This window comes from Halorubrum sp. AD140, assembly GCF_034497445.1.
In the GTDB taxonomy this organism is placed as follows: Archaea; Halobacteriota; Halobacteria; order Halobacteriales; family Haloferacaceae; genus Halorubrum.
In genome coordinates this window covers 1-54,964 of record NZ_JAXRUU010000006.1, presented here as the reverse complement: position 1 = coordinate 54,964, position 54,964 = coordinate 1, and the positions used below count along the sequence as shown (strand labels likewise).

The following is a 54,964-nucleotide window of genomic DNA, read 5'->3' as shown; positions in this document are numbered from 1 at the left end:
CTCGCGGCTGGCGGTGAGCGGGACGAACGGAGAGGCGGAGACGACGAGAAGCGAGAGGTGTGCCGGGTCCGGCTGCCCGGTCAAACCCGACGCGTCGAGCCTTCGACGCTATATGCGGGAGTCGTGTGCCTGCTCCCCAATCGGAGCTTATTGCCGACTCCTATAGTTCTGACACCGAAATATTTCGGTGTGAAGGGCCGTCCGCCGCTGGAGAGTCGAACAGATCGCCATCGATCGCGGCGAGCGGGCGGGCGAATCGATCGAACGTGTGATCCGGGGAGCGGACGCAGCGGCCACCGCGGGAGCGGCCGGCATCGAAACCATTAGTGTCGCCGGAGCGGAACCGCGGGGTATGAGCGACAACGAGGAGGCCGAAGAGGTCGATGAGGCCGAACCGGCCATCGAACTCGGCGAGGGACCCGAGGTGGCCGGCGAGCCGATCGCCCGCGTCGCGTCGCGTCTCACGTGGCCCGCGAAGCGCAGCGACGTGGTGGCACAGGAGGGCGACGCCGCGGTTCGGAGCCCGGACGGACCGCGCGACCTCGACGACGTGCTCGCGGACTCCGAGGTGCCGCTGTTCGAGAGCCGCAGCGAGTTCGTCGCGGAGGTCGAGGCGCTGGTCGGACGCGGCCCGGTCGCGACCGAGTAGGCGTCGCCGCTCTCCGACGCCGCGGCCTTTTTGGTCCGGCGAGGCGGAGTCGACGTATGGCGATCCCCTTCGATCCGCACGAGCTGGACCCCGAGGAGTACGGCGAGACGCGGACGACCCTCGAAACCGACCACGAGTCGGCCGTCGAGCGCGTCCGGGAGGTGTGTCTCGACGCCGGCTTCGGCATCCCGGTCGAGTTCTCACCCTCCGACATGCTCAACGAGAAGATCGACGCCGACCGCGACCCGTACTACGTGCTGGGCGCCTGCAACCCGGCGATGGCGGACCGCGCGCTCGACGCCACCGACAAGCGAATCGGGGGGCTGTTCCCCTGCAACATGATCGTCTGGGAGGAGTCGCCGGGCGAGCAGGTCGTCTACCACGTCTCGATAATGAAGATCGCACGGCTCCTCGGGCTCCCGGTCGACGACGAGGAGATGGACGCGATCGTCGCCGACACCGGCGAGATGGTCGACGCCGTGTTCGCGGAGTTGGACGCCGGCGCTGAGTAGCGAGCGCGCGACGAGTGACAAACAGCCGAGGCGGTGGCGCGCGCCGACGAGCGGCCGGTAGGCCGGGAGTAGCGAGGGACCTTCGGTCCCTCTGACAGCCGGCGGCTTCGCCGCCGGTGATCGCACGCGCGAGGGAGGCGGCGGGCCAGTGCGGCTTCGCCCGCGTCGGCCCGTCCGCCGAGGCTGGGGAGGCGTGAGGCGCGGGGCGGTTCGGTCGGGTGGGACTCGAAGGCGCAGTCGCCGGCGGCAGCGTCGCCGGCTGGGGTTTTGGAGATGTTCGCCGGCGCTCCGCAGTCACGCTTACAATCGATCACCGCCCGCGTCACCGGCGCCTCGGTCCAGCCACGAGACCGCGACCGACTCGAACGGCCCGGAGTACTGCATCAGCGTCGTGCCGAGGATCGCCATCACGAGCACGTAGCCGACAGCGAACGCGTTGAGCGTCTGCGCGAGCGCCGGGTCGAACGCCCCCGCCTCGGCCCCGCTCACGGCGATCGTCGCGATGATCAGCGAGAACTCCCCGCGGGTCGTCATGCCGAGCGCGACGCGGGTCGAGCGCCGGGTGTTGAGGTCGAACGCGCGACCGGCGAAGAAGCCGGTGACGAGCTTCGTCGGCGTCGTCACGAGGACCGCGAGCGCGACCAGCGTCGCCACGCCGCCGAACAGCAGCGGGTCGGTGACGAGCCCGATCCAGAAGAAGAACACCGCCGCGAACGTGTCGCGGACGGGCTCGAGCAGCGTCTCGATCTCGTGGGTGTACTCCGTCGAGGCGAACGCCATCCCGACGAAGAAGGCGGCGACCGCCTCGCTCACGCCGAGCGCCAGCGCCGCGCCGGCGACGAGCACCACGGACGCGATCGACCGGAGCGCGACGAACTCCGTGTTGTCGGTCTCGACCAGCCGGTCGAACGCGGGCGTGCCGAACTGGACCGCGGCCAGGAGCACGAGGATGAACCCGATCGCGATGCCGACGTCGGCCGCGGCCGCGCCCACGTCGCCGCCGCCGAGCACGAGCGCCGAGGTCACCGCGAGGTAGACGGCGATGAACAGGTCCTCGTAGACGAGCGTCCCGAGGAGCGGCTCGGCCTCGTCGTTGGCGATCCACCCGAGGTCGATGAGCGACTTCGTGATCACCGCCGACGAGGAGATGTACACGATGCCGGCGAACAGGAACGCGGGCAGGAACGCGCCGAAGACGAGCCAGCCGAGGACCAGCCCGGCCCCGAAGTTCGCGAGGTCGATCGTCCCCGCCGTCCCGATCTGGCTCCGCCGCGCGAGCAGACGGTCGAGGTTGAACTCCAGCCCGAGGAAGAACAGGAGGAAGACGATCCCGAGCTCCGCGCCGATCGAAATGAACTCCGTCTCGGGGACGTAGACGGTCCCGACGGCGGGCACGGAGAGCCGCCCCAGCACGAACTCGCCGAGCAGCATCCCGGCGACGATGTAAAAGGGGATGACCGACTGACCGAGTCGGTCCGCGACCGCGCCGACGAGGGCGATCGCGGCGAACATGACGCCGACCTCGAGCAGCGCCACTACCGATCACCTCTGTGGTGGGTGAACCGAGCGATCGAGCTGCCCGCGACGCGCGGACCGCTCATTCGGTGAGGAGCTCCTCGAACGCCGCGCAGTTCTCTGGCGTGCCGACCCCGATGACGGTGTCGCCCTCTCTGAGAGTGGTGTCCGCGTCCGGGCTGTCGAGCACCTCGCCGTCGCGCTGGATCGCGACGACCGCCAGCCCGGTCCGGTTGCCGATGTCGGCGCTCTCCAGCGTCTCGCCGATCAGCGGCGAGCCCGGCTGGAGCTCGTACCACTCCAGGAGGATCCCGCCGGGGAGCGTCGTCTCCTGGGTTTCCGGCTCGACCGGCTGGAAGTACGCGCCCTCGATGATCGACCCGATCGTCCGGGCGAGGTCGTCCGAGAACTCGAACACTCGCTCGGAGTCGGCGTCGGGGTCGGACCGGCGGAACACCTCGCGTTTCCCCGTGTTGTGGATGACGACGACCATCTCGCCGTCGTCGAGTTCGATCTCGAACTTCTTCCCGACGCCCGGGAGGTCGGATTCCGTGATCGTCATACCGGCAAGAGCGGAGCCACCCTAATAGAGGTACACGTCGGAGTCACCCTCGCAGAGCGAGCCCACACTCGCCGGGGAGCGGTCGGCGCACGACGGCCCGGCTTCGGTCCGCAGATTCCCGTCCGACGCGTGGCTACCGCGCACCAAACGCTAAGTGCGGCGAGAGCGAGGAGACGGACATGTGGCGACCCGGGAGGAGCCGGGACCGGCGGACGGTGATCTGCATCGCGTGCGGCGACTCCGTGCTGCGCGAGGACGCGCGCGAGTACGACAAGGAGGGGAACCGCTGGGACCGACGCGGCAAGGAGTTCGAGTACCTCTGTGCCGACTGCGACGACGAGCGCTGCCACCAGCCCCGCGACGGGCTGGAGTCGCTGATCTGCTCGATCGAGTCCGACGGGCTCGCACGCGAGGAGTTTCTCAGCCGCTACGCCGACGCCGTGGCGAACGACGAGGCCGGCGCGACCGGGCGCTCCGAGCGCGACCGATGACGTGACGTCGAGACCCGAACCGGTGACGTGGCGGTGAGGGCGGACGGTCGCGGCCCCCGACAGGCCTTTCTAACGGACCCGCGTTGGTGGACGTATGTCAGACGACGAGCCGAAGCCCGGGTCCGCCGAGGACCAGGGCCCCGTGACGATCACGCCGGAGCTCGCGGACCGCCTCGCGGCGAAGCGCGAGGAGCTGTTCGAGGAGTTCGAGATCCGCGACGGGTTTCCAAGCGAGGTGATCCGCGAGGCCGAGGCCCGTACCGAGGACGTGTACGACGAGATCGAAGCCGAGATCGACGAGCGGCGGGACCTCCGAGACCTGACGACGTGGACCACCGACCCGGTCGACGCGCAGGACTTCGACGACGCGATCTCGATCGAGCGCGAGGAGGGCGCCTACCGGCTGTGGGTCCACATCGCCGACGTCACGCACTACGTCACCCCCGACACCGCGATGTGGGAGGAGGCGGTGGAGCGGGCGAACACCGTCTACCTGCCCGACTACACGATCCACATGCTCCCGCCGGTGCTCGCCGAGACCGTCTGCTCGCTCGTCCCCCGGGAGGACCGGCTCGCGCACACCGTCGAGATGGAGATCGACGACGAGACGCTCTCCTTCGAGGACATCGACATCTACAAGTCCGTCATCAACTCCGACGAGCGGCTCACCTACAAGCAGTGCGAGGAGCGGCTCGAGGACCCCACCCTCCCGCTCGGCGAGGAGAACGAGCTCGCGTTCGAGCTCGCCGACCGGCTGCACGAGCAGCGCAAGGAGGACGGCTCGCTCGTGTTGAACCCCCGTCGCGACCGCGCGCACACCATCATCGAGGAGTCGATGCTGAAGGCGAACAAGGCGGTGACGCACACCCTGATGTGGGACCGCGGCGTCGAGGCGATGTACCGCGTCCACCCGCAGCCGACCCCCGATCAGTGGAGCAAGGCGCTCCAAGAGATCCAGGAGCTCGACGGCGTCTCGATCCCGGGCAGCGCGTGGGGCGACGACCCGCGGAAGGCGGTCAACGCCGCGTTAGAGACCGCTCCGGACCGCCAGCTCAACAAGATCCAGCGCGCCGTGTTGAAGGTGATGCCCCGCGCGAAGTACATGAACGACCCGTTCGGCGGCCACCACGCGCTCAACTTCGACATCTACGGCCACTTCACCTCTCCCATCCGGCGGCTCTCGGATACGATCAACCACTGGATCGTCCACGAGAACGACGTGCCGGAGAACCTCCTGGAGCTGTGCGACCACGCCAGCGACAAGCAGAAGGACGGCGAGACCGCGGAGCGGCTGTACAAGCAGTTCCTCCAGGAGCAGGGGCTCGACCCCCACGCGGTGAACAACCGGGGGATCGAGGTCGTCGAGGACGCCGAAGAGGCGAAACACACCGTCTGACTCCCTGGAGACGGCGAAGCGTTGATCGACGGCGACGCGCACGGACGACGAACCGGGAGGCAGCCGGGGCCGTCAGTCTCGGCGCGTCGCGTAGCGGACGACGGCGAGCGCCGAGAGCGACCCCATAGCGGCGATACCCGCCAGCACGACGAACAGCTCCGCGGATCCGGCGCGCGTCAACACGGTCCCCGAGAGCGCGGCGCCGAGCGAGCCGACGCCGAAGATGCCGAGGTACGTGTATCCGAACGAGAGCCCGCGGGCGTCGGGCGGGGAGTAGGCCGCGACGGTCGCCTGCGAGAGCGGCTGGACGGTGAACAGCGCGACGCCGAGCAGCAGCGAGACCGCGAGGAACGTCCCGGCGGTCCCGCTCGCGGGGACGAAAAGCAGCGCGAGACCGGCCAGCGCGGCCATAACGACGATCAGCGCACGCTCCGGGCGCATCCGGTCGGCGATCCGGCCGCCGAGGTACTGGCCGAACACGCCGACCATGAGGACGGCGACGTACAGGTACCGAGCGAGGTCGAACTCCTCGGCGTACGGGCTCCCGGGATCCAGGAACCGGACGTCGACGAGCCCGTCGAGCACCTCGCCGAGCAGGTCCGGCAGGAACGTGAGGAACGCTCGGTAGTAGAGACCGCTGAACGTGACGAACGCGAACACGATCAGGAAGCCCCCGGCCAGCAGCGTCCGCGTGTCGCCGACGACGCTCGACGCGGTGACGCGCGGGGCGTCGTCGACCTCGGTCTCGTCGTCCTTCTCGGTGGCGGCCGAACCCGATCCGGCGGTCGTCGCGTCGACGTCGACGGTGACGCCGTACGCCGCGACAACGGCGGCCGGAAGCGTGAGCAGCGCCATCACGGTCGCCCAGTCGAACGCCAGGAGCAGGAGCACGGTCGCCAGGGGGCCGAGCGCGATGCCGAGGTTGCCGCCGATCCCGTGGTAGCCGAGCGCGGCCCCGCGTCGGTCTATCGACCTGGAGATCAGCGCGAGCCCGGCGGGATGGTAGACGCTGGCCGTGACGCCCCACGCCCCGAGCGCGAGCGCGAGGGTGAGGAGGTTCGGCGCGAGGCTCGCCAACAGGAACGACCCGGCCATGCCGGCCAGACTACCGAGGATGAGCGGCTTCGACCCGAAGCGATCGACGAGGATCCCGCCGGGGAGCGCCCCGACGCCGAACAGCCCGTATCCGACCGTGACGACGAGCCCGAGCGTCGCCGCAGTCGTCGAGAACTCGGCGATCCACACCGTCAGCAGGATCGGGATCGAGAGCTCGTACGTGTGCACGAGCCCGTGCGAACCGGCGGCGAACGCCACGATCCGCCGTTCCGCGGAGTCCATTTCGTCCGGCGTTCTCGGTGCCGGGGGCATAGCTGCGGTGGTAGCTGCCGGGGTTGCCGGCACTCAGTCGGTCGGGGCGTCGACGGCGAGGCGCTCTGACGTCCACTCGCCGCCTCGCGACCGCCGCGACCCCCGCGCGACGGCCCGCGCGGCACGTCGCTTCACTCCAGGTCCTCGGGCTGGGTGCCGATCCCCTCGGGCCAGCCCGTCGGCTGCGCCGGGGTCGGCTCGGCGTGCGAGCGCTTCAACACCATGGGCGTGCGCTCCAGCGAGAGGACGAGCTCGTCGTCCTGGTTGTACGCGCGGAGCTCCGTGGTGACGATGCCGACGTGGTCCCGGGAGGCGGACTCGCGCGTCGCGAGCACCTCCGACTCCGCGAACAGCGTGTCGCCGTGAAACACCGGGGCGTGGTGGCGGACGTCGTCGTAGCCGAGGTTCGCCGTGGCGTTGGCGCTCACGTCGATGACGCTCATCCCGACCGCCAGCGCGATGACGAACGTGCCGTCGACGAGTCGCTCGCCGAACTCCGTCTCGGCGGCGTACGCCTCGTTGAAGTGCATCGGATTGAGATTCATCGAGAGGTTCGTGAACCAGACGTTGTCCGTCTCGGTCACCGTCCGCCCGTACGGGTGTTTGTACACGTCGCCGACCGCGAAGTCCTCGTAGTACCGGCCCTCCCACCCGCCCACCAGTCGGCGGTCGGACCCGCCGTCGGTGGCGACGGTCGGTTCGACCGGCTCTCTCCCGGCGGTCGCGTCGGATGTCCTCCGGTCGTGCGCGTCGCTGTCACGAGACATGTCGACCACCGACGACGACGGGGCAAAAGAGGGTTGCGTTCGGGGGTCCAGTGACCGCGACCTACGAGAAGTTGAAGGACGTGTACAGCAGCAGCCCGACGGAGACGATGATGACCAGCAGCAGCCACCCGATCATGATCGCGCCCATCTGGCGATGTGAGAGGTGCTTTCCCTCGAGGATCTCGGAAACGCCCATACGTGGTCAGATCCGCCGGGGGTATTTAATTATAACTGGGTAGTCCCCGTCCGCGAGACGGAGGGGCTCGAAGGGAGGCAGCTGTCGAACGTCGCGGCGAGAGGCCCGGACACTGCAGGCGGTGTGTGCAGCCCACGGGGTTGCTCACGTCGCAGAATGCGTGCACACGCGGACACTGGATGATTTCCAGCCGCTCTTAAGTCCTCCTGGGAATTATCAATTCCCCGATGAGTTCAAGAACGGTGAGACGGTACAGTTCTCCATGGTACAAGCGCAGTCCTCACCGGCCAACGTCGACACGATAATTTATAACATAGTTGAGAAAGTGGCCGAACAGGAAGCCGTCGATCCGATCGAACTCACTCCTCCGCTCTTCGAAGTGATCGACCCCGATGCCTTGGGCCAGATCTTCGCGACGACGCCGACTGCCGGTCGTATGGAAGTCCAAGTCACCTTCAGTTACAACGGGTACCAAGTCGCAGTCCGCGGTGACGGCTCCGTGTCCGTCGAGGGGTGAAGAGCGCAGGAGAGTGGCAGGCGCACCGCGAACGCCCGTGAGTTCCCCGTACCGACCGCGACCGAGTCCGCATGCCCTCGGCTGGGTAGATTGGTTCGGCCGTGCCGGATCGAGGACGCGTATCGGTCGTCGATCGGGTGCGCCGTGACACGTTACACCCGGGAACATCCACCGTTCAGCAGTGAGAACTGCCGGCAGTGAACTGAAGCCGACGTTGGCCGTACTGTCGGTATGCTACCCCCTGTGATCGGTGGTCTCCAACCGGTGACCAATCACGTCCAGTCGCTCGGCGCCACGGGCCTTCGGGTCGTCACGTTCGTCGCGGTGGCCAGTGGAATTTACCTAACGGCGCGATTCGTCTTTGAGCCGCTCCTGACCGTGGTCTTGGACAGGGGCGGCGTCGAGATAACGCTACGGCGGACGATAGAACAGGTCGTCCACGTCGGAGTGCTTCTCCTCGGCCTGTACGCCGCACTCACGCTGTCCGGCTTCGGTGAGAGTATCAACATCACTGGACCCTTCCTCGCCGCCGTTACGCTCGCGGTCGGATTCGCGGCGCGAGACGTCGTCAATAACCTCGTCAGCGGCGTGTTCATCATCGCTGATCCCCGGTTCAAAATAGGCGATTGGATCGAGTGGAACGACACCACCGGCGTGATCGACGACATCACGTTTCGGACCACCCGAGTGCGTACGTTCGATAACGAGATCGTTAGCGTTCCGAACTCGGAGCTCGCCACCTCGGCCGTGACCAACTCCGTCGAGGAGAACCGGCTCCGAATCACCTCCGAGTTCTGGATCAGCTACGACGACGAGGTCACCGCGGCGACGACGATTCTCCGCGAAGAAGCGAAAGCGCTCGAGGAGATACTGGATCGACCGGCGCCGACCGCCGGAGTCATGGAAGTGAACGACTCGCGCGTGCGGATCCAGTCTCGGATCTGGATTGGAGATCCCAGTAGACGAGACTTCGTTCGGATCCGCTCTCTGTATCTGTCCCGCGTGAAAGAGCGGTTCCAGGAGGAAGACGTCCGGATGCCGCCAGCGTGGTGAGCGGTGTCGGTAGCCGTGGGACGCGCAGCGCCTGCGTCGGCCGAGGATCGCGTGGATGACGCAGGGGACGGAGAGGGTCCGCAACGCCCACGAATCCGGTGGGACCGTTCTCTCTCCGGCGGTTCCCAATCGTTCAACGGTTGGTCCTGTGTCCCGGGCCGGGAAGCCGTTCCTCGCTCGTCGACGTGGACAGCAGTCCTTTACTGGCGGCGCGAGACAGGCTTGGTAATGGCTACCGAAGCGCGGTTTACGATCCCGTCAGACGAGTTTCCCTTAGGGACCATGTTCGAGCGGTTCCCGGGAGTGACGATTGAGCTGGAGCGAATCATTCCGGCGCAAGACGTCGTGATTCCCTATTTCTGGGTTCGGGGGGGCCGTCATCGACGACATCGAGGACGCATTCCGTGCCCACCCGGGCGTGGAGGACATTCGGTTCGTCGACTCCGTCGGAGACGAGTACCTGTTGCGCGTCGAGTGGACGCTGGAGTACGACGGCGTGTTGAGCACGCTGATGGAGACCGGAGTTCCCCTTATCGAAGCGGTCGGCACGAACCAGCAGTGGACGTTCGATATCCGGGGCGACGAGCGACGGGACATCGCGGCGTTTCAAGAGCGCTGTCGGGAGTTGAACATCCCGATCACGCTCACCAAACTGCACGCGCTGACACCCCTCGACTCGGAGGCCGAAACCGCACTCACCGACACCCAGCGAGAGGCGCTGGTGCTCGCGTACGAGCGAGGGTACTTCAACACGCCTCGCGACGTGACGATGGCGGACCTCGGCGACGAACTGAACATTTCCCAGCAGGCGGTCGCCTCCCGGCTCCGACGCGGAATCAGATCGATTCTCGGCACTACGCTGTCCGAACTCCGCACCCCAGAGTGAGGCCAGCTTAAAAAACAGTTGTATATCCAAAAACAGACGTAAACCGCGCTGGGAGTGTACGGAGGCGCATGGTTGGGACCCATGAGGTAGAGACGCTACTGGACGCCTGTGGCCACAAACACCGTCGCATCGTCCTCGCGGTACTCACGAGTCGGGAACGGCCGGTCTCGATAGACGACCTCACAAACGCGATCATCAGACACAATCACCACACGACACCGCCAGAGACCGGCGACGAGACAGTGGCACAGATTCGGGCCAGCCTCCATCACCTCCACCTCCCGAAGTTGGCCGAGACGGGGTTCGCCCGGTACGACCGCGAGCGGCAAACGGTGGAGTCGACACCGCTAGTCGACCGAGAGGAGTCCCGGCTTTCGGCAATCCTCGCGATGGACGCTGACCTCCCACCCCTCGAATAGCGTGGCGGCGGCGAGGCCGACGACACTACTCGACGCCGAGCTCCCGCACGGGATCGGCCGAGAGTACCTCCGCAGAAACGAACCGTCTCTATGGACTCGCGGTGTTGCTCGCGGCGCGAAAACATGGACTCGCGGGGATTTGAACCCCGGGCCTCTTCCTTGCGAAGGAAGCGATCTGCCGCTGATCTACGAGCCCGCATCCGAAATCAATCGCCGTTCGTATTTGTACCTTACCTTTTGGCGACCCGCACGGCAGGGCGTCACAGTCCGCCGGGACCGTCACAGTTCGCGACGAGAACGGCCGATACCGACGGGATTAGGTAGCCGCCCCCGCGACGTTCGATCGAGGCGACCGGCGGCGCGATCGTGGCGCCGAACGACAACTCTATTAACGTTTTTGAGATGCATTCCACATTCGTTACACTTTTGCGTGCGGACGACCCAGCTTCGGACATGCCAGAAGCGACGGCGACGACGGACCCCGACCCGGCCGCGATCGCGGCCCTGAAACACGTGGGGCTCGTCGGCGGCCTGACCGAGACGAAGGTGTCGTGTGCCGCGTTGGGCGACCGGCTCGACGCCTCGACGCAGACGGCCTCCAGGCGGCTCCAGACCCTCGAATCGGCGGGCTACGTCGAACGCGACGTGGTCGGAGACGGCCAGTGGGTGCGCGTCACCGACGCGGGCGAGGCGGCCCTCCGCGCCGAGTACGCCGACTACCGCCGGCTGTTCGAGAGCGACGTCGAACTCGTCCTCCGCGGCGCGGTCACCGGCGGGATGGGCGAGGGACGCCACTACATCACCCTCCCGGGCTACGCCGAGCAGTTCCGGGCTCGGCTCGGCTACGAGCCGTTTCCGGGGACGCTCAACGTCGACCTGACCGACGAGAGCGTTCGGCGCCGCGGCGAGATCGCCTCCATCGAGGCGGTCCCGATCGACGCGTGGGAGGACGAGGAGCGCACGTACGGCGCCGCGTCCTGTTACGCGGTCGCGCTCGTCGCCGGCGACGAGCGCTACGAGGAGGCCCACGCGATCGTCCCCGACCGCACCCACCACGACGACGACCAGCTGGAGCTGATCGCTCCCGACCGCCTCCGCGACGCGCTCGACCTCGACGACGGCGACGCGGTCGAGGTTCGGGTGGCCGCGACCACGCGAGCGGACGCGCCCGAGGCGGACGCCGACGAGGGCGGGACCCGCGAGCGCGACGCGTCCGGGACGGAGGCAGCCTGATGCGCGCCGACGTCGACGCCGACGGCGACGCGGAGACGACGCCCGGAGACCCGATGACAGAGGCGACGGACGCCGTCGATCGCGCGCTCGACGCCTTCCGCGCCGGCGGTCCGGTCTGCGTCCACGACTTCGCGGACCGCGAGGGCGAGACGGACATCGTCTACCCGGCCGGCGCGGTCGACGAGGCGGCCGTCGCGCACATGCGCAACGACGCGGGCGGGCTGATCTGCGTCGCCGTCGCGGACGTCGTCGCCGACGCGTTCGAGCTCCCGTTCCTCGCGGACGCGCTCGACCACCCCGCTGTCGACGACGACCCCGACTACGACGACCGGTCCTCCTTCTCGCTGCCCGTGAACCACCGCGAGACGTTCACCGGCATCACCGACGCGGACCGCGCGCGGACCATCGTCGAGCTCGCGAACGCGGCCGCCGCCGTCGACGCCGACCCCGCGGGGTACGGGCCCGAGGACTTCGCGGCGGAGTTCCGCGCGCCGGGCCACGTCCACGTGCTTCGGGGCGACCGAGACGGGCTCAGCGGTCGGACCGGCCACACGGAGCTCGGGCTCGCGATGGCCGAGGCGGTCGGCGCCGCCCCCGCCGCCGTGGTCTGCGAGATGCTCGACGGCGAGACGGGCGACGCGCTCGCGCCCGCGGACGCCGAGGCGTACGCCCGACGACGACAGATCCCCTACGTCGAGGGGGCCGCGCTCGTCGAGGCGCTTAAATAACCGAACGCGGTGCCGTCGGTGCGTGCCTCTGAGCGCCCGCAGGGCGCGAAGAGCACGCGCGAGGGAGTCGCGAGCGCTGATAAGCGCGAGCGACAGGGCGAGAGCGGAGCTCTCGCTTGCAACCGGCGCGTAGCGCCGGTGACGAGGCTGGGGAGGCGTGAGGCGCGGTGCTGTGCGGGGCGGGACTCAAAGGGGCAGCCGGCGAGGGGAACGCAGGCGTTCACGAGAGCAGAGCTCTCGTGAGCCAATCAGAACGCAAAGCGTTCTGATGACGACGCAAGCACCGCAGGGAAGGAGCGAAGCGACTGATGAGGCGCGCAGCGAGCGTGCGTTCCCCTCGCCGGCTGGGGCTTTGGAGGTGTTCGCCGACGAGCCGCTGTCACTCGCGTACGACTGACCGACCGTGCCGTTGCCAGCGACGTATCCGTCCTCGACCGCGTTCTCCGCATGTCACAGATTTAAGCCCGCCGACCGCAACGCCCGACTATGGGATTCGACGAGATAGACGTCGACACGATCTGGAAGAACGGGGAGTTCCTCGACTGGGAGGACGCGACGACCCACGTTCTGACCCACGCGCTCCACTACGGGAGCGGCGTGTTCGAGGGCGTCCGCTGTTACGACACCGAGAAGGGACCGGCGATCTTCCGCTGGGAGGAGCACCTCGACCGGCTGTTCGACTCCGCGAAGATGTACGACATGGACATCGAGCACTCCCGCGAGGAGATCACCGACGCCACCCTCGAGCTGCTCGACCGACAGGACCTCGACTCCGCGTACATCCGCCCGATCGCCTACTACGGGTACGACTCGCTGGGCGTCTCGCCGAGGGACTGCCCGACCGACCTCGTGCTCGCGGCGTGGCCGTGGGGCACGTACCTCGGGGAGGAGGCCTTAGAGGAGGGCGTCGACGTGATGGTCTCCTCGTGGCGGAAACACGCCTCCTCGCAGGTGCCGACCAACGTGAAGACCACCGGCCTGTACGTCAACTCCATGCTCGCGGGCGAGGAGGCGCGCCGGAACGGCTACGTCGAGGCGATCGTCCTCAACAAGGAGGGGAACGTCGCCGAGGGCCCGGGCGAGAACATCTTCGTGGTGAACGACCGCGAGGTGTACACCACCGGGCCGGCCCAGTCCATCCTCGAGGGTATCACCCGTGACACCGTCATCGCCCTCGCCGAGGAGCGCGGCTACGAGGTCCACGACGAAGCCGTCATCTCGCGCGGCCAGCTGTACACCGCCGACGAGCTGTTCTTCACCGGCTCCGCGGCCGAGGTCACGCCGATCCGCTCCGTCGACGACACCGAGATCGGCGCGGGCACCCGCGGTCCGGTCACCGAGGAGCTGCAGCGCGCCTTCTTCGACCTCGTCGAGCGCCGGACGGACGACCACGACGAGTGGTTCACCTACCGCTAGGTCGAACGGAACGCGAGGGAGGGCGTCCTCACTGCGGGTCGCCGGTCGGCTCGCCCCCGACGTCGCCCGACGCGTCGCCGCCCGCCGCCCTGCGACCGGCGGTGGACCGGTCTGATTCCCCCGGAGTGCCGTCGGTGCGGACGCCGCCGCCGGGCGTGCCGGTGGTCCCCTCGGGAGGGCGCTCCTCCTGAACGGGGACCTGGTGAGCCGACTCGGCGAAGCCGGCCGAGAGGACGCGGGTCATTCCCTCCTCGACCGTCTCGCCGGTCTCTTCGATGCGCTCCGGATCGACCTCGATGACGAAGCCGGTGGTGATGTTCGGCGCCGTCGGCATGAACAGGACGATCTTCCCGTCGCGGGTCCGCTTTCCGGTCCGGAACGCCGTCATTCGGACGCCCTGCCACGTCTCGATGTAGACGGGGCTCTGGAGCTCGTCGGTCCCGGAGACGGCCGTCTCGATCGCGAGCTTGGAGGCGTTGTACACCACGCGCAGCGCCGGAATTCGGTTGATCGCGCCGTCCACGGCGGATTCCGCCAGCCGGCCGAACGTCGTCCGCATGAGGTACCCGACGGCGAGGACGACCGTCGCGAACACCGCGAACGCGATGATCACGCGGGATATCGGCTCCAGCGGGGCGGGGATGATCGCCGGCTGGAGCCCCTCGATCAGCGGGATCGACGCGATGTACTGGTAGATCCACTGGAGGACTAAGAGGAGTACCAAGAGGGGCGCCAACACGATGAGCCCGCTGGCGAAGTCGCGTTTCCACGTGGACATCTATCGAATGCCTATGCGGCGCCGACCCTTAAGAGAGCTTCTACGCGCGAACTCCCGGGCTCGCCGGCGGCGACTTCCCCTCGCGGCCGCCAGCGCTCGCCCGTCACCGTCCTACGATCGCCCGCGCGGCGAACGCTAGGTTCTCCTTGCGCTCGCGGACCCGCCGGTAGAAGTACGAGAGCCACTTGTCGCCGTACGGCGCGTACTGGGCCACGTCGACGCCCTGTGCCGCGAGGTCGCGCTGGGCGTCCTCGCGGACGCCCATCAGCATCTGGACCTCGTAGTCGGTGGCGTGTTCGCGGGCGAGCCGGTCGGCGAGCGCGAGCATCGCGGGGTCGTGGCTGCCGACGGCGACGCCGCGGTCTCGGCGCTCGAACAGGAACCGCAGGTCCCCGCGGTACGCCTCGTCGACGTCGGCCTTTCCCTTGTACGCGACCGACGCCGGCTCGTCGTACGCGCCCTTCACGAGGCGGATCGCCCCCGGGACGGCGACGAGGCGTTCGAGGTCCTCGCGGGTGCGCTTGAGGTTCGACTGGACGCACTGGCCGACGCTCCAGGGGTACTCGGTCGCGATCGACTCGAAGGCGTCGAGGGTGGCGTCGGTGGTGTCCGCGTCCTCCATGTCACACCAGACGAACGCGTCGAGCTCGTGGGCGCGGGCGACGATCTCTCGGTAGTGCGCCTCGAACAGGTCGGCGGAGACGTCGAGGCCGATCTGCGAGGGCTTCACCGAGACGCAGGCGTCGAGGCCGCTGTCGGCGACGTCCTGGAGGAGTCCGAGGTACGTATCGACGTCGGCGCGGGCGTCCGCCGGGTCGTCGTAGTGCTCGCCGAGCAGGTTGACGATGACGGCGATGTCGTCCTCGTTGCACGCGCGGACGTGTTCGAGAACTTCCGGGACGCTCTCGCCGGCGACGAAGCGGCGCGCGATCGGAGGGATCATACCGGACCTCGGGGCGGTGACGACTTGATTGTTGTCGAACCGGCGGTCGCGCGAGCGGATCCGTGGTTTATAAATTGACCACGGCTGTGCACCGCGTATGATCGGTTCGCTCGTCGCGACGGCGTTCTGGGCGATGCTCCCCGCATACGTGCCGAACAACGCCGCGGTGCTCGCCGGCGGCGGCCGCCCCATCGACGGCGGCCGCGAGTGGCGGGGCGCGCGCCTGCTCGGCGACGGGAAGACGTGGCGGGGGACGGCGATCGGCACGCTGACGGGCGTCCTCCTCGCGCTGGCGCTCAACCGCGTCAACGACCCCGCCAGTGCGGCGCTCGGCGTCGACCTCCCGACGTTCGCGCTCCCCGCCGCGGTGGCGCTCGCGTTCGGCGCGATGTGCGGCGACATCGGCGCCTCGTTTCTCAAGCGCCGCTCCGGCCGCGAGCGCGGCGCCGCGTTCCCCGGGCTGGATCAGCTCGACTTTGTCGTCGTCGCGCTGCTGGCCGTCTTCCTCGTCGACACGGACTGGGCGATCGCGACGTTCACGCCGTCCGTCCTCGCGGTCGTCCTCGTGATGACTCCCGTCCTCCACGTCGTCACGAACGTCGGCGCCTACGCGCTCGGACTGAAGAACGAGCCGTGGTGAGCTGACGAGAACGAGCCGTGGTGAGCCGGCCGACCGACGCTCGTCGTCACCGGCCTCCCCGCGAACGCGCTCCGACGTCCGGGCTCCGGGCCGACGGGTCGCTGTCGTCCGTCGCCGCCGTTCCGTGCAAATAGGTCACAACCAGCGCGCCGCAGGACGAGGAAAACCGTATTCGGACATTTTAGCCAGAATCACCGATCGTTCGTCGACAATATGTCGGTTCGAAGAGGATCGTGAGAAGATACTTATACCTGCGTGCCATCTGTTGACACGCATGTCTAGTAGTGCACCCAGCCCGGACGACGACGTGCTCGACGAGTTTCTGTCCGACCGCGGCCACGAGACCGAGATCGTACGCTGGGAGCGATCCTATAACAAGCTCCAGTGTCCGGAGTGTGGTGCACTCCACCCCGAGGGAACGGCGCGCTGTGACGTCTGCGACTGGCGCCCGACCTGACGCCGACGACGACGCACGGCTGATTTGCGTTTTTCTTTCGACAGTACTCGGCGGCAGTATTATGTGGGATCAATCGATAGTGGCGACCATGCCGACCTGCCAGAACTGCGGTTCGTTTGTCACGACCGATTACGTTCGGGTGTTCACCCCGAACGAGGTCGACCGTCCCCGCGTCTGTCCCTCCTGTGAGGACCTCGTCCGCGACGGTGCCGACGTGCGGGAGGCGCGCGCGACCCGAAGCAACTGACCAGTCAAGCCATGTGATCGGGGCGTTTCCACCGGAGCGACCCGAGCCACCGCGTTTAAGGAGAACCGGGATCAGGGATAGACAATGACCGAGCCCACGGTGACGCGACTGTTCGGCGGTCCGGGCAGCGGGAAGACCACGGCGCTCTTGGACCGCGTCGAGGGGATCCTCGAGGACGACGACGTCGACGTCCGCGACGTGCTCGTCGTCTCGTACACGCGCGCGGCCGCCGCCGAGATCCGCGAACGCCTCGCGGAGCGGCTCGACGTCTCCTCGCGCAGCCTCCAGGGGAACGTCAGCACCATGCACGCGAAGGCGTACGAGCTGCTCGACCTCTCCCGGGGCGACGTCGTCGGCGAGGACGACAAGGAGGCGTTCTGCGACGAGTACGGGATCGAGTTCGAGGACCAGCACGGCGGCGCCGGCCGCCGGACCGCGCGGTCGACGACGATCGGCAACAAGATCATCGCCACCTCCCAGTGGCTCCAGCGAACCGAGCGCGACGTGGCCGACTGGTACGACGTCCCCTTCCAGTGGAACGTCGAGGAGGTCCGGCTGCCGCCCGACGAGGACCCCAACGCCCAGGAGGGGAACAAGTACACCCCGACGTGGTCCTCCGACGACGACCGGATCGACATCCCCGAGACGATCCGCGCGTGGCGGGCGTACAAGGGCGACAACGGCCTCGTCGGGTTCGCTGACATGCTCGAACGAGTGTCACAGCGCTCGCTCGTGCCGAACGTCGACTACCTGATCATCGACGAGTTCCAGGACATCACGACGCTACAGTACAACGTCTTCGAGGAGTGGCGCCCCCACATGGAGAAGGTGCTCATCGCCGGCGACGACGACCAGGTCGTGTACGCGTGGCAGGGCGCCGATCCCGACCTCCTCCTCGACACCGAGGTCGACGAGGACGTCATCCTCCCGAACTCCTACCGACTCCCCTCGGAGATCCTCAACGTCGTCAACGCGGAGATCCGACACATCGACAAGCGTCAGGAGAAGGACCTCCACCCGCGCAAGGAGGGCGGCACCGTCGAGGCGATCCAGTCGCCGTCGATGATCGAGCTCGTCCGGAACGTCCGGTACACGATCGACGACGACGAGGGCGACATCATGTGCCTGTTCCGCGCCCGGTACCAGATGTTCGACTTCATCGACGAGTTCATCGACCACGGGATCCCGTTCACCATGCTCACCGACGGCCGGATGTGGACCGACCGCGTGCAGGACTACGTCAGCGCCGTCGAGAAGGCGGAGGCGGGCGACCCCGTGAACGGGCTGGAGGCCCGGCGGCTCGCCGACATGCTCCAGGACTCCGCGTTCGGGACCCACGACCGCGACGAGTTCTACGACTTCCTGGACGACCGCGAGGAGGCGACCGACGCCGACGACGTCTCCCTGTTCGAAGTGACGCGCGACGAGCTCGACGACCACATCCCGTTCATGCCGGACACCGCGAGCGCCGACGACATGGTCCGGAAGGTGACGAGCTTCCAGCGGAAGTCGATGGGCGCGTACTTCGGCGGCGACTACGAGGGGACGGACCCGACCCGCGTCCGCGTCGGCACGATCCACTCCGCGAAGGGCCGCGAGGCCGACCACGTGTTCGTCGCGACCGACCTCACGGAGAAGGTCGTCGAGCAGATGGCGGCCTCCATCGAGGACCCGACCGACGTCGACGGCGTCGACGAGTTCACGAAGGCGACGAGCCCCGTCCCGGTCCTCACGGACAACGAGCGCCGCGTCTTCTACGTCGGGATGTCCCGCGCCCGCGAGCGCCTCGTCATCATGGAGAGCCTGATCGGCGGAGCGCCCACGCTTCCGATCAGCGTCCTGCTGTTCAACGAGCTCCGCGACGAGCCCCCCGAGGAGCTGATCGAAGAGGTCCAGGCCGAGCTGGCGGTCCCCGAACCGGAGCCGTGAGGGACGGGAGCGACGACGGCGCGCCCGCTGGAAGCGCCTCCCCGCCTCGCCCCCTCCGGACCGATCTCTCCCCGGTCGTCGAGGCGGTCGAGGCCGCCGACGCCGACGCGTTCGTCGCGGTCGGCGACCGCTTCGACGACGGCCTGCGGTACCTCACGCGGTTTTCGGGGCCGGACCGGGCGTACGCGCTGGTGGTGGTCCCGGACGGCGACGAGAGCGGCGACGACGCCGAAAGCGACACCGCAGCTCCACGCGCCGTCTGCTGTGCCCCCGCCCTGTTCGCCGGACAGGCGGAGCGAGAGTTCGTGGCGGGCGCGCGCACCAGAAACGACGGATCGGGACGCGAGAGCGGCGACGGCGAGAGCGACGGCGGCACCTTCCACGACGGCGTCGCCCGCGAGGTGCGGACCGAGAACGTCGGCGACCACGCGGGGAAACGCGCGGCCGCGTCGGTCGCGGCGCTGCTCGGCGAAGGCGGGGGAGAGCACACCCTCCTCGTCCCGCCGTCGATCCCCCACGACGCCGCCGTCTACCTCGAACGCGCCGGCAACGGACTCGCGTCGACTGACGCGGTGACGACGGCCAGAGCGCGGAAGACCGGCGCCGAGATCGACCGACTCCGCCGCGTCCAACGCGCGGCGGCCGCCGGGATGGCGCGCGCCGAGACCGTGCTGGCGGAGAGCGAGGTCGGCGAGGACGGGGTGGGAGACCCGGTCCTCAGCTGGGAGAGCGCCCCCCTGACGACCGAGCGGCTCCGCCGCGAGGTGAACGCGGTCCTCGCCGCGCGCGGCGTCCGCGACGCCGGCAACACCGTGATCGGCGCCGGACCGTCGGCCGCTGACCTCCACTTCGTCGGAAACGAGCCGGTTCGGCCGGGCGAGACCGTCCTGCTCGACGTCTCGCCGCGCGGCCCGGACGGCTACTACGGGGACGTGACCCGGACGTTCGTCGTCGACGGCGACGGCGGCTGGGAGCGCCGCGCGTACGTCGCGGTCGAGGCCGCCCGCGAGGCCGCGCTCGCGGAGGTCGAACCGGGCGTCCCGGCCGAGACCGTTCACGGCGAGGCGGCCGCTGAGCTGGCCGCCTACGGCTTCGATCCGAACGCCGACGAGGGGGAGGCGGGATTCACGCACGGCACCGGCCACGGCGTGGGGATGAGCCTCCACGAGGCGCCGTCGCTGTCGGGCCCGGGCGAGCTGCGGCCGGGCCACGTCGTGACGATAGAGCCCGGCGTCTACGACCCGGACGTGGGCGGCGTCCGGCTGGAGGACCTCGTCGTCGTCACCGACGACGGGTACGAGCTACTGGCGGAGTACCCGTTCGGGATCGTGCCGCAGGAGCGCGAGTGAGTCCGATATCGGCCGCCGGTCACTTCTCGACAGACTCGCCGTCGGAGTCGGAGACCGGCTCCTCCCCGCCGCGGAGCTGTCGCGGGAGCAGCCCCGACACCAGCCCGCGGAGGATCCGGCCCGGGTCGAGGAAGTACTGCGGGAGCACGACCATCGCGACGGCGACGACGAGCAGTCCGGCACCGAGCGCGACCTCGCCGGCGAACAGCCGGATGACGGCGTAGTTCGCGAGCGGCAGCGCGAACACGAGCGACGCCGCCAGCCCGATCATGTCCATCAGCCCGAGGTTCATCGGAGTCGGGTTGGCGCCCGGCGTTCAAAAGGGGCGCGACGTCGGTTCGGGGGTCGCACCGAACGCACGAGGCGCGCCGAACCGCGACTCGCCCCGAACACCGAACCGCTATGTGTCGCGCGCGCTCAGGGCGGGTATGTTCACCGGCATCGTCGAGGGCACCGGCAGGGTCCGCGAGCGGACCGAGACCGCGGACGGGCTCCGGCTCCGGATCGGCGTCGACGGGTTCGACGACCTCCATCACGGCCAGTCGATAAGCGTCAGCGGCGTCTGTCTCACGGTCGAGGAGCACGGGGAGACCGCGGGCGACGAGGACGATGCCGAGGAGAGCTGGTTCGAGGTGTTCCTCGCGAGCGAGACGGTCGCGAAGACGTACCTCGGGGACCTCGTGGAGGGCGACGCGGTCAACGTCGAGCGCGCGATGCCCGCGGACGGGCGGTTCGACGGCCACGTCGTGCAGGGGCACGTGGACACCGTCGCCGAGGTGACGGGGATCGAAAGCGTCGGCGAGGACTGGCGGTTCACGTTCGCGATCCCCGCGGGCCACGCCGACTACCTCGTCGACAAGGGCTCCGTGACGCTCGACGGGATCTCGCTGACGGTCGCCGAGAAGCGCGCGGAGGAGTTCGACGTCGCGATCATCCCGACGACCTACGAGCTCACGACGCTCTCGGAGAAGTCGGTGGGCGACCCGGTCCACCTGGAGGTCGACGTGATCGCGAAGTACGTCGAGAACATGGTCGGCGGGTACTGAGGTCGCTGTTTAGGGTAAGAAGCCGCAGTCGCTCGATTCTCGACCGCGTTGGTCTCACCTAGGAAAACGGTGAAACAGCCGGTCGCTGAGCGGTGCTCGTCGGACGGCCGGTTCGAAATTGGTGGGGTGATATGAACGGGGTGGTCGCTGGGACGGTAACCGCGATCGAAGCCCCAGTCGCTCGGCTCTCAGAAGGCGCTGTCGACGTGATTGAGACCCCCGAAGTCCCAGTCGCCCCTTCGAGTCCCGCCCCGCACCGACAGCACCTCACGCCTCCCCAGCCTTGCGGCTCACGGCTTCGCCGTTCGCCGCGTCCCTCGCGCGCGCTCCTCGGCCGCGGTGCGGCCTCGGAGGCGCGCGCCACCGCACCGCAGATCGGTCGGTTGCCTCCCAGTATGGAGCATCCGCGAGCGAAGCGAGCGGTTCACCGCCGGCTCGGCGTTCGCCTCGCCGGCGGGTTTTTGCCTCCAGGTTTTTCGAGGAGCGGTTCGCGAAGCGAACCCGACGAGAAAACGGTGGTCAGGCGTCCTTCGCGCCCTTCACGGTCTCGCGGACCGCGTCGACGCCCTCGTCGTGGAGCAGGTCGCCGACGACGATCACGTCGCTGTGGGCGGCCATCTCGTTGGCCGACTCGTAGTCGTGGATCCCGCCACCGTAGAAGAGCGTGGCGTCGTCGAGCGCGTCGTGGGCGGCCGCGACCTTCTCCGTGTCGCCGAAGATGCCGGAGTACTCGACGTAGACGATCTCCTGGCCGAACATCCGCTCCGCGACCTTCGCGTACGCCGCCACGTCGTCGGCCGCGAGGTCGCAGTTCGCGTTCGTCAGCTCCGCGACCGCGGCGTCGGGGTTGAGGACGATGTACGCCTCGGTGTGCGTCCGGTCCCAGTCCAGATCGTCGATGCGGACCCACTCCTTGTGCGCGCCGGTGATCCAGAACGGGCCGCCGGCGTTGAACACGGTCGGGATCAGGTATCCCTCGAGGGCGGGCGAGTCGATGACGACGCCCGGGTTCGACGGCTCCTGGTACAGCGGCACGTCGTACTCCGCGGCGGCGTCGACGACGCGGGTCATCTTCTCCGCGGTGACGTCGAGGGTCCCGCCGATCTCGATCGCGTCGGTTCCGGTGCGGCAGACGTCCTCGAAGGTCTCGCCGTCCCGCAGTTCCTTGTCGGGATCGACCTTCAGCACGTGGTCCCAGTCGTCCCACGGGTTGCTCATCGGAAACGACTCCACCGGGCGGCACCAAAAAGGTGCGGAACCTGCCTCGCCGTCCCGCCGTGGAGCGTCGTCCGGCCGTCGAGCGGTGCCCAGCGCCGACGGCGTCCCGGTCAGAGCAGGTCGTCGAGCTCGTCGTTCCGGAACGCCTCGGCTGGGTTCGTCCGTTCCGCCGGCTCGTCGCGGACCGCCTGCCGGGCCCGCTCGAGGAACGCCTCCACCCGACGAGAGCGCTCGACGCCGGCGAGGAGGACGAGCGCCGCGATCCGGTCGGAGTCGAGCGGGAAGTCGCCGCCGCGGACCTGCATCGAGCCGGTCTCCTCCTGGAGCCACTTTCGGGCCTTCTCCGCGCCCTTCCGGGAGATGCGGTCGGGGTCGCCGGCGACGGCGACGAGGGCGGCGTCGGCCGCCGTCGCGTTCGGGAGCGACATCCCCGTCATCACCGCGCTTCGGACGACGCTCATCACGGTCGTGACGTTCTCCTCGGCGTCCTCGGCGGCCGGCGCCGAGGCGAATCCGACCGCCGCCATTCCGCCGGCCCGCAGCGTGTTGATCACCTCGCTCGTGTCGACGACCGACTCGGCGACGCCCTCGACGGACTCGCCGGCGGCCAGGAGGAGACCGACGCGTCGCGCCATCGACTCGTTGACCGCCGCGTGGCCGCCCTCCACCGACTCCCCCGCGGAGCGCCACGCGTCGTTGTCGAGCAGGACCGTCGCGTCCGCCTCCCGGGCCAGCGTCTTCAGCGACCGGCCCGCGTTCACCTGGTACATCGTCCCCTCGTCGCGACCGGGGAGGATCCCGATCGCATACACCGGGACGTCGTACACCCGGCGCAGCTCGCGGACCAGCACCGGCGCGCCGCCGGAACCGGTGCCGCCGCCGAGCCCGGCGATCACGAACAGCGCCTCGGCCTCCGCCGTCACCTTCGGCGCGACCGCGTCCAACACCTCGACGGCGTCCTCGTCCATCACCGCGGCGCCGAGCTCGTTGTCGCCGCCGACGCCGTAACCGTTCACCCGCGACTGCCCGACGAGGACCGTGTCGAGCGGGAGGGGATCGAGGTCCGCGACGGCCGTGTTGACCGCGAGCGCCTCCAGCACCGCGCCGTAGCCGGCGTCGGCGTCGAACCGAACCAGGGCGGTCGCGAGCTTCCCGCCCGCCTGCCCGACGCCGAGGAGGACTGCCTTCATGATCGGAGCGTACCCAATCCGGCGTATTACGCTTTCCCCCGGAATTTAAGTACGAAATCGAGGCCAGTCGCGAGCATGTCGAACGCCACCGACGAGACCGACCGGACGCCCGACGGCGAGCGATCCCGTCACGGAGGCAACTCCGAAGACCCCGGAGACACCGCGGCCGCCGCCCGCCTCGACGAGCGACTGCGCGCCGTCGAGCGCGCACTGACCGGAACCGACGCCGCCGTGGCCGACCTCACCGACGAGGCGACGGCGGCGTCGGAGCGGGCCGCCCTCGCGTCACGCGTGGAGGATCTCGAATCGCGGGTCGAGGAGCTGGAGGCCGCGACGCAGGCGATCCGAGGGTACGTGGGGTCGGTCCGGGCGGTCAACGCCGAGGTCGAGCGGCGAGCCGACCTGGCGTTGGCGAGGGCCACCCGCGGGGCGGGAACCGACGAAGCGAACGGCGCTGCGACCGGAGACGACGAGGAGACGCCGGTCGACGGGCTACCCGGCGACGACGCGCTCGACGCCGCGGTCCCGCGGAGCCGACGGCGGCGTCCGGGCGAGGAGGCCACGACCGAAGTCGGCGAGGAGCTGACGGCCGACCGCGACGGCGCGGGCGGGTCGTGGCGAGACGGGGCGCTGGAGCGCCTGCGTGAGTCGCTGTAACCCGGCTCTCCCGGCGGGGGGCGACGCGTGATCCGCGTCGTGCTCACCGTCCTGGTCGCGGTCGCCCTCCTCGCGGCCGCGACGCCCGCGCTGACGGACGCGCGGGCCGCCACGACCGCCGAGCGGCTCGACTCCGAGTCGGACCGGATCGAGCGGGCCGTCGGCGAGATCGCCGCGGGCTCCGTGAGCGTCGAGGACCCCGCACTCGCCGCGCGGACGACGGTGACCGTCCGCGCACCGACCGGGTTCGCGGCGGCTCCGGTGGATCGCGTCGCGCTCGTGGAGACAGAGAACGCCGAGGGCGACGAGGTCGCCCTCCGGTACCAGATCGGGGGCGAAGCCGCGCGAACCGTGTCGATCGCGCCGGTGGCCGCCGGCGCGACAGTCGACGTCGACGGCGGCGCGATCGAACTCCGGCCGGCCGGCGAGAGCCGACTCGCCCTCCGACTCGTCGACGACGACGGACCGACGGTCCGGATCGCGCGGCTCGGGTGAGGGTTTATACCCGATACGGGGGGCACGCCCGCCATGGAGTTCGACCTGTCATCGGTTCCGCGGCTCGGCGGCGAGGACTCGCTTCGGTCGCTCCCGTGGAGCGACGCCGAGAGCGGCTGTCGGTGTGACCCGGCGTTCAGAGAACCGGTCGGGACGGGCGTCGACGACCGAGTCGTGCTCGCCGTCGACGCGGAGGACTGTCCGGGACGGGGCGACCTCGCCGCCAGTCCCGACTGTCTGGCGACGGTCGTGGAGGCCCTGACCGAGCGCGACGCCGACGTGATCCGGACGCGCCACCGGGGGCGCGAGCGGGCGTACGCCGGACGGGCCGCCGCGTGTCTGGTCGCGGCGGGACGGTTCCGGGAGCAGATCGCGTTCCACGAGACGCGGCTGGCGGACCGGGTGGCCCGCGACCCCGTCGGAGCCGCGCGGGAGGCGACCGGGCGCGTCGGAGCGCCGAACCGGATCGCCGTCGGGACGGGGCTGGCCGAGGTGGTGGCGGGAGCGGAGGGGAACGGAGACGTGATTCGGGCGCACGCGGGACCGCGGATCGCGGCGACGCGGATCGCGGCCGAGCCGCCGCCGGGGGCCGCGCTCGTCGACCGCTGGGAGGTCGACACCGGCGCGACCGTTCGGCTGTACGAGGGATCGGGACCGCTCCGGACGTACCACCTCACGCCGCCGGTTCGAGACCTCGACGACGGGGCTATCGAACGGCTCGACGCCGCCAAGCGACGGCTGCTCGACGATCCAAGCGGCGGCGACAGGGCACCCGGCCGCGCGGTTCGGGCGGTCGCGGAGGACGGCGACCCCGTGTCGACGCTCTCGGAGGTGCTCCGGCGGCACACGCGCGGGTACGGCGCGTTCGAGCACGTGTTCGCCGACGACCGCGTGAGCGACGCGACGCTGTCGGCGCCGGTGACCGAGAACCCGCTCCGCGTCGTCGTCGACGGGGAGCGCTGTCGCACGAACGTGCGGCTCCCGCCCGAGGGGGCCGCCACGCTGGCGTCTCGACTCCGTCGAACGAGCGGCCGAGGCTTCTCCCGAGCGAGTCCGACGCTCGACGCGACGATAGAGACGGCGAGCGGCCGCGTCCGCGTCGCCGCGACGACCGATCCCGCCAGCGACGGGCTCTCGTTCGCCTTCCGCCGCGGCGATCCCGACGCGTGGACGCTCGCCCGACTCGTGGACGTCGGAACGGTGACGGCGGCGGCCGCCGGCCTCCTCTCCGTCGCCGTGGAACGCGGCGTCACCGGGCTCGTCGCCGGCGGGCGGGGCGCGGGCAAGACGACTGCGCTCGGCTCCCTGCTCTGGGAGCTTCCCCCGGAGACCCGGTCGGTCCTGATCGAAGACACCCCCGAGCTGCCGGCGAGCGCCCTGGCGGCCGCGGGCCGAGACGCCCAGCGGCTCCGCGTCGGCGACGGCGCGGAACCGTCGCCGCGCGAGGCGGTCCGAACCGCGCTCCGGCTCGGCGGGGGTGCGCTCGTCGTCGGCGAGGTCCGCGGCGAGGAGGCGCAGGCGCTCTACGAGGCGATGCGGGTCGGCGCGGCGGGAGAAACCGTCCTCGGAACGATCCACGGCGAGACCCCTCAGGCCGTCCGGGAGCGCGTCGTCTCCGATCTCGGCGTGTCGCCGTCGTCGTTCGCCGCGACCGACCTGATCGTCCTCCTCGAGGACCACCGCGTCGACGCGATCGCCGAGGTCGCCGAACACGACGACGGCGCCGCGTTCGACGCGCTGTTCGAGCGCACGGACGCCGGGCTGGTCCCGAGCGGACGGATCGACCGAGGAGAGAGTCGACTCATCGAGGAGCTCTCGAGGCCCGGCGAGTCCTACGCCGCGGTCAGACAGGGTATCGAGGAGCGCGAGGCGCGGATCCGCGAGGCGACCGCCGCCGGTCGGACAACCCCCGAGCACTACGTGGAGACGCTCGAGGCCGCCGACACCAATGCCGTCGGCAGTGAACGATGACGCGTCCGAGCGGCGGCTCCGAAAATATGAGATCGCGGCGAACGACCGGCGAGAACGCCGGGTCCGATGAGCTCCAGCGAGCGATCGCGTTCCTCGGCTGGGGCGCGTCGGCAGAGCGCGTCGTCCAGCGGGGATATCGGGTGGGGCTCGGCGCGGGGCTCCTCTGTGCCGCCGGCGTCGCGCTCGGCGTCGGTCCGGTCCCGGGGGCGCTCGTCGGACTCGTCTGCGCGCTGGCTTCCACGCACGTCGTCCATCGGCTCCCGATATGGCTCGCCACGCTTCGGCGGACGAGGGCACTCGGGGCCGCCCCGGGCCTCGTCGGACGCCTCGTGTTGCGGATGCGGCTGGACCCGTCGACGGAGCGGGCCGTCCGGTTCGCCGCCCGGACCGGCGACGGACCCCTCGCCGAGGAACTGGCCCGTCACGAGCGCGGGAGCGCCGACGCCCCGACGAGCGGGCTGCGGGCGTTCGCCCGCGAGTGGCAGCCGTGGTTCCCCGCGATCGACCGCGCCGCGGCCCTGCTCCGGACGGCGGCGTCCGCCCCGGCCGAGCGGCGAGGCCGGTGTCTCGACCGCGCCCTCGACGCGACGATCGCCGGGACGACCGACCGGCTCGCGTCGTTCGTCGGGGCGGTCCGCGGTCCCGTCTCGGCGCTGTACGCGTTCGGGGTGCTCCTCCCGATGGCGCTGATCGCCCTGCTGCCTGCAGCCGCCGCCTCCGGCGTCCCGGTCGGATCGGGAGTCGTCGCGGGGCTGTACCTCGTCGTGCTCCCGGTCGGACTGCTGGGCGCGTCGGCGTGGCTGCTCTCGCGCAGACCGGTCGCGTTCGCGCCGCCGTCGATCGACGCCGACCACCCCGACGTTCCGGGTCGGGCTCGGCTGGCGATCGCCGTCGGCGTCGCCGCCGGTACCGTCGCGGCCGCGGGAGCCACGCGGCTGGTCGCCGGCTGGGCCGGGCCCGTGTCCGGGATCGGCGTCGGTGCCGGGACGGCGCTCCTCGTCGGTGTGAGACACCGTCGGGCCGTCCTGTCGGAGGTGCGCGCGGTCGAGCGCGGGCTTCCCGACGCCATGACGGTGATCGGCGGCGACGTCGCGGAAGGCGCGGCCGTCGAGACCGCGGTTGCGAACGCGGGCGAACGGCTGGACGGCGTGACGGGAGCGGTGTTCGAGCGGGCCGGGCGACGAAGCGAAACGCTTCGCGTCGACGTACGCGAGGCGTTTCTCGGTCGGGGCGGTCCGGCCGTGTCGGTGCCGTCGCCGCGGGTGCGCGGAGCGATCGCGCTGCTCGCCGTCGCCGCGCGGGAGGGTCGTCCCGCCGGCGACGTCCTCCTCGAACTCGCCGACCAACTGGAGGACCTTCGGGGACTCGAAGCCGACGCGCGCCGACAGCTCGCGACCGTGACGGGGACGCTGACGAACACGGCCGCGGCGTTCGCGCCGCTCGTCGGCGGGGCGACGGTCGCGCTCGCGACCGGGATCGACACGGTGGACGCCGGGGGACTCGGTGCCGGAGCCACGGCCGGCGCGGACGCGCTCGGAATCGGCGGAACGGGCGGCGTCGAGGGTGCGGACGCCAGCGGCGTAACGGCGGACCCGGGCGGCGAAGCGCGCGGTTCCGGGACGCTCTCGGTCCCGGTGCTCGGTCGGATCGTCGGCGCGTACGTCCTGATCCTCGCGGCGCTACTTACCGCGCTGGCGACCGGGCTGGAGCGCGGCTTCGACCGAACGCTGGTCGCCTATCGGGTCGGGATCGCGTTGCCGACCGCGACCGGGACGTACCTCGTCGCCTTCGTCGGCGCCGGCGCGCTTCTGTAGGGACCGATCGATGTCCGCGACCGATCGTTTATATACTAACACGGGGCCAGCCGCCCCATGTTCGAGACCCACCTCGACGCGACGTACGCGTGGCTCGGCCTCGCGGTGGTGAGCGTCGCGACGGCCGGCGTCGCCGCGGCGCTACCGGCGTCGCCGCCTCCGGACGCGAGCGGCGCCGCGCACACGATCGACGCGGTCGCAGAGGGAGAGTACCCCGCGACGGCCGAGCACGGCCTCGCGGCTGACCGCATCCGCGTCACGTCCCGAACCGTCGCGCTCGACGGAGACGGGGGGAGCGCCCGAGCCTCGCTCCGCGCGTCGCGGGTGACGCCGGTGCCGGCTGACGGCCACGGAACGGCCGACGACGACCGGCTCCGACGGGTGCTCGACGGCGTCCCGCCGGACGCCGCGTTCGACGACCCGGACGCCTTGGCGACGGCCGCCGAACGCGCGCGAACGGGCGACCACGAGTGGAGTCCGGCGCCGGCGCGGCTGACGGTGCGGCGGGTCCACTACGGGGGTGTACATGTCACGCTCGTCGGCTGAGAGCTCCGAGGGCGGAACGCCGTCGAGGGATCGAGCTGCCGTCGAGCCGCTCGCCGCGCTGGTCGCGGTGCTGGCCGTCGGCGCGGCACTGAGCCTGTACGCGGCCGCGCTCGACGACGCGACGGTCGACCGAGAGCGACCGACCGCCGAACTGACTCTCGATCGGGTGGAGGCGACGGCGACGTCCGGCGGCGTCGTCGACCCAGATCGACTCCGCGACATCGAGGAGTTCCGATACCCGACGGCGGTGGTGCTAGAGGCGGACGGGGGGACATGGCGGGTCGAGTCGGGGAGGGACGCGCCCCACGCGACCGTCGACCGAAGGGGAGACGCGACCGCGGTCGCCGAGCGTGCGGTGACGGTCCGTGTGGACCCGGGACGGAACGTCCGCGGGACGCTTCGGGCGGTGGTGCGGCGATGACGAGCACCGTGCTCGACGTGACGGTGCTGCTCCTGTGTGTGTCCGCGAGCGTCGTGACGCTCGGGGGCGTCGGCGACGACGCGGACGTGAGAGGCCCGACCGCGGCCGAGACGGCCGACCGCCTGGTGACGGAGACGGAAACGGTGACGTACCGCTCGCCGGCGGCGGCGAACGACACGCGAACGGTCCACGCGACGCGCGCGGAGCTGTTGGCACTCCTCGTCGGGAACAACGGAGAGAGGGCTGGACACCAACAGCGTACAGACGGAGACGGCGGAGCGTCGTTCGAGTTGCGAGCGACGGAGGCCGTCGAGGCGGGCCTGGGACCGAGAACGCGGATCGACGTCGACGTCCCGACTGCGAACCGAACGGCGGGACCCGAGACACCGACCGACGACCGCTCAGACGCCGGTCCACGAACCGGTCGGCGGCTGGTCGGCGCCGTCGAGTCGCCGGGAGCGTCGACCCCGTCCGTGACGTCCGAAGGCGACGGGACCGCGATCGATCACGACGGCTCGGATCGGGGCGGGTCAGGCCGAAACGGCCGTTCCGCGCCGCCGGTCACCGTCGGCGGCGAACCGCCGCGGGACGCCGACGTCACGACCGCGGTCGTCACGCAACCCGCGCCGGATGGAACCGAGGCGACCGGTCCGGTCCGGATCGTCGTCAGGAGGTGGTGAGCGTGTGGAAACGGGGCGTGACCGGAGGCACGTTGAGACGTGACTCGAACCGGAACGCCGGGCGGTCTGAGCGGCAGAACGGGAGTGGTCCCCGTACCTTCACGGTCGACGAGCGGGCTCGCGTCCCCTTCGCGCTGATCGGCGTCCTGCTGCTCGTGACGAGCTCGACGTACGCGGCGGGGATCGTCGACCAGGGACTCGTCGGGGAAGACCGAAACGTCGAGCGGGCCGTCGAACGCGTCGAGGCGGACTCGACCGCCGCACTCCGCGCCGCGGCACGCGAGGCGGCACACGACGCGGCCGCGGAGCCGGTGACGCGGGCACCGAAAGGATCCGACGGCGGTACGGGGGCGGTGCGGGAGGGCTCCGCCTTCGAGGACGCCTTTCGGATCCGACTCGCGATCGCGGGCGCCGACGCCCTCTCCGCCGTCGACGCCGAGGTCGGAGGGGTGACGGCGACGACGTCGCTCCCGTCGGTCGACGACCGGAGCGATCTGTCGGCGGCGCGCGACCGCGTCGACGTCGAGCCGACGGCGAACGGGACGGCGACGCGCGTGACGTTCGAGGGCGTCGAGACGCGCGCGACCCGAGACGGACGGACGGTGGCGAACCGCACCGCGGACAGGACCGTCGTGGTGGCCGTGCCGACGCTCGCCGCCCACGAGCGGACGGAGCGGTTCGAGGAGCGACTCGACAGGGGTCCGGTCGAGGGGCCGGGGCTCGGGCGACAGGTCACCGCGAGCCTCTACCCGATGACGTGGGCTCGCGGGTACGGCCAGTAACAAATTGAATCCTGTGTAGGACCTGTTAATACGGGACTTGGATAACTCCGAGTTAATCTTCAACGTGATTGATAAAATCCTCAGCAAGATCCACGCAAAATTGAGCATCACTTATTGCTCTCTCACCATCCGTTGTGTCAAATATAAATGATGGCCCAATGTTAAGTGCGGGTGCTCCATATTTTGCCAGTTCATAGAACCGCTCCCAAAACTGAGTTAGGAATATAGCCCTAATTATCTCATCTTTCCGCTCAAAATCGGCAGGTACAGAATCATTGAATCTATCAGTCTCGTGAGAACGGAAGGAAATATCATGCGTTGGTTTGAATTCTTCATCTACGGCTTTATACATTGACTTAACAGCGATCTCAATAGATAATTGGCAATCAATGATGATGTTTTGAATATGTCCGTCAATATCTCTGTTTTTATGTTCAGCATTAACTGCCACAAATTTCAGATATTCGTCGGGGATATCATTCAAATCCTCCCCCATTACAAATTCATCGTTTCTGGCGTCCAAAGGTAGAAAATCTGGGCCGTCATTCTTTATTGAAACTCTATCAATGACCGAGTCTAGCCGCCGCCTTGCTTCGTCAACTTGCGTTTTCGCGTAGTCCAGATTGTCAGTCTCGTCATCCATGGTTTCTAGATATTAATTATAATTTATATTTTTTCCGCAATGGAGTTACTAGTATCGAAACACCCCGAAAAATAAGCAGGTAAGGAAACCCCTGCTGGCTTCAATTCCGGACTATCTCACTAGTCCAGATTGTAGTCTTGAAGGGTCACAGAGGTAAAGTGATGCCGCAACGGGTCTGGAATTAAGATAATTTTGTCAAATGTGTTGGGCATCTCGAAGTGGTCCGACTCCTCGATTGCTTCCACTACCTCGTTGAGTTTCTGTCTCCGACTTCGAGGTGTTCCGATATCGAGGTAGTCTTCGAGGTCATCGGAGTCCGTTCCGATGTAGTCGGCTACTTCGTCCCGGAGTGTCTCTCCATCCTCGTTGAATTTCTCCGGCTCCTCCGTCTGGGGAACGGGTGAGCCTCCGTCCGCCGTCGGAGGATCCATACTCTGGATGTGATTTTTCGCCCGGCTGATTTCTTCATTGACAGCCGGCGGCATGTCGTCTCCCATGGGGAACGCGCCGTCACGTTCACGGATGACCCACCAATCCGGATTGGTAGGGTCAGTGGAGCCGTCAAGAATGTTGGCATCTTCTAGGTTGCTTACCACCGTACTGGTATTGTGGTCAAGATCCAGATCCATCTCCTCCAAGGTTTCTTCTAGTTCCGACTTGGAGAGATCGGGTCCTCCGGGTCGGGTTCCAACCCAGTAATGGGCTGTGAGAGCCTTGATTTGATCCTCAAGGCTGGGGTGATTGTGGTGTCGATTCCGCAGGTCGCTGATGAGGTTCTGTAAACTCAATGTCTGTTAGGTGACGAAGAGTTTCTTCGCCTCTCCGCAGTAAGATTTATAAACCGACAGGAATAGCATCTCACTGTCGTCACCAGCGAAGTGCTTGCTCCGAAGAGGGACCGTTCGGACCTGCTGCCACAGGTTCGAACCAATCCGACTTTTCCAGTTCCGCATCATCGATAGTTGCTCTCTTTTTCTAGTCGGGTTGAGGGGATTGAAGTATATAAATATTACGCAGGTCAATATAATTATAGTATTTTTTAGGCACGCCAAAATTAGGGGCTTAGGAGCCTACAGATGCCAATATTCTAAATATGGTTTGTTCTATAGAGTTGGTATATCAGCGGAATCAGCGGATTCAGTATTACTTGAATGAACCATCACACACCAATAAACAGTATTTTAACCCAATGAAGCCGGAAAATGGAACAGCACTATACTGGATCTACAATCGTTCCCGGATCACCGATACTACCGTCTGCGGGTCCGGCCGGTCGTCGAACTCGTCGATATTCTCTTCAAGTAGATCGCAAATCCGATCCGCAGACAAATCGCCCACTTCTTCGACGTACTGCTCTACGAACGCGTGCTCTGTTTCAGTTAGAGCACCACACCCCATCTCTTCATACCCGCGACTCTCCTTCACCGAGTCGCCAATCTCGGAGAATCTCCCAAGTTGACGCCACCGGGCCATTCCGTTCGTCGTCGGAGTTCCATCACTTCCACAACTCATCTGAGCACACCACAATTCGACGTACGGCGGACAGTTACTCGCATCAAGTCTGTCCCGCTTTTCACGTCCTTCACGGAGGGCTTTGATCGCTGTAAGAACGGGGAGATTCGCGCCTACTTCATGGGGAAGTGCCGTCGTCGCCCCACGATCTGCGTCAAGATCTCGCCGGTTCACGGCAGCCGGTGTCTCCACCTCCTCCGAGATCTGGTGCTCTACGCTAACGTGAACGTCGAAGCCGTCCACTTCACGGAGCGAATCGAAGGTATTCGAGGAGATGTGACCGGGCATCCAGAGAGCGTCATGTGCGTGGGTGTAGGTGTCGGGGGTTGGTGCTGACGGCTTCGACGGAGCGAGCAAAGAGACGCCGGCATACTCCTCCCATACGCCGGCTCGCTTCAACGCACGCCGACGCCGTCGAGTGATTCTCTCCGGGTAGTGATCGCCAGCATTGCCGGAGGGCGTGGCATACGTGATTAGAACAGTAGTGAACTCGTCGTACTCTTGGACAAAGTGGCGGCCTACATCCTTGGTGCGAGCGTACTTCTCCACCTCCGCCTTGTGGGAGTATGCGTGCTCTACTGGAAATTGGTTGACTTCGCCGTCGTCGCCCACCTTTCTGCGAGATCGTCGCTTGGTGGAGAGCCAGAGCGAGAACTTGGCGGTGTGAGTCTCGGGTGTTGGTGCTCTAACTGAATCTGGTGACCCATATTCACGGTACTGCTGTCGTGCCTTCGCGCGGAAATACCGTAATTGTTCGTCGAGCGGTTCATCCTTGGCCGAATTGTGTTCTGTCGTACTCAATTGAAGTCACAGACTGCGGTTCCCTGCCGCTTGGAGTATATAAGTGACCGAAAAAATTAAGTACTCTGAGAACGTACTATAGTATGTACTGAAGTCCTGTTCCAAGCAGGTTCGGTCCCTTCTTACTCAAATTTTCCACATACAAATAGTGGATACAACAGCCAGATTTTCAACAGCCTTATATGTGTATTTGTTCTCTAACTATTTAAATCTTGCTGTTAATTATTGTATATATTTTAATAACTCATTTCTTCGACTTACTGAATATTGGGGATCAGAATTGGCTAAAGTGCTGGAAGAAGTTGATAGAAGACTTGAAGCGGCCAAACAGTTTTTTTTTCTACAGAGGCTAATCGGGAAGCGGTGGAGGTGGGTACAGGGCGACTCACACTATAGTCTTATATATAGTGCAGACTTCCCGCGTTTCCTGTGAAAAATATCTCACTCAATTCTGGGTGCAGGTATACCGGCGATTACTTTAGATATCTCCATATGAAAAACACCCAGTTTCACCTTTGTCTTACTTAAGTACCTCCGAGCGATATATTATATAAATGATGAGAAAAAAGAAAATCCGCGTTTCGGATGCGGAGCATCAACAGTTGACCGAGTATCGAAACAAGAAGTATGGCCCCGAAGTGCCCTATGGCTACGTAATTGCAGAACTACTCGACGGAGGTAATGAATGACCGAAGAATGGACGTTGAATCTCCCCGATGACGTGAGCAGAGAACTTGAGAAAATGGACGAAGATCGCGTAAGCCAAGTCGTGAGTGACGCCTTGCGTGAGGCACTGAACCTTGCTGAGTCGGCTGAGGAGCGGCGTGACGAACTCCGCAAGAGTATGGGGATTGCCTCTTGGGACTCCGAAGAGTTGGCTGAGGACTCCACTGAGGCGTTTCAGAGCGACGTGGAGGCGAAGCAGGCGGAGTTGCGCGACAAGATTACGGGGGCGCGCTAATGGGTAACACAACGACTTTAGAAGTAGAGGTGCCCCGGTCACTAATGCGCCGACTTGGGGGCCACATCAACGACTTACCGGAGGAGGAGCAACGCCGTCTTGAGAGCGCGCCATATCGCCACTCTCCGCAGGCTCAGTGGATGCTTGAAAACTGCGTCCTATCTCGACGAAACCTGCCGGAGTCACTTGATTCTGTGGACGAGATCGAGATCGACGACAGAGGGCGGGTTACGGTAGTTGAGTCGAACGGGCTTTTCCGATAACTATCGCCGTGGTTGTTTGGTTTCCTCCAAGGATCACCAGACGGGATACGGGTAGGGCGTAAGGCGATAGTTCAAAACTGCTTGACTGCGAGTCTTCTTCAATGTCTGTCAGTCAATATGGGATTTCTTCCCCCATTATTGACTTCAATGGTGATGGGCGAACAACGCCCTAATATTTTTAACGATAGAGGCGATACGATGGGGTGATGAACTATCCGGTGCGTTCCGGAGACTATGTTTTCTCCCCTGCCGAGAGTGACAAGGCTCGGCGGGGGCGTCGCTGAAAGACGGCAGCCGTTCAGATAGGGCAACAACTCCCTATATAAATATTCCGCTCGCGGGGCGGAAGTGGTTGGCTACGCTCCTGAATTTGGGCTTTAGAGTCGCTCTTTCCGACTATTTTGTGTTTTTCTTGTTACTCCTTGTCATGCCGTTTATAAGGGAGTACATTGCCCTTTATATACTGAAACTATTGATAGAGGCGGCCAGTATCTTTAAATTAGCACTCGGGACAGTTCTCGGGGGACTACTACTGGACTGGCTCAGAAATCAATCGGCCAATATCGAATAATCTTCTATTCCTCAAAGTCGAACGCGGCTTGACTTTGGTCTACAGCATCAAGCACTTCCTCATCGGTTGGGTTCAGGTACTCCTCGGTCTGTGATACCTGCGAGTGACCGGCATATTGCTGAAGGTGACGGGTACTCATCCCTTCGTTCAGCAGTCGAGTGAGAGCCGTTGAGCGGAGCGCATGGCACGTAATTCGGTGCATTGGTTGTCCCGCGGCGTTGTGATCGATTACTTCCTGAATGTCCGCGTTCTTGGCCGCTTGAGTAACGATGTAGTTGAGCCGATCGGAGGAGATCTGTTCAGTCTGTCGAGACGGAAAGAGATAGTCCGACTTCTCGGCGACAGCGTAGGCGCCTCGGTCAACGTCAATCCACTGTGACATTAGCGGCTTGAGACTATTCTGGTACCGAACAGTTCGATAGTCATCGGTCTTCTCGCCGTAGATGCGAATTTTTCGGGTGTCTCGATCTATGTCTTGCAGACGAATATGTCGAATTTCTCCACGCCGGCAGGCAGTTTGTAGCATGAGTTTTATAATGAGTTCATTACGTAGCGCCGGAGCGGGCACGTTCTCACAGAGGTCACGAATTTCCTCGTCGTCCAAGATGACGTGTTTTCCGCGGATCGCCTTCGACTTGCGAGATTGTACCTTCCGTATCCCATCAAGATCGGTGACGGTCACATCCTCAGTAGGGTTCTCAACTCCTCCGCCAAAATCGCTCGCCGTTTGGTAAAACTTGGAGAGAGCGACGAGAGCGAGATGTATCGTTGTCGGCGCATAGCCGCGATCTCCATCTTGTAAGTATGCTCCGTTGTCTCGGAGTTGCCGGAGGTAGGCTCTGATATGTCCCTCAGATGCCTCGAATACGTCTACATCGTAGGTATCATGTTCTGTGAGCCATGCGCGGAAATCCTCGGCGTGCTTGGCGTAGCGCCTGCCTCTTGACCGCTCAAGTTCAAGCAGAACTCCATCTATTTCCATCGTTAAGCCCTCCGGTAAAAGTACGTGCTACGCCCATCTCCGTAGGGTTCACCAAAGTATCGCTGGACCGATCCCATCTCGTCGGCAAGTTCTTCGAGAACACTGTCGGCGGTTTCTTCCTCGACGCCAACCTCTGCGGCAATGTCCCCGACCTTAGCCGCCCACTGTTCGCCGTCGTCTAAGTCCTTGCCCTCATCAGTTGGAAGAGACTGCAACACGTCTCCCTGTAGGTCGTAAGCCCCTTCGCCAGATTCGACTTCCAATTTGCTCATACGCTTCTCTACGGATGACAGGCGGCTATCGATCCCTTCGAGAGTATCGGCCATTTGCAAGACCGTATCCTGCAACTCGGCAGGGATCCCACCGCTTTCTTTCGCCGGATTTTCGTCTGCTACTTCTCGCTGAACGGCTACCCGAACGAGTTGAGACATGGACTCATAGGGTGCAGTATCGCCCTCTGTGAGTGCCTTCCACTCCTTGTGTTGCCGCTCAGAAACGAGTGCATGTATTCGCTTATCGTACCTCGGAGTTTCGTCACTCTGACCCATACTCAACTCTACGGGGAGTACCTGTTAAGGTCTTGTGTATAATTTTACTGAGTACGCCCAGTACGCCGGCGCGCCGGTCGAGAACGTCCTCGCGAATCGACACGTGGAGCTGTCGACGAACGCGGGGCTGGTCCGGACCCAGCGGGCCGTCTTCGGGACGAGCGACCCGGACGCGCGGGGCGGCGTCGCGCGGGCGTCGGCGCAGACCGGCGCGGCCGACCTGCTCGAACCGACCGGAGTCAAGGAGGCCGCGTGGAGCGACGCGGTGCTCGGGGCGTCGACGCCGACGGGAACCGCGAACGGCTCGGAAGGGGGAGGCGACGCGGGTGAGACGCCGAGCGAGGACGCCGCGTTCGAGCCGGAACGAGACCGGACGAACGAGGAGACGCCGGTCCGGATCGGACACGCCGCCGACGCGGGGGCGACCCGCGTCCACGACGACCTCGACGAGGTCGTCGAGGGGGCGTATCGCGTGGAAGCGAACGCGGAGACGGAGACGACGCAGATCGCGGACGGCGGACGACTCGATCCGCCGGTACCGGACGCCGGGTCGGCAGGAGACTGGGAGCGCGTCGACGTCGACACGTCGACGGGATCGCCGCGCGTGTCGGGAAGCGGCGTGCCGCGCGGCGTTCCCTCGGGAACCGTCGATCCCGGAGCGCGTGTGTCGTTCGGGGACGCGACCCGCGAGGTGTCCGTCGAACGCGCCGTGACCGCGACGTGGGAACAGGAGGTCGTCGAGCGGGGACCGAACGGGAGCGTCGTCGACAGGACCGTCCGTCGCGCGACCACGAGCGACGAGGCGACGGATCGGTACCGGGTTCGAGTCTCGGTGACCGGGCGCCACGCGCCCCGCGACGACGCGCCGGACCGACCCGCCGCGACGTTCGGTGCAGGGGACGTGGGCGACGGCCGGGACCTCCGGGACGCTCCCCCGGCGGCCCGGGAGTCGCTCGGCGTCGACACGGCGGCCGGCGTGGACCGGCTCGCCCGCGACGCGGTACGGACGGGCGACCGGCGCGACTCGACGGTCGTCCACGGGTCACGGACCGACGCCGAGCGCGACCGCGTGGCGGCCGACGTCGCCGCGCTCGCCGCGGAGGTCCGCGAGATCGAGACCGACGCGTCGATGGAGGACGCGGCGACGGGCGACGCCGAGCCGTACGCGGACCTCGCCGACGCGGTGCGGGACCGTCGTTCGTCCCTCGTCGACGCGCCGACGACGTACGACGGCGCGGCGGATCGGGCTCGCGTCGCCGCCCGCGCCGCGTACGTCGACGCCGTGATCGCGGAGCTGGAGGCGGCGGCGGACGATCGCGAGACGGCGACAGACGACTTCCTCGATCGGGTGAACGGCGCGTTCGAGGGCCCCGGCGTCGGCGAGGTGATCGACAGCCGCGAGGCCGCTCGCGACCCGGGCACCTACGCGGTCGACGGCCCGGGCGGCGCGGTGACGTTCTCGCCGCGCGGATCCCCCGGCTACCTCCCGCGGACGGCCGTCGACGGGACGCAAGCGGCCGGCGTGAACGGGACCACGACCCGGCCGCTCGCCGTCCGCAACGTGAACTACGTGACGGTCCCCTACAGCGACGTTTCGAGCGGGATCGTCGACCGGATCCTCGGGTCTGGAAGCTCGGTGCGCGTGAGCACCGCCGGCCGGGCGCTCCTGCTGGCCGAGGAGGCGCTGAACGAGGAGGAAGACCCCGACCTTCGGGCGGACCGAGATGCGCTCTCGAGGCAAGTGGACGGGTCGTTGCGCGCCGTCGACAGCGAGCTGTCCGGCGAGCTCGCGGACCGAACCTCGCTGACGTCCGCCGAGCGGCGCGGGGCGCTCGACGAGGCCGCGACGGCCTACGAGTCACCGGGAGAGCGCGCGGTCGCGGTCGGCGACGGCAAGTACGCCGAACGCGTCGCGGCCGAGGCGGCGGCGGAGGCGTCGCTGTCGACGGCGGCCGAGGCGTCGCTGGCCGCACACCTCCGCGTCGAGGACCCGACGAGCGACGCGCGGAGCCTGCTCAGGGATCGGATGGAACGGACGATCGAGGACGAGACCGCTCGCGCCGGGGAGGCGGCGACGGGAGAGCTGAGCGAGCGGGCGACCGAGGAGCTCGGCGAGGAGTGGTCGATGGAGCCGGCCCGGAGCGTGGGCGCGGGACTGCCGGTCGCGCCGGTGCCGGGGTACTGGGTGACGACGGTGAACGCGTGGCGCGTGCAGGTCCGTGGAGAGTACCCGCGGTTCACGCTGCGCGCCGACGTCGGAACGCCGGACGAACCGTTCGAATACGTTCGACGGGAGGGCGACGTGACCATCGACGTCGGTGGAGACACCGTTCGGCTCGGCGAGACGGAACCGATTCGGTTCGAGACGGAGACGGTCGTCGCGGTCGCGGTGCCGGCCGGGCCGCCCGGCGTGGGCGACGTCGACGGGACCCGCGACGAGGCCTCCGGCGGATGGCCGTGTCCCGGCGCGATGGGGGAGGCGCGCGAAGGTGGCGAGCGATGTGCGTCCCCGTGATCCGACCGCAGCCGTTTTGAGACGCGACGACCGAGAGCGACCATGTTTCACGAGGTCGTCGAAAACCAGACGGCGTCCGGCGTCGCCGGGGACGGTGAGACCCCCGACGCCGACGCTGACGCGGTGACTGCGGCGGCGCTGCTCGCGTCGTTCGAGACGCTGGTGAGCGAGGCGGTGGCCGAGGCGGGGCGCGAGCGGGTCGGCGACGAGACCGATGCCGGCGAGGCGGCGATCGAGTCGGCCGCCGCCGGCGACGTCGAGGGCCTGACCGTCGAGGAGGGCGCGGCGATCGTCGCCGTGACGGCCGACCGCGACGCCGACGCGATCGTCGCGGAGCTGCGCGACCACCTGCTGATGGGAATGGCGACCGCGGTGCTCGACGTCGACACCGTCGCGGCGGGGATCGAGGCCGACCTCACCGGACAGGAGGTCCAGCAGGCCCTCGAGGGGCGCGCCGCGATGACGCTCGGGCAGCTCGCGGAGATCATGGCGGTCATCGAGCGGCGAAAGCCATGAGAGTCGTCGTCGTCGGCTGCGGATACGTGGGCGTAGCGCTCGCGGGACAGCTCGCCGAGCGCGGCCACGCGGTGACCGGGGTGCGGCGATCGGACGCGGGTCTCGACACGGTCGAGTCGATCGAGCGACGCGTCGACGACGCAGATGGCGACACAGACGACGCGGGGACAGGAAGCGTCGACGCCGTTCGCGCGGACGCGACCGAGCCCGACTCGCTCGTCGCGCTGCCCGACGCGGACGCCGTCGTCTTCGCGGCCAGCTCCGGCGGGCGCGACGCCGACGCGGCTCGCGAGGTGTACGTCGACGGCCTCGGCAACGTGATCGGGGAATACGCGTCGCGGCCGTCGCCCCCGGACAGGCTCGTGTACACCTCCTCGACCGGCGTGTACGGCGACCACGACGGCGCGTGGGTCGACGAGGAGACGCCGATCGATCCGACGACGGAAAAGACGCGAGTGCTCGCCGAGGCGGAGCGCGTCGCGTTGGAGACGACGGCCGAGGCCGAGATAGACGGGACGGTCGCCCGGTTCGCGGGGCTGTACGGACCCGGCCGGTATCGGCTGGAGCGGTACCTCGAGGGGCCGGTCACTGCGGGATACCTCAACATGGTTCACCGGGACGACGCCGCGGGAGCGGTTCGGTACCTCCTCGAGACGGACCGCGCGCGCGGCGAGCCCGTCGTGGTGGTCGACGACGAGCCGGTCGACAAGCACGCGTTCGCCGACTGGCTCGCCGACGAGTGCGGCGTCCCGCGGCCGGCGAAGCGCTCGAAGGCCGAGCGGATCGCGGCGGGCGACCTCTCCGCAGCCGCCGAGCGGCGGATCCGCACGAGCAAGCGCTGCTCGAACGACCGGCTGCGCGCGCTCGGCTACGAGTTCGCCTATCCGACCTACCGCGAGGGGTACCGCGACGCGGTGCGGGCGTTCCGGGCGGCCGGGGAGTGAGCTCGACCCCGAACCCCGTCGTCGGGCGCGCGGAACAGTAACGAACCTTCATGTATCGGGAGGGAGTCCAAGAGACACATGTGGAGCCAGATCGCGGCCGACGAGCGGCTCTCACAGGCGGAGACACTTGTCCGGGAGAACCCGGATCTGACGGTGCTCGCGGCCGTCGTCGCGATCGTCGCGATCGCCGCAGGATACCTGCTGTTTCGTGCCCGCTGGACTCCCGGCGTCAGGTTTCGCCGGCTGTTGGCCGAGCAGGACGAGATCGCGGTGTTGATGCACCCGAACCCCGACCCGGACGCGATGTCGGCCGCTCTCGGCGTCGCGTCGCTCGCGTCGCAGGTCGGCGTCGACGCGACCGTCCAGTACCCCGGACAGATCCGCCACCAGGAGAACCGCGCGTTTCGCACGGTGCTCGACCTGGAGCTGGACCCGATCGAGCACGTGAGCGACCTCGCTGCGGAGTCCATCGTGTTGGTCGATCACAACGAGCCGCGGGGCTTCGCCGGCGCCGACGGCGTGCTTCCCATGGCGGTCGTCGACCACCACCCCGGCGACGGTTCGGGGGAGGCGTTCACCGACGTGCGCACCGACTACGGGGCGACCGCATCCGTCGTCGCGGAGTACTTCAAGCAGAACAACGCGGCGCCGGTGCCGCCGGACAAGCACGCGAGCGAGACAGACAGCGACCTCACCCTCCCGACCGACACCGCGACCGGACTGCTGTACGGCATCCTCTCGGACACGAAACACCTCACGGTCGGCGCGAGCGAGCCGGACTTCGCGGCCGCCGCGTACGTGTACCCCGGCGTCGACCAGGACCGGTTGGACCGGATCGCCAATCCGGCCGTCGACGCGGAGGTGCTGGAGGTGAAAGCGCGGGCCATCGCCGGACGTCGGATCGAGGGGTCGTTCGCGGTCGCGGACGTCGGCGGCGTGAACAACGTGGACGCGATTCCGCAGGCGGCCGACGAACTGATCCAGCTCGAGGGGGTGAGCGCCGTGGTGGTGATCGGCGAGCGCGACGGGACGGTCCACCTCTCCGGGCGCTCGCGGGACGACCGAGTTCACATGGGGAACGCGATCGATTCGGTGCTCTCGGACCTCCACAACGGGAGCGGCGGCGGCCACTCGCGGATGGGCGGCGGGACCATCTCCCCGACCGTGGACCCGACCGGGGAAGCGGAGCCGGAGCCCGTCGACCGGGACGAACTCGCCGACGCGCTGTTCCGGGCGATGGCCGGCGACGTGTGACGGGACGCCGGCCGAGACTGAGCGCGGCCGCCCCGGACGCCAGAGTTACGTACCGCGCCGCGGAGGGGTGGATATGAGCCTCGAACTCCCTACCGACGACGGGTGGCGCGCGCTCGCGGGCGTCGGCGTCGGCTACGCGCTCGCGACCGGGCTGCTGTTCGTCCTGCTGTTCCTGGTTCCGTACCTCGTCGTGAGGGCGCTGTAGCGGACGCGAAAAGCGGAAACCGGAGCGGCGAGCGGCTTCGGTACCTAGGCGAACGCGAGCGAGTCGTCGGCGCCGCTCTCCTCGTCCTGCTGGAGCTTCTCGTGGGCTTCGAGGAAGTCGTCGAGGGTGACCTCGGTGCGGTCGTCGCGGATCGCGAACATCCCGGCCTCCGTGCAGATGGCCTTGATGTCGGCGCCGGACGCCTCCGGCGTCATCTCCGCGAGCTCGTCGAAGTCGATGTCGCTCGCGAGGTTCATCTTCCGGGTGTGGATCTGGAAGATGATCTCGCGGCCCTCGGTGTTCGGCTTGGGAACCTCGATGAGGCGGTCGAACCGGCCCGGGCGGAGGATGGCGGGGTCCAGCATGTCGAAGCGGTTCGTCGCGGCGATGATGCGGACCTCGCCGCGCTCGTCGAAGCCGTCCATCTCGGAGAGCAGCTGCATCATCGTCCGCTGGACCTCGGCGTCGCCCGAGGTCTTCGAGTCGGTCCGCTTCGAGGCGATGGCGTCGATCTCGTCGATGAAGAGGACGGCGGGCTGGTTCTCGCGGGCGACCTCGAACAGGTCGCGGACCAGCTTCGCGCCCTCACCGATGAACTTGTGGACGAGCTCGGAGCCAGCCATCTTGATGAACGTCGCGTCCGTCTCGTTGGCGACGGCCTTCGCCAGCATCGTCTTGCCCGTACCGGGCGGGCCGTAGAGCAGCACGCCGCTCGGGGGCGTGATCCCGACGTCCTCGAACATGTCGGGGTGATCCAGGGGCATCTCGACGGTCTCGCGGACCTCCTGCATCTGGTCTTCGAGCCCGCCGATGTCGGCGTAGGTGACGTCCGGGGAGTGCTCGACCTGCATCACCCGGGCGCGCACGTCGGTCTCCTTCTCCAGCTTCTTCACGACGGACAGGGAGTTGTTGACCGCGACCCGGTCGTCGGGGTCGAGCGTCTCGCGCATCTCGGCCGTGATCTCCGTGAGCGCCTCCTGGTTGTTGCCGTGCTGTTTGATCACGGCGCCGTCGGGCGTGATCTCCTGAACGGTCGCCACGAACAGCGGAGACTGCTTCAGCTTCTTGTTCTCGTGAGTGAGCCGTTCGAGCTTCTGCTGGTACTTGTTGTTCTCCGCGTTGGCGTCGAGGAGCTTGTCGCGCATCTCCTCGTTCTGCGACTCCAGCACGTCGAGCTCCTCCTGGAGGGACTCGATCTTTTCCTGTCTCGACGCCGAGCCCTCGTCGTAGGGCATCTCGACGTCGTCGACGGTGTCAGTCATTGTGCGCAGTAAGGCGTCTCGCGCGTAAGAGGTTTCGGGTGGGAGAGAATCGGAGGAGACGATTCGCCATGAGAATGCCCAATAGTAATTAAACAGGATAGTAAATATTATCTAACGGCATGAGATATGGGGAGACACGCATGAGCACCACCGAAGCCGTCGCCGCCGACGAGGACGTCACGGACCGCTGGAGCGCCGTCCGCGATCTGCCCCCGAGCGCGAAGCTCGTGGCGAAGGTCCTCGACTACAACGACACGCTGACGCAGAGCGAGCTCGCCGAGGAGACGCTGCTTCCGCCCCGCACCGTGAGGTACGCGCTCTCGCGGCTGGAGGAGGAGGACGTGGTCGACTCGCGGTTCTCCTTCACCGACGCCCGGAAGCGCCTGTACACGCTCGCGGTGTGAGCCGGCGACCCGCTGGACGGCAGCCGGGACGGGCCGCCCCGACGCTTATCTCCGATGGCGACGCAGGGACCGCGTGGTCTCGACCACCGCCGTCAAGCGAGCGCTCGCCGCGCTGGCGACGCGCACCGACACCGCGACCCGGCCGTACGTCGCCGTGATCGACGAGGCCGATGCCGCGCGAACCGACCTGCGGCGCGCCGGCGCGTTCGTCGACGCCGTCGGACTCGACCGGCTGTCGGAGGCCGTCGCGGCCGCCGAACGCGCCGGCGACGAGGCGACGGCCGAGCGCGGACGCGAGGCGCTCGCGACGTACAGAGAGTTCCGCGAGGCGGCGGCCGCCGGGGATTGAAAGAGCCGGCCGGCGACCACTTCCGCTCCGCCCCCGGAACCCCTAAACCCGACACCGGCCAACACCCGGGCAGATGACACGGGTGATCCACACCGGCGACACCCACATCGGGTACGCGCAGTACCACTCGCCGGTCCGACGCCAGGACTTCCTCGACGCCTTCGAGGCCGTGATCGACGACGCGATCGACGGCGACGTCGACGCGGTGGTCCACGCGGGCGACCTCTTTCACGATCGGCGGCCCGAACTCGACGACCTGATGGGTACCATCGCCGTGCTCCGCCGGCTCGACGACGCCGGGATCCCCTTCCTCGCGGTCGTCGGGAACCACGAGGCGACGCGGGGCGGCCAGTGGCTCGACCTGTTCGAGCGCCTGGGCCTCGCGACCCGCCTCGGCGACGAGCCGACGATCGTGGGCGACACCGCCTTCTACGGGCTCGACCACGTTCCCGTCTCCCGCCGCGACGACCTCGACTACGCGTTCGCCGACCACGACGCCGACCACGCCGCCCTCGTCGCGCACGGCCTCTTCGAGCCGTTCGGCTACGCCGACTGGGACACGGCGGAGGTGCTCGCGGAGAGCGACGTCGCGTTCGACGCGATGCTCCTCGGCGACAACCACACGCCCGACGTCGCCGAGGTCGCCGACACGTGGGTCACGTATCCGGGATCGACCGAGCGCGCGAGCGCGAGCGAGCGCGAGGGGCGCGGCTACAACCTCGTGACCTTCGACGGCGACGACGCCGGCGACGATCGCGTGGACATCCGGCGGCGCGCCCTCGACACGCGCCCGTTCGTCTTCGTGGAGGTCGACCTCCGCGAGGGCGAGGGCGCGGCGCGAGTGCGCGAGCGCGTCCGCCAGCACGACCTCGACGACGCCGTCGTGCTCGTCGACGTGACCGGCGACGGCGACCCGGTCACCCCCGCCGCGATCGAGGAGTTCGCGACCGACCGCGGAGCGCTCATCGCCCGCGTGACCGACCGCCGCGAGGTCGAGACCGACGCCGAGGTAGAGGTGAGCTTCGCCGACCCCGAGGACGCCGTCCGCGAGCGGATCGAGGAGATGAGCCTGTCCGAGGCCGCCCTCGACGTCGACGAGGCGGTCCGGGCCGACGCGGTCCCCGACAGCAACGTCAGGCAGACGGTGAAGGGCCGGATCGAGGAGCGGATCGACGACCTCGACGGGTTCGGACGGCGCGCGGAGACCGGTGACGACGAGGGAGAGTCCGAGCCCGTCGGGGGCGAGGAGGCGGCGGACGAAGCGACCGACGCCGACGAAGCGATCGGCGACGAAGCGATCGGCGACGAAGCGACCGGCGACGAAGCGACCGACGCCGACGCAGCGACCGACGAACCGAACACCGAGTCGCCCGCGACGGACGGCCAGGTGTCGATGGAGGACTACCTGTGAACTTCGACCGGATCCGTCTCTTGAACTTCAAGCCGTACGGCGACGCCGACCTCCGGCTGCGGGAGGGCGTCACGGTCATCCACGGGCTCAACGGGAGCGGCAAGTCGTCGCTGCTGGAGGCCTGCTTCTTCGCGCTGTACGGCTCGAAGGCGCTCGACGGCACGCTCGACGACGTCGTCACGAAGGGCGAGGAGGAGACGGAGGTCGAGCTGTGGTTCACCCACGACGGGACGCCGTACCGCATCGAGCGCCGGCTCCGGGTGTACGACGACCGGATCGACCACCAGTGCACGCTCGAATCGACCGACGGGAGCGGCGTGACTCGGGACGGCGCGCGCGCGGTCCGGGAGTTCGTCACCGAGCTGCTCCGAATGGACGCCGAGGCGTTCGTCGGCTGCGCGTACGTGCGGCAGGGAGAGGTGAACGAGCTGATCGACGCCTCCCCGCGCGAGCGGCAGGACACGATCGACGACCTCCTCCAGCTCGGGAAGCTGGAGGAGTACCGCGAGCGCGCCGGCGACGCCCGGCTCGGCGTCGAGGACGTGCTGGAGAACCGCCGCGGGCGGCTCGACCAGCTCGACGATCAGATCGCGGCGAAGGAGGAGCGCGACCTCCACGAGCGGCTCAACGGGCTCGAGAGCGACCTCTCCGAGGTCACCGACGAGATCGACCGATTCGAGGACCAGCGCGAGCGGGCGAAGGAGACGCGCGAGGCCGCCGCGGAGACGCTCTCGACCCACGCGGAGAAGCGAGAGGAACTGGAGTCGGTCACCGCGGAGATCGGCGAGATCGAGGAGACCATCCGCGAGGCCGAGCGCGAGCGCGACGAGCACCGGGACGCGATCCAGGAGGCCCGCGAGCGGATCGACGAGATCGATGCCGCGATCGAGGCCCGCCGCGACGAGCTCGACGACCGGGAGTCGGAAGTCCGCGAGGAGCTCGGCGACGAGCGGGTGAGCGCCGAGGCGTTCCGCAATCAGGCGACGAACCTCGCCGGAAAGGCCGACGACCTCGCCGAGCGCGCCGCGGAGCTGGAATCGGAGGCGGACGCCCTCGTCGACGAGGCCGAGGCGGCCGGCGAGGAGGCCGCCGAGCGCGAGTCCTCGATCGAGGAGCTCCGCGCGGAGGCCGAGAGCCTCCGCGAGCGCTTCGCGACCGCCGACGTCGACCGCGACGGGGTCGCCGAGGAGCGCGAGGCGCTCCGCGAGCGACGCGGCGACGTCCGCGAGCGGATCGCGGAGCTGTCAGCGGAGCTGAAGAACGCCCGCGAGCGCGTCGAGGAGGCCGAGGAGCTGCTCGCGGCCGGGAAGTGCCCCGAGTGCGGCCAGCCCGTCGAGGACTCGCCGCACGCGACCGGGATCGAGGGCGACCGCGAGCGCGTCGACGAGCTCGAGTCCGAGCTCGAGGCGGCACGCGAGCGCGAATCGGCCCTCGACGAGCAGATCGAGGAGGTAGACGGCCTCGCGACGGCCGCGGACAGACTCGACGAGATCGACGACACGACGGGAATGCTCGAAGAGCGGGTGGCGGAGAGGCGCGAGGAGGCCGAAACGAAGCGGGAGGCCGCGGCGGAGCGGCGCGAGGCGGCCGCGGAGAAGCGCGAGGCGGCCGCGGAGACGCGGGAGGTCGCCGCGGAGAAGCGCGAGGAGGCCGAGTCGGCCGCGGAGCGGGTGACGGAGCTCGAGGAGGCGCTCGCCGAGGTCGACGAGGCGCGCGAGGCGGTGGACGCGGTCGAGGAGCGGACGGCGGCGATCGCGGACGCGGAAGGCGATATCGAGCGTCGCCGCGAGAAGCGGGAGACCCTCGCGGAGCTGAACGACGAGCGGCGCGACCGGCTCGCCGACAAGCGCGAGCGGCGAGACGAGCTCGCGGCCGCGGTCGACGAGGCGGCGGTCGCGGACGCGAGGAAGCGGAAGGAGAAGGCCGAGGAGTACCTGGAGCGCGTCGACGGGGAGCTCGACCGGCTCGCGGAGCGGCGGACGGAGCTCGAGAACGCGATCGGCGGCGTGAACGGCGAGATACGAGAGCTGGAGAACCTCCGGTCGGAGCGCGAGGAGCTGGCCGCGACCGTCGAGGCGCTCGACGGCCTCCACGAGGAGACGAGCGAGCTGGAGGCGATGTACGGCGACCTCCGCGCGGAGCTGCGCCAGCGCAACGTCGCCGAGTTAGAGTGCACGCTCAACGAGACGTTCGACCTGGTGTACGGCAACGACGCCTACTCGCACATCGAGCTCGACGGCGAGTACGCGCTCACCGTCTACCAGAAGGACGGCGAGGCGCTCGACCCAGGCCAGCTCTCCGGCGGCGAGCGCGCCCTGTTCAACCTCTCGCTGCGGTGCGCGATCTACCGGCTGCTCTCCGAGGGGATCGAGGGCGCGGCGCCGACGCCGCCGCTCATCCTCGACGAGCCGACCGTCTTCCTCGACGCCGGGCACGTCTCCCGGCTCGTCCGGCTCGTCGAGGAGATGCGCGGCTTCGGCGTGACGCAGATCCTCATCGTCAGCCACGACGACGAGCTGGTGGGCGCGGCCGATGACTTGGTCACCGTCGAGAAGGAGCCGCGCTCGAACCGCTCGACGGTGCGCCGCGAGGACGCCGCCGAGCTCGACGTCGCGTCGCTCGCGGACGACTGATCGTGTGCTCGTCCCTCACTCGTCCTCGGAGCGGTCGCGCTCCGCGGCGCCGCTCGCGTCCGATCCGCCCCGCAGGAGCCCGATCGCCTCGCTCGCGGGGGCGGTCGCCGCGTACCCTCGTCGCCCGCCGACGTCGACCTCGTCGATCAGACCGGCCGCGCGGAGCTCGGTGACCGTTCCGTGGAGGTCGGACTCGCACATGTCGGCCGTCTCGAGCAGTTCGAGGACGGACAGCGGCCCCTCGTCGACGACCACCGCGAGCAGGCCGAGCGACCGGTCGTCGTGGACCGCGCGCATCGTCCGTCGGACGGACGCCGGCACCCCGGACGCCGCGGTCGCGAGGGGCGACTCCCCGTCGACGACGCGAAGCCGGTCGTTGGCGACGTAGCGCTCCGCGCCCGTGGTCGGGTCGCGAACTCGGCTCGACTCCGCGGAGCGCTTCACGAGGAGGTACGTGTCGCCGTCGGCGTCGCGGACCGTCTGCATGGGAGAACGGAGCGGCCGACGCGGCATTACGCTTCCGGGGGCGTGTCCGGATCGCGGCCGTCGTCGCCGGCGGTGTCGCTGGCGGCGTCGCCGTCCCCGGCCGTCTCGCCGTCGGCTCTCTCGTCCCGCGACCGATCCCACGCCCGGTACGTCTGGTAGGTCCGGACGCCGGCGAGGAGTCCGGCGACGAGGAGGAGCGGCCCGACGCGCGACCACCCCTCGAAGTACCACACCATCGGGCCGAGCGCGACGAGGAGCACCGCGGCGTTGGCGTAGATCACGGCGGCGACGAACGCGCGGAGCGTATCGGAGTCGACGTCGCTCGCGCCCTCGAAGTCCCCCCCGTCGTCGAACGTCTTCACCGAGGGGGCCTTCGGGACGTCCGGCGTCATCTCCCGCTCGGCGTCGGAGCTCTCGCCGAAGGAGACCTCTCCCTCGTCGTCCTCGTCTAGCCCGAACACGTCCGGCCGTACGCGGTGACGGGGCAAAGGGGTTCCGTCCGGTGACGGCGGGGGCCGGCTCGACGCCTCAGGTCGCGTCGGCCAGCCGAACGGTTCGGCTCGCTTCGACCCACGCGAGGGGGTTCGCGGCGTCGAACAGCACCACGTTCCCGTCGTCCTCGTACACCTCCACCTCGGCGTCGACCGCGTCGCGACCGGCCGGGCGAGCCACCGTGGGTTCCGAACGTGGGTCCAAAGACATGGACCGTGGTAAGTCATCACACATTAAAGGCCTTTCCGTGCCGGGACTCCTCGCCGGACCCGAAAAGCCGAGTTTTTTAGCCGGGTGCCGCCGAAGGACGCGTATGACTCAGTCGGGGCTGTCGGACTTCTCGTCGACCGGAGACGCGGGCGACGAGTCGGGCGACGGCACGGAGGCCGGACGGGAGGACCTCGCCGCGCGGGAGGCGGCCGTCGTCGCCGGCGGCGGGCGGGGCCACGTCAGCGACGTCGTCGACGTCGACGACGCGAAGTTCCCGGAGTCGACCGGGACCGTCGAACTGATGATCACCCAGATCGACTACGCCGTGGAGGGGTACGGGGGCGACGAGTACCCCGTCGTCCACGTGTTCGGCCGGCGGCCCGCGGAACACGTGGACGGAGACGCCGAACACGATGTCCACGAGCACGTCCGCGTGCTGGGCGTCGAGCCGTACTTCTACGTGCCCACCGCCGACCTCGACCGCGACCCCGTCGAGGAGTACGACGTCGTGATCGGCACGCGCGAGGAGAACCCGGACGGCGAAGCGTACGAGAGCATCCGCGGCGAGCCGCTCACCAGGATCGTCACGCGCACGCCCCGGGACGTCGGGAACATCCGCGACGACTTCGCGACGACGTTCGAGGCGGACATCCTCTTCCCGAACCGCTTCCTGATCGACAACGGGCTCAACGGCGGGATGCGGGTCGAGGAGCGCCGGCTCGACGACGGCTCCGGGACGATACAGGTCCACGAGGGGCAGCTGGAGCCGGCCGAGGTCGACGCCGACCTCCGCGTGAACACGTTCGACATCGAGGTCGACGACCGGCGCGGCTTCCCCGAGGACGGCGAGGAGCCGATCATCTGTCTCACGAGCCACGACTCCTACGACGACGAGTACGTCGTCTGGCTGTACGACGCCCCCGAGGCCGAGATCCCGCCGCCCGAGGACCTCCCGGACTACCGGGGGATCGTCGGCGACGGCGCGGGGCTCGACTTCGAGGTCCGCACCTTCGAGGAGGAGGCCGCGATGCTCGACGCGTTCGTCGAGTACCTCGAGGAGACCGACCCCGACCTGCTGACGGGGTGGAACTTCGAGGACTTCGACGCGCCGTACGTCCTCGACCGGATGGAGGTGCTGGACGACGGGAGCCAGTACGACCTCTCGATCGATCGCCTCTCCCGGATCGGGGAGGTGTGGCGCTCCGGCTGGGGCGGCCCCGACATCAAGGGCCGGGTCGTCTTCGACCTGCTGTACGCCTACAAGCGGACGATGTTCACGGAGCTGGAATCGTACCGCCTCGACGCGGTCGGTGAGCGCGAACTCGGCGTCGGCAAGGAGCGCTACACGGGCGACATCGGCGACCTCTGGGAGCGGGACCCCGAGCGCCTGTTGGAGTACAGCATCCGCGACGTGGAGCTGTGCGTGGAGATCGACCGGAAACAGGACGTGATCGCCTTCTGGGACGAGGTGCGCACCTTCGTCGGCTGCAAGATCGAGGACGCGCCGACCCCCGGCGACACCGTCGACATGTACGTCCTCCACAAGGCGTTCGGGAAGTTCGCGCTCCCCACGAAGGGCCAACAGGAGTCGGAGGAGTTCGAGGGGGGCGCCGTCTTCGACCCGATCACGGGGGTGAAAGAGATGGTGACGGTCCAGGACCTGAAGAGCCTCTACCCGATGTGCATGGTGACGATCAACGCGGGCCCGGAGACGAAGGTCGATCCCGACGAGTACGACGGCGAGACGTACGTCGCCCCCAACGGGACCCACTTCCGGAAGGAGCCGGACGGGATCATGCGCGAGATGGTCGACGAGCTGCTCTCCGAGCGCGAGGAGAAGAAGGCGCTCCGGAACGACCACGATCCCGGGACCGAACCGTACGAGCAGTACGACCGGCAGCAGGCTTCTGTCAAGGTTATTATGAACTCGTTGTACGGCGTGACGGGGTGGGATCGGTTCCGGCTGTACGACAAAGAAGGCGCAGCAGCCGTCACAGCGACCGGTCGGGAGGTCATCGACTTTACCGAGGAGGCCGCAGAGGAGCTTAATTATCAGGTTGCGTATGGTGACACAGACTCGGTCATGCTGTCGCTGTCCGATATGTCAAAAGAAGAGGCAATCGAGACCTCCTTCGAGATAGAGGACCACATCAACGGGCGCTACGACGACTTCGCGCGCGAGGAGCTCAACGCCGACTCACACCGCTTCCAGATCGAGTTCGAGAAGCTCTACCGACGGTTCTTCCAAGCCGGCAAGAAGAAGCGGTACGCCGGGCACATCGTCTGGAAGGAGGGGAAAGACGTCGACGACATCGACATCACCGGCTTCGAGTACAAGCGCTCCGACATCGCCGGGATCACGAAGGAGGTCCAGCAGAACGTCATCGAGACGATTGTCACGGGCGACGACATCGACAAGGACTTAGAGGAGGTGAAGGCGTACCTCGTCGACGTCATCGCGCGCGTGCTCGAGGGCGACGTCGATTTAGACGAGATCGGGATCCCCGGCGGGATCGGCAAGAAGCTGGACGCCTACGCCACCCCCACCGCGCAGGTCCGCGGCGCGAAGTACGCCAACCTCATGCTCGGCACCAACTTCGGCAGCGGGTCGAAGCCGAAGCGGCTCTACGTCGAGAAGGTCCACCCCGACTTCTGGGAGCGGATGGAAGAGGAGGAGGGGCTCGACCCGCAGCGCGATCACCTGTACGGGGAGTTCAAGCGCGACCCGGACGTGATCTGTTTCGAGTACGCCGACCAGGTCCCCGAGGAGTTCGAGGTCGACTGGGAGAAGATGCTGGACAAGACGCTGAAGGGGCCCATCGAGCGCGTGATCGAGGCGCTTGGAATGTCCTGGGAGGAGGTCAAGACGGGACAAGAACAGACCGGACTCGGCTCGTTCATGTAGGAGGTCTCAACTGAGAAAGGAGTTTTCGTTCGTTGAAAAAAATCTTGTCGATATCGAGAGTTTTGACGGGGAGATGCGTAACCATTAACCGCCTCAACCACCACTCACGAGGTACGAGGCACGAGAATACATATGGCTACTCTCGAAATCAACGATCTTCACGCACGAGTGGCGGAAGAGGACGGCGAACGCATTCTTCGCGGGGTCGACCTGACGGTCGAGTCCGGCGAGATCCACGCCCTGATGGGGCCGAACGGCTCCGGGAAGTCGACGCTCGCGAAGGTCATCGCCGGTCACCCGGCCTACGAGGTCACCGGGGGCGAGGTCCTGCTCCACCTCGACGAGGCGGACGTCGCCGACGTCGACGCCGACCTCGACGACGAGGACTACCACTGGGAGCTGCTGGAGCTGGAGCCGAACGAGCGCGCCGCGCTCGGCATCTTCCTCGGCTTCCAGTACCCGGCGGAGATCGAGGGTGTCACCATGACGAACTTCCTCCGGCAGGCGCTCAACGCGAAGGCGGACGAGCGCGCGGAGCTGTTCGAAGACGAGGACGCCGAGGAGGCCGACGAGGACGACGGGGGGTACGACACCTCCCCGATGGAGGGCCCCGCCGACGACGGCGAGATCGGGGTCGCCGAGTTCCAGCAGATCCTCTCGGAGAAGATGGCGCTGCTCGACATGGACGAGAAGTTCATGCAGCGGTACCTCAACGCCGGCTTCTCCGGCGGCGAGAAGAAGCAGAACGAGGTCCTCCAGGCCGCGATGCTGGAGCCCGCGATCGCCGTGCTCGACGAGATCGACTCCGGGCTCGACATCGACCGGCTCCAGGACGTCTCGAAGGGGATCAACGCGCTCCGCGACGAGCAGGGGACGGGCGTCCTCCAGATCACCCACTACCAGCGGATCCTCGACTACGTCGAGCCCGACCACGTGCACGTGATGTTAGACGGCGAGGTCGTCAAGAGCGGCGGCGCGGAGCTCGCCGAGAAGCTCGAGGACAAGGGGTACGACTGGGTCCGCGAGGACGCCTTCGAGGCGGCGTAACCACAAATGGTCACGCAACAGGAATAAGCGCGGGAGCACGCAACATAATACCATGAGCTCACACCAAGACGAACTGAAGGAGACAGACACCGAGGCCCGCTTCGAGTTCAAGAAGGAGGAGAAGTCCGCCTTCCAGACCGAGAAGGGACTCACCGAGGAGACGGTCCGCGTCATCTCGGAGGACAAAGACGAGCCGGAGTGGATGCTGGAGCGGCGCCTGCGCGCCCTCAAGCAGTTCCAGGAGATGCCGATGCCGACCGACTGGCCCGGACAGCCGGACCTGAGCGAGGTCGACGTCGACGAGATCATCCCGTACATCCGGCCGGACGTCGACGTCCGCGCCGGCGTGGACGACTGGACCGAACTCCCGGACGAGATCAAAGACACCTTCGACAAGCTGGGCATCCCGGAGGCCGAGAAGAACGCGCTCTCCGGCGTCGGCGCGCAGTACGAGTCGGAGGTCGTCTACCAGAACATGCAGGAGCGCTGGGAGGAGAAGGGCGTCATCTTCTGCAACATGGACGAGGCCGTCCAGGAGCACGAGGAGCTCGTCCGCGAGCACTTCATGACGAAGTGCGTCCCCCCGAGCGACAACAAGTTCGCGGCGCTCCACGGCGCCATCTGGTCCGGCGGCTCGTTCGTCTACGTGCCGGAGAACACCACCGTCGACATGCCGGTGCAGGCGTACTTCCGGATGAACTCCGAGGGGATGGGCCAGTTCGAGCACACGCTCATCATCGCCGAGGAGGGTTCGGAGGTCCACTACATCGAGGGTTGTTCCGCGCCGAAGTACTCGGCGTTCAACCTCCACTCCGGCGGCGTCGAGGTGTTCGTCGGCGAGGACGCGCACGTCCAGTACTCCACGGTGCAGAACTGGTCGAAGAACACGTACAACCTGAACACGAAGCGCGCCATCGCCGAGAAGGGCGGGCGCATGGAGTGGATCTCCGGGTCGATGGGATCGAAGGCGACGATGCTGTACCCCTCGACGATCCTGAAGGGCCGCGGCGCCTCCGACAACCACATCACCATCGCGTTCGCGGGCGAGGGCCAGGACATCGACACCGGCGCGAAGGTGTACCACAACGCGCCGAACACGAAGTCGACGGTCGAGTCGAAGTCGATCGCGAAGGACGGCGGCCGCACGAACTACCGCGGGCTCGTCCACATCGCGGACGG

Annotated in this window: 55 protein-coding genes, 1 tRNA gene and 3 pseudogenes (1 of these 59 cut by a window edge); 39 read left to right on the top strand and 20 right to left on the bottom strand. The window is 67.7% G+C overall.

Annotation, left to right across the window (positions count from 1 at the left end; translation table 11 throughout):
• The 3 genes from U4E84_RS02920 to U4E84_RS02910 form a co-directional block, all read left to right on the top strand.
• On the top strand, positions 1-17 hold the 3' portion of the coding sequence (locus U4E84_RS02920) for an aminopeptidase P family protein (protein ID WP_322530604.1). Its footprint begins 1,138 nt before the window's first position; 17 of the gene's 1,155 nt are visible here — the last part of the coding sequence; its start codon lies beyond the left edge, outside the window; its stop codon occupies positions 15-17.
• Positions 18-352: 335 nt separating this feature from the next.
• Positions 353-649 carry a DUF5789 family protein gene (locus U4E84_RS02915; protein ID WP_322530603.1) on the top strand — a complete coding sequence of 99 codons (297 nt, stop codon included), beginning with the start codon at positions 353-355 and terminating at the stop codon, positions 647-649.
• A gap of 56 nt (positions 650-705) precedes the next feature.
• The gene (locus U4E84_RS02910; RefSeq protein WP_322530602.1) at positions 706-1,161 is read left to right on the top strand and encodes a DUF302 domain-containing protein; all 456 of its coding nucleotides are present in this window, start codon (positions 706-708) and stop codon (positions 1,159-1,161) included.
• 300 nt (positions 1,162-1,461) lie between these two features.
• On the opposite strand, the gene U4E84_RS02905 is transcribed toward U4E84_RS02910, so the two are convergent.
• Together U4E84_RS02905 and U4E84_RS02900 are read right to left on the bottom strand one after the other, a co-directional pair.
• Positions 1,462-2,697: a cation:proton antiporter gene (locus U4E84_RS02905; protein ID WP_322530601.1), complete on the bottom strand. Its 1,236-nt coding sequence runs from the start codon at positions 2,695-2,697 to the stop codon at positions 1,462-1,464.
• A 61-nt stretch (positions 2,698-2,758) separates the two neighbouring features.
• Complete coding sequence (locus U4E84_RS02900; protein ID WP_322530600.1) at positions 2,759-3,238, bottom strand: TrkA C-terminal domain-containing protein; 480 nt, start codon at positions 3,236-3,238, stop codon at positions 2,759-2,761.
• A 179-nt stretch (positions 3,239-3,417) separates the two neighbouring features.
• Between U4E84_RS02900 and U4E84_RS02895 the strand changes: the two genes are divergently transcribed.
• Positions 3,418-3,729, top strand: coding sequence for a hypothetical protein (locus U4E84_RS02895; protein ID WP_322530599.1), 312 nt, complete (start codon positions 3,418-3,420; stop codon positions 3,727-3,729).
• Between the two features lie 94 nt (positions 3,730-3,823).
• Positions 3,824-5,125: a ribonuclease R family protein gene (locus tag U4E84_RS02890; protein WP_322530598.1), complete on the top strand. Its 1,302-nt coding sequence runs from the start codon at positions 3,824-3,826 to the stop codon at positions 5,123-5,125.
• Between the two features lie 72 nt (positions 5,126-5,197).
• On the opposite strand, the gene U4E84_RS02885 is transcribed toward U4E84_RS02890, so the two are convergent.
• The 3 genes from U4E84_RS02885 to U4E84_RS02875 all read right to left on the bottom strand — a co-directional run bounded on the left by U4E84_RS02885 (position 5,198) and on the right by U4E84_RS02875 (position 7,456).
• Positions 5,198-6,463, bottom strand: coding sequence for an MFS transporter (locus U4E84_RS02885; protein ID WP_322530597.1), 1,266 nt, complete (start codon positions 6,461-6,463; stop codon positions 5,198-5,200).
• Positions 6,464-6,624: 161 nt separating this feature from the next.
• Entirely contained in the window at positions 6,625-7,260 is a 636-nt protein-coding gene (locus U4E84_RS02880) for a MaoC family dehydratase (RefSeq protein WP_322530596.1), read from the bottom strand.
• Positions 7,261-7,321: 61 nt separating this feature from the next.
• The gene (locus U4E84_RS02875) at positions 7,322-7,456 is read right to left on the bottom strand and encodes a hypothetical protein (RefSeq protein WP_322530595.1); all 135 of its coding nucleotides are present in this window, start codon (positions 7,454-7,456) and stop codon (positions 7,322-7,324) included.
• A gap of 262 nt (positions 7,457-7,718) precedes the next feature.
• On the opposite strand from U4E84_RS02875, the gene U4E84_RS02870 reads away from it, so the two are divergent.
• The 4 genes and pseudogenes from U4E84_RS02870 (at position 7,719) to U4E84_RS02855 (ending at position 10,331) form a co-directional block, all read left to right on the top strand.
• Entirely contained in the window at positions 7,719-7,973 is a 255-nt protein-coding gene (locus U4E84_RS02870) for a HalOD1 output domain-containing protein (protein WP_322530594.1), read from the top strand.
• Positions 7,974-8,237: 264 nt separating this feature from the next.
• Positions 8,238-9,026 (top strand): mechanosensitive ion channel family protein, encoded by a 789-nt coding sequence (locus tag U4E84_RS02865; protein WP_322530593.1) that lies wholly within the window; start codon positions 8,238-8,240, stop codon positions 9,024-9,026.
• A 228-nt stretch (positions 9,027-9,254) separates the two neighbouring features.
• Positions 9,255-9,912 (top strand): annotated as a pseudogene (locus U4E84_RS02860) (helix-turn-helix domain-containing protein).
• Positions 9,913-9,980: 68 nt separating this feature from the next.
• On the top strand, positions 9,981-10,331 hold the full coding sequence (locus U4E84_RS02855) for a hypothetical protein (protein WP_322530591.1): 351 nt from the start codon (positions 9,981-9,983) through the stop codon (positions 10,329-10,331).
• Between the two features lie 124 nt (positions 10,332-10,455).
• Here U4E84_RS02855 and U4E84_RS02850 read toward each other — a convergent pair.
• A tRNA-Ala gene (locus tag U4E84_RS02850) sits at positions 10,456-10,527 on the bottom strand.
• 257 nt (positions 10,528-10,784) lie between these two features.
• Here U4E84_RS02850 and U4E84_RS02845 point away from each other — a divergent pair.
• The 3 genes from U4E84_RS02845 (at position 10,785) to U4E84_RS02835 (ending at position 13,708) form a co-directional block, all read left to right on the top strand.
• Positions 10,785-11,564 (top strand): DUF120 domain-containing protein, encoded by a 780-nt coding sequence (locus tag U4E84_RS02845; RefSeq protein WP_322530590.1) that lies wholly within the window; start codon positions 10,785-10,787, stop codon positions 11,562-11,564.
• Positions 11,564-12,292, top strand: a complete 729-nt coding sequence (gene ribB / locus U4E84_RS02840; protein WP_322530589.1) for a 3,4-dihydroxy-2-butanone-4-phosphate synthase — start codon at positions 11,564-11,566, stop codon at positions 12,290-12,292. Before U4E84_RS02845 ends, ribB begins: the two co-directional genes overlap by 1 nt.
• A gap of 486 nt (positions 12,293-12,778) precedes the next feature.
• The gene (locus U4E84_RS02835; protein WP_322530588.1) at positions 12,779-13,708 is read left to right on the top strand and encodes a branched-chain amino acid transaminase; all 930 of its coding nucleotides are present in this window, start codon (positions 12,779-12,781) and stop codon (positions 13,706-13,708) included.
• 28 nt (positions 13,709-13,736) lie between these two features.
• On the opposite strand, the gene U4E84_RS02830 is transcribed toward U4E84_RS02835, so the two are convergent.
• Positions 13,737-14,486 (bottom strand): DUF502 domain-containing protein, encoded by a 750-nt coding sequence (locus tag U4E84_RS02830; RefSeq protein ID WP_322530587.1) that lies wholly within the window; start codon positions 14,484-14,486, stop codon positions 13,737-13,739.
• A gap of 103 nt (positions 14,487-14,589) precedes the next feature.
• Entirely contained in the window at positions 14,590-15,429 is an 840-nt protein-coding gene (locus U4E84_RS02825; protein ID WP_322530586.1) for a proline dehydrogenase family protein, read from the bottom strand.
• A 97-nt stretch (positions 15,430-15,526) separates the two neighbouring features.
• Between U4E84_RS02825 and U4E84_RS02820 the strand changes: the two genes are divergently transcribed.
• The 5 genes from U4E84_RS02820 (at position 15,527) to U4E84_RS02800 (ending at position 20,051) form a co-directional block, all read left to right on the top strand.
• A complete protein-coding gene (locus U4E84_RS02820) occupies positions 15,527-16,069 on the top strand; it encodes a CDP-2,3-bis-(O-geranylgeranyl)-sn-glycerol synthase (protein ID WP_322530585.1) in 543 nt (180 codons plus the stop codon).
• 274 nt (positions 16,070-16,343) lie between these two features.
• Complete coding sequence (locus U4E84_RS02815) at positions 16,344-16,526, top strand: HVO_0416 family zinc finger protein (protein WP_322530584.1); 183 nt, start codon at positions 16,344-16,346, stop codon at positions 16,524-16,526.
• A gap of 88 nt (positions 16,527-16,614) precedes the next feature.
• Positions 16,615-16,773: a hypothetical protein gene (locus tag U4E84_RS02810; RefSeq protein WP_322530583.1), complete on the top strand. Its 159-nt coding sequence runs from the start codon at positions 16,615-16,617 to the stop codon at positions 16,771-16,773.
• An 84-nt stretch (positions 16,774-16,857) separates the two neighbouring features.
• A complete protein-coding gene (locus tag U4E84_RS02805) occupies positions 16,858-18,702 on the top strand; it encodes an ATP-dependent helicase (RefSeq protein ID WP_322530582.1) in 1,845 nt (614 codons plus the stop codon).
• Positions 18,699-20,051 (top strand): M24 family metallopeptidase, encoded by a 1,353-nt coding sequence (locus U4E84_RS02800; protein WP_322530581.1) that lies wholly within the window; start codon positions 18,699-18,701, stop codon positions 20,049-20,051. The genes U4E84_RS02805 and U4E84_RS02800 overlap by 4 nt, the downstream gene beginning before the upstream one ends.
• Positions 20,052-20,070: 19 nt before the next feature.
• On the opposite strand, the gene U4E84_RS02795 is transcribed toward U4E84_RS02800, so the two are convergent.
• On the bottom strand, positions 20,071-20,343 hold the full coding sequence (locus U4E84_RS02795) for a hypothetical protein (RefSeq protein WP_322530580.1): 273 nt from the start codon (positions 20,341-20,343) through the stop codon (positions 20,071-20,073).
• Between the two features lie 136 nt (positions 20,344-20,479).
• Here U4E84_RS02795 and U4E84_RS02790 point away from each other — a divergent pair, with 136 nt between their 5' ends.
• Positions 20,480-21,097, top strand: coding sequence for a riboflavin synthase (locus tag U4E84_RS02790; RefSeq protein ID WP_322530579.1), 618 nt, complete (start codon positions 20,480-20,482; stop codon positions 21,095-21,097).
• A 519-nt stretch (positions 21,098-21,616) separates the two neighbouring features.
• On the opposite strand, the gene U4E84_RS02785 is transcribed toward U4E84_RS02790, so the two are convergent.
• Together U4E84_RS02785 and U4E84_RS02780 are read right to left on the bottom strand one after the other, a co-directional pair.
• Complete coding sequence (locus U4E84_RS02785; protein ID WP_322530578.1) at positions 21,617-22,315, bottom strand: phosphoglycerol geranylgeranyltransferase; 699 nt, start codon at positions 22,313-22,315, stop codon at positions 21,617-21,619.
• Positions 22,316-22,425: 110 nt separating this feature from the next.
• Entirely contained in the window at positions 22,426-23,505 is a 1,080-nt protein-coding gene (locus U4E84_RS02780; RefSeq protein ID WP_322530577.1) for a tubulin/FtsZ family protein, read from the bottom strand.
• A 75-nt stretch (positions 23,506-23,580) separates the two neighbouring features.
• On the opposite strand from U4E84_RS02780, the gene U4E84_RS02775 reads away from it, so the two are divergent.
• From U4E84_RS02775 to U4E84_RS02740, 8 genes and pseudogenes are all read left to right on the top strand, one after another.
• Positions 23,581-24,162 (top strand): hypothetical protein, encoded by a 582-nt coding sequence (locus U4E84_RS02775; RefSeq protein ID WP_322530576.1) that lies wholly within the window; start codon positions 23,581-23,583, stop codon positions 24,160-24,162.
• Positions 24,163-24,189: 27 nt separating this feature from the next.
• Complete coding sequence (locus tag U4E84_RS02770) at positions 24,190-24,657, top strand: hypothetical protein (RefSeq protein ID WP_322530575.1); 468 nt, start codon at positions 24,190-24,192, stop codon at positions 24,655-24,657.
• Positions 24,658-24,690: 33 nt separating this feature from the next.
• A complete protein-coding gene (locus U4E84_RS02765; RefSeq protein ID WP_322530574.1) occupies positions 24,691-26,628 on the top strand; it encodes an ATPase, T2SS/T4P/T4SS family in 1,938 nt (645 codons plus the stop codon).
• A gap of 26 nt (positions 26,629-26,654) precedes the next feature.
• Positions 26,655-28,442: a type II secretion system protein gene (locus U4E84_RS02760; RefSeq protein ID WP_322530573.1), complete on the top strand. Its 1,788-nt coding sequence runs from the start codon at positions 26,655-26,657 to the stop codon at positions 28,440-28,442.
• A 57-nt stretch (positions 28,443-28,499) separates the two neighbouring features.
• Entirely contained in the window at positions 28,500-28,988 is a 489-nt protein-coding gene (locus U4E84_RS02755) for a hypothetical protein (RefSeq protein WP_322530572.1), read from the top strand.
• Positions 28,969-29,409, top strand: a complete 441-nt coding sequence (locus tag U4E84_RS02750; RefSeq protein ID WP_322530571.1) for a hypothetical protein — start codon at positions 28,969-28,971, stop codon at positions 29,407-29,409. The genes U4E84_RS02755 and U4E84_RS02750 overlap by 20 nt, the downstream gene beginning before the upstream one ends.
• Positions 29,406-30,089 carry a hypothetical protein gene (locus U4E84_RS02745; RefSeq protein ID WP_322530570.1) on the top strand — a complete coding sequence of 228 codons (684 nt, stop codon included), beginning with the start codon at positions 29,406-29,408 and terminating at the stop codon, positions 30,087-30,089. Before U4E84_RS02750 ends, U4E84_RS02745 begins: the two co-directional genes overlap by 4 nt.
• 32 nt (positions 30,090-30,121) lie before the next feature.
• Positions 30,122-30,913 (top strand): annotated as a pseudogene (locus U4E84_RS02740) (hypothetical protein); the annotation flags it as partial.
• Positions 30,914-30,923: 10 nt separating this feature from the next.
• Here the strand turns inward: U4E84_RS02740 and U4E84_RS02735 are convergent.
• The 3 genes from U4E84_RS02735 to U4E84_RS02725 all read right to left on the bottom strand — a co-directional run bounded on the left by U4E84_RS02735 (position 30,924) and on the right by U4E84_RS02725 (position 33,638).
• Positions 30,924-31,514: a hypothetical protein gene (locus U4E84_RS02735; protein ID WP_322530569.1), complete on the bottom strand. Its 591-nt coding sequence runs from the start codon at positions 31,512-31,514 to the stop codon at positions 30,924-30,926.
• Between the two features lie 119 nt (positions 31,515-31,633).
• Entirely contained in the window at positions 31,634-32,152 is a 519-nt protein-coding gene (locus U4E84_RS02730; RefSeq protein ID WP_322530568.1) for a hypothetical protein, read from the bottom strand.
• Positions 32,153-32,738: 586 nt separating this feature from the next.
• Entirely contained in the window at positions 32,739-33,638 is a 900-nt protein-coding gene (locus tag U4E84_RS02725) for a hypothetical protein (protein WP_322530567.1), read from the bottom strand.
• Between the two features lie 874 nt (positions 33,639-34,512).
• Between U4E84_RS02725 and U4E84_RS02720 the strand changes: the two genes are divergently transcribed.
• The gene (locus tag U4E84_RS02720; RefSeq protein ID WP_322530566.1) at positions 34,513-34,788 is read left to right on the top strand and encodes a hypothetical protein; all 276 of its coding nucleotides are present in this window, start codon (positions 34,513-34,515) and stop codon (positions 34,786-34,788) included.
• A gap of 838 nt (positions 34,789-35,626) precedes the next feature.
• Here U4E84_RS02720 and U4E84_RS02715 read toward each other — a convergent pair.
• Positions 35,627-36,604, bottom strand: coding sequence for a site-specific integrase (locus U4E84_RS02715; protein WP_322530564.1), 978 nt, complete (start codon positions 36,602-36,604; stop codon positions 35,627-35,629).
• A 2-nt stretch (positions 36,605-36,606) separates the two neighbouring features.
• A complete protein-coding gene (locus tag U4E84_RS02710) occupies positions 36,607-37,152 on the bottom strand; it encodes a hypothetical protein (RefSeq protein ID WP_322530563.1) in 546 nt (181 codons plus the stop codon).
• Positions 37,153-37,186: 34 nt separating this feature from the next.
• Here U4E84_RS02710 and U4E84_RS02705 point away from each other — a divergent pair, with 34 nt between their 5' ends.
• From U4E84_RS02705 to U4E84_RS02685, 5 genes are all read left to right on the top strand, one after another.
• A complete protein-coding gene (locus U4E84_RS02705; RefSeq protein ID WP_322530562.1) occupies positions 37,187-39,667 on the top strand; it encodes a hypothetical protein in 2,481 nt (826 codons plus the stop codon).
• 42 nt (positions 39,668-39,709) lie between these two features.
• The gene (locus tag U4E84_RS02700) at positions 39,710-40,183 is read left to right on the top strand and encodes a DUF5791 family protein (RefSeq protein WP_322530561.1); all 474 of its coding nucleotides are present in this window, start codon (positions 39,710-39,712) and stop codon (positions 40,181-40,183) included.
• Positions 40,180-41,127 carry an NAD-dependent epimerase/dehydratase family protein gene (locus U4E84_RS02695; RefSeq protein WP_322530560.1) on the top strand — a complete coding sequence of 316 codons (948 nt, stop codon included), beginning with the start codon at positions 40,180-40,182 and terminating at the stop codon, positions 41,125-41,127. The genes U4E84_RS02700 and U4E84_RS02695 overlap by 4 nt, the downstream gene beginning before the upstream one ends.
• Before the next feature lie 78 nt (positions 41,128-41,205).
• Entirely contained in the window at positions 41,206-42,381 is a 1,176-nt protein-coding gene (locus tag U4E84_RS02690; RefSeq protein WP_322530559.1) for a DHHA1 domain-containing protein, read from the top strand.
• A 73-nt stretch (positions 42,382-42,454) separates the two neighbouring features.
• Positions 42,455-42,586 (top strand): hypothetical protein, encoded by a 132-nt coding sequence (locus tag U4E84_RS02685; RefSeq protein WP_322530558.1) that lies wholly within the window; start codon positions 42,455-42,457, stop codon positions 42,584-42,586.
• 44 nt (positions 42,587-42,630) lie between these two features.
• Here U4E84_RS02685 and U4E84_RS02680 read toward each other — a convergent pair whose 3' ends face one another.
• Positions 42,631-43,848: a proteasome-activating nucleotidase gene (locus tag U4E84_RS02680; protein ID WP_322530557.1), complete on the bottom strand. Its 1,218-nt coding sequence runs from the start codon at positions 43,846-43,848 to the stop codon at positions 42,631-42,633.
• A 140-nt stretch (positions 43,849-43,988) separates the two neighbouring features.
• Here U4E84_RS02680 and U4E84_RS02675 point away from each other — a divergent pair, with 140 nt between their 5' ends.
• The 4 genes and pseudogenes from U4E84_RS02675 (at position 43,989) to rad50 (ending at position 48,645) form a co-directional block, all read left to right on the top strand.
• Positions 43,989-44,252: a helix-turn-helix domain-containing protein gene (locus U4E84_RS02675; RefSeq protein WP_322530556.1), complete on the top strand. Its 264-nt coding sequence runs from the start codon at positions 43,989-43,991 to the stop codon at positions 44,250-44,252.
• Positions 44,253-44,325: 73 nt separating this feature from the next.
• Positions 44,326-44,678, top strand: a pseudogene (locus U4E84_RS02670) (hypothetical protein).
• On the top strand, positions 44,675-46,012 hold the full coding sequence (gene mre11, locus U4E84_RS02665) for a DNA double-strand break repair protein Mre11 (protein ID WP_322530555.1): 1,338 nt from the start codon (positions 44,675-44,677) through the stop codon (positions 46,010-46,012). Before U4E84_RS02670 ends, mre11 begins: the two are co-directional and overlap by 4 nt.
• Positions 46,009-48,645, top strand: a complete 2,637-nt coding sequence (rad50, locus tag U4E84_RS02660; protein ID WP_322530554.1) for a DNA double-strand break repair ATPase Rad50 — start codon at positions 46,009-46,011, stop codon at positions 48,643-48,645. Before mre11 ends, rad50 begins: the two co-directional genes overlap by 4 nt.
• Before the next feature lie 15 nt (positions 48,646-48,660).
• Here the strand turns inward: rad50 and U4E84_RS02655 are convergent, their stop codons facing one another.
• From U4E84_RS02655 to U4E84_RS02645, 3 genes are all read right to left on the bottom strand, one after another.
• Positions 48,661-49,131 (bottom strand): hypothetical protein, encoded by a 471-nt coding sequence (locus tag U4E84_RS02655; RefSeq protein ID WP_322530553.1) that lies wholly within the window; start codon positions 49,129-49,131, stop codon positions 48,661-48,663.
• Positions 49,132-49,157: 26 nt separating this feature from the next.
• On the bottom strand, positions 49,158-49,592 hold the full coding sequence (locus tag U4E84_RS02650; RefSeq protein WP_322530552.1) for a hypothetical protein: 435 nt from the start codon (positions 49,590-49,592) through the stop codon (positions 49,158-49,160).
• 67 nt (positions 49,593-49,659) lie between these two features.
• Positions 49,660-49,833, bottom strand: coding sequence for a hypothetical protein (locus tag U4E84_RS02645; RefSeq protein WP_322530551.1), 174 nt, complete (start codon positions 49,831-49,833; stop codon positions 49,660-49,662).
• A 103-nt stretch (positions 49,834-49,936) separates the two neighbouring features.
• On the opposite strand from U4E84_RS02645, the gene U4E84_RS02640 reads away from it, so the two are divergent.
• The 3 genes from U4E84_RS02640 to sufB all read left to right on the top strand — a co-directional run.
• Positions 49,937-52,738 (top strand): DNA-directed DNA polymerase, encoded by a 2,802-nt coding sequence (locus U4E84_RS02640; protein ID WP_322530550.1) that lies wholly within the window; start codon positions 49,937-49,939, stop codon positions 52,736-52,738.
• Between the two features lie 132 nt (positions 52,739-52,870).
• Positions 52,871-53,785: an ABC transporter ATP-binding protein gene (locus U4E84_RS02635; protein ID WP_322530549.1), complete on the top strand. Its 915-nt coding sequence runs from the start codon at positions 52,871-52,873 to the stop codon at positions 53,783-53,785.
• A gap of 52 nt (positions 53,786-53,837) precedes the next feature.
• Positions 53,838-54,964, top strand: a 1,127-nt coding sequence (gene sufB, locus U4E84_RS02630; RefSeq protein ID WP_322530548.1) for a Fe-S cluster assembly protein SufB, incomplete at its 3' end; no start/stop codon positions are given.

What these genes read in the sequence shown, in the direction of transcription:
- U4E84_RS02915 (WP_322530603.1), top strand. Translation starts at nt 353, where the DNA reads ATGAGCGACAACGAGGAGGCCGAAGAGGTCGATGAGGCCGAACCGGCC.
- U4E84_RS02910 (WP_322530602.1), top strand. Translation starts at nt 706, where the DNA reads ATGGCGATCCCCTTCGATCCGCACGAGCTGGACCCCGAGGAGTACGGC.
- U4E84_RS02900 (WP_322530600.1), bottom strand. Translation starts at nt 3,238, where the DNA reads ATGACGATCACGGAATCCGACCTCCCGGGCGTCGGGAAGAAGTTCGAG.
- U4E84_RS02895 (WP_322530599.1), top strand. Translation starts at nt 3,418, where the DNA reads ATGTGGCGACCCGGGAGGAGCCGGGACCGGCGGACGGTGATCTGCATC.
- U4E84_RS02890 (WP_322530598.1), top strand. Translation starts at nt 3,824, where the DNA reads ATGTCAGACGACGAGCCGAAGCCCGGGTCCGCCGAGGACCAGGGCCCC.
- U4E84_RS02885 (WP_322530597.1), bottom strand. Translation starts at nt 6,463, where the DNA reads ATGGACTCCGCGGAACGGCGGATCGTGGCGTTCGCCGCCGGTTCGCAC.
- U4E84_RS02880 (WP_322530596.1), bottom strand. Translation starts at nt 7,260, where the DNA reads ATGTCTCGTGACAGCGACGCGCACGACCGGAGGACATCCGACGCGACC.
- U4E84_RS02875 (WP_322530595.1), bottom strand. Translation starts at nt 7,456, where the DNA reads ATGGGCGTTTCCGAGATCCTCGAGGGAAAGCACCTCTCACATCGCCAG.
- U4E84_RS02870 (WP_322530594.1), top strand. Translation starts at nt 7,719, where the DNA reads ATGGTACAAGCGCAGTCCTCACCGGCCAACGTCGACACGATAATTTAT.
- U4E84_RS02855 (WP_322530591.1), top strand. Translation starts at nt 9,981, where the DNA reads ATGGTTGGGACCCATGAGGTAGAGACGCTACTGGACGCCTGTGGCCAC.
- U4E84_RS02845 (WP_322530590.1), top strand. Translation starts at nt 10,785, where the DNA reads ATGCCAGAAGCGACGGCGACGACGGACCCCGACCCGGCCGCGATCGCG.
- ribB (WP_322530589.1), top strand. Translation starts at nt 11,564, where the DNA reads ATGCGCGCCGACGTCGACGCCGACGGCGACGCGGAGACGACGCCCGGA.
- U4E84_RS02835 (WP_322530588.1), top strand. Translation starts at nt 12,779, where the DNA reads ATGGGATTCGACGAGATAGACGTCGACACGATCTGGAAGAACGGGGAG.
- U4E84_RS02830 (WP_322530587.1), bottom strand. Translation starts at nt 14,486, where the DNA reads ATGTCCACGTGGAAACGCGACTTCGCCAGCGGGCTCATCGTGTTGGCG.
- U4E84_RS02825 (WP_322530586.1), bottom strand. Translation starts at nt 15,429, where the DNA reads ATGATCCCTCCGATCGCGCGCCGCTTCGTCGCCGGCGAGAGCGTCCCG.
- U4E84_RS02820 (WP_322530585.1), top strand. Translation starts at nt 15,527, where the DNA reads ATGATCGGTTCGCTCGTCGCGACGGCGTTCTGGGCGATGCTCCCCGCA.
- U4E84_RS02815 (WP_322530584.1), top strand. Translation starts at nt 16,344, where the DNA reads ATGTCTAGTAGTGCACCCAGCCCGGACGACGACGTGCTCGACGAGTTT.
- U4E84_RS02810 (WP_322530583.1), top strand. Translation starts at nt 16,615, where the DNA reads ATGCCGACCTGCCAGAACTGCGGTTCGTTTGTCACGACCGATTACGTT.
- U4E84_RS02805 (WP_322530582.1), top strand. Translation starts at nt 16,858, where the DNA reads ATGACCGAGCCCACGGTGACGCGACTGTTCGGCGGTCCGGGCAGCGGG.
- U4E84_RS02795 (WP_322530580.1), bottom strand. Translation starts at nt 20,343, where the DNA reads ATGAACCTCGGGCTGATGGACATGATCGGGCTGGCGGCGTCGCTCGTG.
- U4E84_RS02790 (WP_322530579.1), top strand. Translation starts at nt 20,480, where the DNA reads ATGTTCACCGGCATCGTCGAGGGCACCGGCAGGGTCCGCGAGCGGACC.
- U4E84_RS02785 (WP_322530578.1), bottom strand. Translation starts at nt 22,315, where the DNA reads ATGAGCAACCCGTGGGACGACTGGGACCACGTGCTGAAGGTCGATCCC.
- U4E84_RS02780 (WP_322530577.1), bottom strand. Translation starts at nt 23,505, where the DNA reads ATGAAGGCAGTCCTCCTCGGCGTCGGGCAGGCGGGCGGGAAGCTCGCG.
- U4E84_RS02775 (WP_322530576.1), top strand. Translation starts at nt 23,581, where the DNA reads ATGTCGAACGCCACCGACGAGACCGACCGGACGCCCGACGGCGAGCGA.
- U4E84_RS02765 (WP_322530574.1), top strand. Translation starts at nt 24,691, where the DNA reads ATGGAGTTCGACCTGTCATCGGTTCCGCGGCTCGGCGGCGAGGACTCG.
- U4E84_RS02760 (WP_322530573.1), top strand. Translation starts at nt 26,655, where the DNA reads ATGAGATCGCGGCGAACGACCGGCGAGAACGCCGGGTCCGATGAGCTC.
- U4E84_RS02755 (WP_322530572.1), top strand. Translation starts at nt 28,500, where the DNA reads ATGTTCGAGACCCACCTCGACGCGACGTACGCGTGGCTCGGCCTCGCG.
- U4E84_RS02750 (WP_322530571.1), top strand. Translation starts at nt 28,969, where the DNA reads ATGTCACGCTCGTCGGCTGAGAGCTCCGAGGGCGGAACGCCGTCGAGG.
- U4E84_RS02745 (WP_322530570.1), top strand. Translation starts at nt 29,406, where the DNA reads ATGACGAGCACCGTGCTCGACGTGACGGTGCTGCTCCTGTGTGTGTCC.
- U4E84_RS02735 (WP_322530569.1), bottom strand. Translation starts at nt 31,514, where the DNA reads ATGGATGACGAGACTGACAATCTGGACTACGCGAAAACGCAAGTTGAC.
- U4E84_RS02720 (WP_322530566.1), top strand. Translation starts at nt 34,513, where the DNA reads ATGACCGAAGAATGGACGTTGAATCTCCCCGATGACGTGAGCAGAGAA.
- U4E84_RS02715 (WP_322530564.1), bottom strand. Translation starts at nt 36,604, where the DNA reads ATGGAAATAGATGGAGTTCTGCTTGAACTTGAGCGGTCAAGAGGCAGG.
- U4E84_RS02710 (WP_322530563.1), bottom strand. Translation starts at nt 37,152, where the DNA reads ATGGGTCAGAGTGACGAAACTCCGAGGTACGATAAGCGAATACATGCA.
- U4E84_RS02700 (WP_322530561.1), top strand. Translation starts at nt 39,710, where the DNA reads ATGTTTCACGAGGTCGTCGAAAACCAGACGGCGTCCGGCGTCGCCGGG.
- U4E84_RS02695 (WP_322530560.1), top strand. Translation starts at nt 40,180, where the DNA reads ATGAGAGTCGTCGTCGTCGGCTGCGGATACGTGGGCGTAGCGCTCGCG.
- U4E84_RS02690 (WP_322530559.1), top strand. Translation starts at nt 41,206, where the DNA reads ATGTGGAGCCAGATCGCGGCCGACGAGCGGCTCTCACAGGCGGAGACA.
- U4E84_RS02685 (WP_322530558.1), top strand. Translation starts at nt 42,455, where the DNA reads ATGAGCCTCGAACTCCCTACCGACGACGGGTGGCGCGCGCTCGCGGGC.
- U4E84_RS02680 (WP_322530557.1), bottom strand. Translation starts at nt 43,848, where the DNA reads ATGACTGACACCGTCGACGACGTCGAGATGCCCTACGACGAGGGCTCG.
- U4E84_RS02675 (WP_322530556.1), top strand. Translation starts at nt 43,989, where the DNA reads ATGAGCACCACCGAAGCCGTCGCCGCCGACGAGGACGTCACGGACCGC.
- mre11 (WP_322530555.1), top strand. Translation starts at nt 44,675, where the DNA reads ATGACACGGGTGATCCACACCGGCGACACCCACATCGGGTACGCGCAG.
- U4E84_RS02655 (WP_322530553.1), bottom strand. Translation starts at nt 49,131, where the DNA reads ATGCAGACGGTCCGCGACGCCGACGGCGACACGTACCTCCTCGTGAAG.
- U4E84_RS02645 (WP_322530551.1), bottom strand. Translation starts at nt 49,833, where the DNA reads ATGTCTTTGGACCCACGTTCGGAACCCACGGTGGCTCGCCCGGCCGGT.
- U4E84_RS02640 (WP_322530550.1), top strand. Translation starts at nt 49,937, where the DNA reads ATGACTCAGTCGGGGCTGTCGGACTTCTCGTCGACCGGAGACGCGGGC.
- U4E84_RS02635 (WP_322530549.1), top strand. Translation starts at nt 52,871, where the DNA reads ATGGCTACTCTCGAAATCAACGATCTTCACGCACGAGTGGCGGAAGAG.